A 57,671-nucleotide genomic window follows, 5' to 3' on the forward strand; every position below is an offset into this window, starting at 1 on the left:
AAGTAGAGCGTTCCATGCGTGTACTGGATGGCCTGATTGCATTGTTCTCTGCAGTAGACGGGGTAGAGCCGCAATCAGAAACCGTTTGGCGCCAGGCAAACCGCTACCGTGTACCGCGGATCGGTTTTGTAAACAAAATGGACCGCCAGGGCGCCGACTTCCTGAATGTTGTAAAGCAGGTAAAAGAAATGCTGGGCGCAAAAGCCGTTCCCCTGCAATTGCCGATTGGTGCTGAAGATCATTTTAAAGGAGTGGTAGACCTGATCAAAAACACAGGGATTATCTGGGATGACGCAACTGAAGGGATGACTTATACAGAAGTGCCGATTCCTGATGACATGAAGGCTGAAGTGGAAGAATGGAGAGCGCACCTGATTGAAGCCGTGGCTGAATATGATGATCAGTTGATGGAGAAATTCTTTGACGACCCGAACACTATTTCAGAAGATGAGATCCATGAAGCCATCCGCAAAGCCTGTATTGACCTGAGCATTGTGCCGATGATGTGCGGATCTTCTTTCAAAAATAAAGGGGTGCAGACAGCGCTGGATGCGGTTTGCCGTTACCTGCCTTCTCCGGTAGATATTGAAGCGATCGAAGGTACGGACCCGAACGACCCTGAGAAGGTACTGACCAGGAAGCCGGATGCAAAAGAGCCTTTTGCAGCATTGGCATTTAAGATCATGACAGACCCGTTTGTAGGCCGTCTGGCATTCTTCCGTTGTTACAGCGGCCACCTGGATGCAGGTTCTTATGTATTAAATGTAAGAAGCGGTAAAAAAGAGCGCATCAGCCGTATCATGAAAATGTTTGCGAACAAGCAGAACCCGGTTGATTTTATTGAAGCGGGTGATATCGGTGCAGCCGTAGGCTTTAAAGAAATTAAAACGGGAGATACACTTTGCGATGAGAGCCACCCGATCGTGTTAGAAAACATGTTCATTCCGGAACCGGTAATCTCTGTAGCAGTAGAGCCTAAGACACAGGCCGACGTTGATAAAATGGGTATGGCTATTGCAAAGCTGGTGGAAGAAGATCCTACTTTGCGCGTAAAGACCGATGAAGACACCGGCCAGACCATCTTAAGCGGTATGGGTGAGTTGCACCTGGAGATCATTGTAGACCGTATGCGCCGCGAATTTAAAGTAGAAGTGAACCAGGGGGCGCCCCAGGTAGCTTATAAAGAAGCGTTCAATGCAACTGTTGAGCACAGGGAAATACTGAAAAAGCAAACCGGTGGCCGTGGTAAATTTGCGGATATCCAGTTTAGCCTTGGCCCGGTTGATGAAGACTGGAAGAAAGAAAATCCTGATAAGAACTACCAGTTTGTAAATGACATTTTTGGTGGTGCTATTCCAAGGGAATTTGTTCCGGCCATCCAGAAAGGCTTTGAAACATCCATGACCAGCGGTGTACTGGCCAACTACCCGGTTGATAATATGAAGATCCGTGTATTTGACGGAAGCTTCCACGCGGTAGACTCTGACTCAATGTCTTTTGAGCTTTGCGCCAAACAGGGTTTCCGTGAGGCTGCCCGTAAGGCAAAACCCATTTTACTGGAGCCGATCATGAAAGTGGAAGTGATCACTCCGGAGCAATATATGGGGGATGTAACAGGTGACCTGAACCGCCGCCGTGGTATGATGGAAGGTATGGATACCCGTGCAGGCGCGCAGGTGATCAAAGCACAGGTTCCGTTAAGTGAAATGTTCGGGTATGTAACCCAGCTGCGTTCCTTAACTTCCGGCCGTGCATCCAGCACCATGGAATTCTCTCATTACGCTCCGGCACCCACCAATATAGCCGAAGAGGTAATTGCGAAAGCAAAAGGAAAAGTGACTGCATAATTATAAAGTCAATACTTTTAAGATACAAGCCCTGGCTCTGGCCGGGGCTTTTTCATTTGAGAATAGGATAGCCTCCCGCAGAATGCGTACCTGCCTGGGGCGAAGCAGGAAACAATGCAGAAGAAAAGGTTCCCAACTATCCTGTATTCATAGTAGTGGTCGGGAAAAAAGATTCCGGGAGGCTGCTTTTTGTAAAAAACGTTAATTTGCTTATTTTGACCCCAAAAAATCTCCGTACGAATATGAGCAAACCAACTGGCCGCATCAGAAATGTAAATATTGTAAGAAAGTTTGTTCATTTTACAGTAGGGATTTTTACATACCCGGGTATCGCCATTTTTAATAAACTAAGAATCCATGGTGCCGAAAACCTGAAAGCACTGCCAAAAAATAATGTACTGTTCGTAAGTAACCACCAAACCTATTTTGTAGATGTTATTACTTTTTTTCATATCCTTTCTGCATTGAAATGGGGCAAGAAGGAGCGTTTGGGTATCCCGTATTATTTTCTGAACCCTTATACAAGAGTGAACTATGTGGCGGCAGAACAAACCATGAAAAGCAGCTGGCTGAGCCGGTTGTTTTTGCTGGCCGGAGGGCTTACGGTGAAACGCACCTGGAATGAGAACAGCAATGAAAAAAGAACAGGGCTGGACCCATCGGACACCCGCAAGATCCAGCGGGCTCTGGATAAGAACTGGGTGATCACTTTTCCGCAGGGCACCACCACGCCCTATGCTCCTGCAAGAAAGGGCACTGCGCTGATCATAAAGCACCACCAGCCCATTGTTATCCCTGTTGTGATCAATGGGTTTTCAAAAGCCTTTAATAAAACAGGTATTACCTTAAAAAGAAGAGGGACACAGCTTACAGTAACTTTTAAACCCCCGCTGGAGATTGATTATAATGCATCGGCCCAGGAAATCACCAACCAGTTAATGGATGCGATTGAGCAGAGCAAAGAATACATGCCGGAAGTGCTGAAATAGTGAGTGGTGAGCAGGGAATAGTAAATGAGATGGTTGATAGTTCATGGCTTATGTTTTTGCCCGATTCCGGGCTCTGGTTTCCCGATTCTCAATTCTGATTGCTGAAAACTGATAGCTTATACAATAGTGAAATTTATTATAGCCCTAAACAAAGTATTGCTACTAAAAAACCGGGGCATTAAAATTCCTCCAAAGCAGATGGGATCTATTGATTCCCGACACTCTGGTATTTCCAGGAAGCACCAAAAGAAAAGGTACATGCAGTAAATGCTCCCGCGGAAATCGTGCCTTCCTGCCGGCGGGCTACCCTGTACACATATCTTTTGCTAACAGATATAAGCGTTTCTGATTATTATACGCTGCTTTTTCTTGTTTTTCATCCGAATGTTCGGATTCCGGAACACAATTACGACTACTACAGCTAACCGGCTTTGCGGCGCCCGCCCGTTGAACCAACCGTTCGCCTGAACTGCCGAACGGCAGGCAGGGACGAGCCGCTTTTAATAACTTCGATTACTTGTTTTCTTTCTGATCCTTTTTGTTTGCCCAGAAAGGATCGCAAAAAGGGCAGCCGGTTCCGAAATTTCGGAAGGTTACAGCACGATTCCGGCAGGGCACTACTATCCGCTTTAGAATATAGTGGTGTGTCCCGCCACAATTGACCAACCCGGGAGGGCGGGACGCTCGACTTTAGAATTTCTATGATTAGGCCCAGGCAGCTTTACAGCTATCCGAAGTTCGGATATTTTGCCCGTCTCCTAAAGGCTAATTACAATTACAGTTACTACACGCTCCCTGATAATATGAGAAAATAGTTGTAGGTACAGCGTAGCTGCCGGCGAGGCAGGGAATAGCGCTGATAATCCTCCATCTGCGCTTCCGCCAATGGCGGAAGCCTGCGTTCCGAAGGTTCGGAACAGCGGGACGTAACACGATAGTGAAATTCATTACAGGCAATAAAAAAGGGTTGCATTTTTGCGGGAAACTTTTTGGTCTGATTAAAATGCCATATCCGTATTACGTCTGAATTCCTTTCCGCATCCGGTTCAGCCGCAGCCTGTTGAACATGCTGATCAATGTGCCGATAACGGTAATGATCACACCTCCCCAGAGAAGGTTTATATATGGGAACTTATAAGCCTTTAAGGTAACATATTCCATAACATTGGAGGACTCTTTAACGCCGATCTGCGCAACACCGTTTACTACATTGTTCAGCATCAGCACGAGGCTTTGTGCCATTACTGTATCCTGCGACTGGAATAAGGTCTGCCCTTTGCCCCTGATCATTAAAAGATCCGACTGATAGGAGGGGCCTTTAATAGACTGTACTTTCAGCGAAGCGGTGTAACCGGTATCGCTCTTATCAAAACCGGCGAGTGGCAGGTTGTCTTTGCCAGCCAGTTTTTCCAGCACAATAAATCCGCGGCTATAGAAGATCGTATCACCTACTTTTTTGGTGCTGAACGCAAATTGTGCGGTATCCTTGTTCTTTTCCGGATTGGGCAATGCGGAAACATAGGCAAATATATCATGATCCCAGTAATGCCTTGCAGAAGGATTGGCCATCAGCCCCTCATTGCCTTTGTAATTGATGAAGGCATTCGGGTGCAGCATAAAGCTGTCGGTGGGGGATCTGAACCAGATCTTAAAATAGGTCTGCTGCTTTTTGGGATGGGCAGAGTCCCCGATATAGGTGACATCATAAGGCCCCATTTTCATAGAAATGCCTTTTACCAGCGTCAGGTTTTCCCCGCTCACTTCTTTGCTGTCCTTACCAAAATCAATAGCAATGCCGCTGGTATTATAGGAAAGCACTTCTTTTTTACCCGCAGAAAGCAGGATGCCTACCAGCACCAGGCCAAACCCAAAATGCGCAATAGAGCCACCGCTGTTCCGGATATTGCCTTTCATTGCGGTGAATAGATAGGCCAGGTTGGCTACAACGGCATAAACACCGGCAACCAGCGCTATCCAGATGTTGATGAGGAATCCCAGGCCTTCTTTATCATAGTTGATCTTTATGACTACAAGGATGAACGTGGCAACCAGGGCGCTGATCAAAGTAGGTACCGCTATCTTTTTTAAGAACAGGTTAATGGGGGTTTCCTTATAACGAAAGTATTGGACAATGGCTGTGAGGATGCCCACAATAATAGCCACCAGTACCTGGATCTGGTTATAGGAAAACTCATTGTTTTCTCCTGGTGCTGCATTTATTTTATAAAGCTTGTTGAATACCGGTAAGGACGTCTGGAAGATGATGATCAGTGACGACAGGAAGAGCACGAGCGAGCCGATGAACATCCAGAACTCCCGGCTGCTGGCACTTTCCTCTTTTTTGGCTGCGGGCACCTGCCGGTTCATGAATACAATAAAAGTAATGATGCCCCCCAGGATCACATACAATGGAAAACCGGGAATGACCTCGCTGAGGAAATAAGTGCCCAGTGAAAGCAGCACTGTAACGCCTGCAATGATCCATCGCTGTTTATTGGTGGTGGCGGCCATCAGGGGCATTACCCAGGTAAATACCAGGAGGAACAGGAACAACTGGCCGTTCATTCCTATATCTGCAAAGGCATGCACAGAGGCTTCGCCCAAAACACCGCTTTTGGTAAGGAAGGTGGAGTACAGGATAAAAATGAACGAAAGCCCGAAGAACAAAAATGTAGCACGTAATGAAAAACCGGTATGCTTAAAGACCAGTAAGGTATGCACCCCGGAAACCATGATAAGCCAGGGCACCAGGGAGGCATTTTCTACCGGGTCCCAGGCCCAGTATCCTCCAAAATTCAGCGATTCGTAAGCCCATTTTGCACCCATCATAATACCCAGTCCTAATACGGCTACAGAAAAAAGTGCCCATGGCAATACTTTGCTGATCCATTCTTTTGTTCTGCCCGTCCACAGGCCGGCCATTGCATAGGCAAAAGGAAAAAGGGTAGAGGCAAAGCCCAGGAATAATACAGGCGGATGGATCGTCATCCAGTAATTCTGTAATAAGGGGTTCAGGTCATTACCATCTTTAATCAGGGTCATATAATCCGGGCGGATAGGATTGGCCGGATTGAAGCCAACGTGCATAACAGGCGCATTATCCAGCACTCCGGATTCCCTCAATAAGATAAAGGGGTCGGACCCGATCTTTACATCAAGCACATAAACGCCCAGGATCATGGTGGCAAGGAAGAATTGCGCAAAGCTCACGATCATCATTACCGGGGCCTCCCATTCTTTATCTTTTTTAATAACGATCAGCCCCAGCACACAGTGCCAGAACGTCCACAACAGGGTACTTCCTTCCTGTCCTTCCCAAAAACCGCTGAGGATGTATTTTAATTCCAGGGAACGGCTGCTGTGCTGCCAGGCATATTTGTATTCAAATAAATGATGATAAAGGATATGAAAAAGGGCGGCAAATATGACAATAACGGAAAAGGCCTCTGTAAGAAAGGAAAGGCGCGCCAGTTTTAACCAGGATTTCCGGTCGTCCGGAACAGCTGACCGGGTTACTTTAAAATAACTGAAGCTGGCAACAAATGATGCAACAAGAGACAGGATTACAAAAAAATGTCCAATTTGTCCGGGCAGTGAATCCTCGCCGATATAATTCATTTCTTCTATTATTGTTTAACCATGGCAGCGGGTGGCTGGGTACTTGTATAGGAGGTCCTGGTATCGCCTGGCTGTGGTACATGTTTGGAGGGGTCTTCGTCTTTGTATTTGCTCGGGCATTTGGTCTGTATGCTCTGGCATTCAAAAACCCCGTTATTGTATTTCCCTTTCAGCACTAACCGTTCGCTTAATTCAAAATTCTCCGGTTTAGGGTTGTGATAGACGACATTTATTTTTTGCCCAAGGCTGTCAACAGCTGTAAACTCCATAAAATTCGGGTCTTTAACGGCATCATACTGAAGCGGTTCGCTCTTATCCCATTTTGCCATCAGATGCACAAATTTGCCCGGTTTTGCCTTTGCAGTAGCCACCGTATCATAAGTAGTGGTAGTTTGCAGAAAGCTTACTAAAACGGCTATTGCGCCAGCCACCAGGACCAATAATATAATGTGGATTTTCTTCATTACCGGGGTTTAAAATTTTTGGCAAATTTACATCAAAAAATCGGCATCTTTTACACTAACATTACAATTGGAAAAATGTTGCAACAAGGTTAAAGTTTATTTTAGGATTGTAAAGAGCCCGTTCAGGCTAAGGCGTTGAACAGTTCAGTATGCCGTTTGTTTTAAAAAGTAAATAGGTGAATGCCAGGAGCTCACGCCTTTTCTTTAAATTGATTAATTTTGCAGAATGGATAATGTAACAACAACAGCACCTGTAACGTTTACCCCCGGTGCTGTAAAGGAAATAAAAAGGCTGATGAGCGCTCCTGATTTTGAGCAGGAGCAATTTTTGCGCGTAGGCGTAAAAGGAGGCGGGTGCTCGGGTTTAAGTTACCTGCTTGGTTTTGATAAAAAAGAAGCGAACGATAAAGAATTTGAAGTGGAAGGCATTCCCTGCATCATTAATAAAGCGCATGAAATGTACCTGGCGGGGATGGAGATCGACTGGTCAGAAGGACTGGACAACCGCGGCTTTACCTTTTCTAACCCTAACGCCTCCAGCACCTGTGGCTGCGGAACCAGTTTTGCCGTTTAAATTTTATTCATGTCCCGGATCCACTATTCCAGTTGCCCCGTTTGCGGAGCTGCGCAACTCAATACTGTTTTTTCAGTAAAAGACTATACTGTTAGCGGGGAATTGTTCCCTGTTGTTGAATGTGCCGGCTGCACCCTGCGTTTTACACAGGATGTTCCTGCGCAGGATGCCATAGGCGCTTATTATAAATCCGAGGACTATATTTCCCACACCAATACCCGTAAAGGACTGATCAGTAAGCTGTACCAGGCAGTGCGTACCAGAACAATGCAGCAAAAAGCAGAAATGGTTAGGAAGTTTACGAAGAAGAAAACGGGCCGGCTGCTGGATCTGGGCTGTGGTACGGGAACCTTTTTGCATACCATGCAGCAGGAAGGCTGGGAAGTTACAGGCCTTGAGCCGGATGCGGATGCCCGCCATATGGCAAAACAACTGTATCAACTGGATGTAGCCCCTTCGCCTGAACTTTACCAGCAACCTGAAAATTATTTTGATGCGATTACGCTATGGCATGTGCTGGAACATGTGCATGAGCTGCAACCCTATATAGCACAGTTAAAGAAGCTTTTAAAGCAGGAAGGCGTTTTACTGATTGCTGTGCCTAATTATACCAGTAAGGATGCCCGGGTTTATCAGCAGTACTGGGCTGCTTATGATGTGCCCAGGCATTTGTATCATTTTTCGCCCCGGGCGATAGAAATACTGCTGGCGCAGCACGGTTTAAGGATCTCCCGGATGCTGCCCATGTGGTTCGACAGTTTTTATGTGGGCCTGTTAAGCAGCAAATACAAATTTGGAACCACGCGATACATCAGCGCTGCGCTGCATGGCTTGTCTTCCAATATCAATGCCATTGGCAATACCAAAGAATGCAGTTCGGTGATTTATGTAATCCGGAAAGGGTGAGAAATGAATAGTTAATAGTAAGATGTGAGCAGTGAGTGTGAATAGAGTGAAGACGGATCATTATTGACTGCTGAAATCTTAATTCTCAATTCAATGTCGTTTCCTTTGGAGACCGAATATCTTCCGCTGGCGGGAGTCCCCGAAGGGGGAAGGTGGATCTCTTCCCCCGGCCTTCGGCCACCCTCTCTAAGAGGGGGACAATTGCCAGGCCTTCACTAAACGAAAAAAATAGTATACGCCCTATGCACCTGTCAACGTAGAACTTTACATATCTCGCTTAAGGAAACGACATTGATTCTCAATTTCCAAACTGCACTTCGTACAACTCCGGCCATTTTTTCCCGGTTATATAGATCTTTTTAGTGTCTGAATCATAGGCAATACCATTGGGAACGTCATCCCGTGGATTGAGCTCCGGAGCGATTTTTTTGATCCTGTCCCAGATGGGAGTAACGTCAATTCTTCCGGTAACCCGTCCGCTGGCCGGGTCAATTTTACAAATATAAGGCTGTTGCCATTGGTTGGCGTATACGGAACCTTCAATAAATTCCAGTTCATTGATCGAATTGATCAGGTCACCGTTTAATGTTACGGCCTGAGTGCTTAGCAGCCGGAAAGTATGCGGATCATAAAAGTACAGGTTGCTGGTACCATCGCTTACGATCAGTTCTTTGCCATTATTAGTCAGGCCCCAGCCTTCAGTAGTAATAGGGAATTCTTTCAGCTTTTTAAAATTCATGTCATAAACAAAAACAGCATGCTCCGTCCAGGTTAACTGGTAAATGGTATCGTTCAGAATGGTGATGCCTTCACCAAAATATTTTTTATCAAGGTCCAGTGATCGCAGGATCTTACCGGTGGTTATATTGGTTTCTAATAACCTGGATGGCTGGCTGCTGACAACGTTGGAATCGTCACCGCCGGTGCCTTCATACATCCGGCCTTTATAAATAATAAGGCCTTGTGTAAAAGAAGTAGTGTCATGCGGATAGGTTTTAATGAGGGAAAAGCTGATATTTTTTACATTGTCAGTCTTTGTAGTGTCTGCAGAAGTGTTGCCATTACTATTACCGGTATCTGTACATGAGAGAGTGAAGATTGGAAGCAGGATAGCTATTGCCAGCGAAAAAAGGAGGTTTTTTATCATTAACAAATATAACCGAAAAACTTCCGGGTGGCCGCGTGCATCAATTTATTTTTTACTGAAATGGGCTATGAATAAGATTCATCCGCAATGCCACGAATAAGCGCCCAATGGCGCTATTCGTATCCGTTTAAAAAAAAACGTATTTTGTTTATTCGTGTATCTGTGGCATAATTGTTTACAGATTTATGCGTTCGGCTTGGTTGATGTGCTTACATTAATTCCCGAACTGCACCTCATACAGCTCCGGCCATTTTTTCCCGGTTATATAGATCTTTTTAGTGTCCGGGTCATACGCAATACCATTGGGAACATCCGCTGCCGGGTCAATCTGTTTGATGCGGTTCCAGATGGGCGTTACATCAACCCTTCCTGTAACCTGCCCGCTGGCCGGGTCAATTTTGAAAATATAGGGTTGCTCCCATTGATTGGCATATACTGCACCGTCAATAAATTCCAGCTCATTAATGGAATTGATCAGATCACTGTTTAATGTCACGGATTGGGTCCTTAACAGTTGGAAGGTATGCGGATCATAAAAATACAGGTTGCTGGTACCATCGCTTACGATCAGTTCTTTGCCATTGGTGGTCATTCCCCAGCCTTCTGTATTAATGGGAAATTCTTTCACCTTTTTAAAATCAGGGAGCGTATATACAAATACCACTTTCTCTTTCCAGGTCAGCTGGTATACCGTGTCATTTAAAATAGTAATACCTTCTCCAAAATATTTACCATCCAGCTTTACTTTTTTCTCAGCTTTGCCGGTAGCAAGGTTTACTTTCATTAAAGCAGAACCAGCTCCCTCCGGGGCATAATCGGCCCCGCCTGTTCCTTCATATAACTGTCCTTTATAGAGAACCAGGCCCTGGGTAAAAGATGCCGTGTCGTGAGGATAGGTTTTTATTACGGAAATACCGATGTTTTTTACATTGTCAGCCTTTGAAAGATCCGGAGTGGTGCCGGTGGTGTTTTTATCATTATCCCGGCATGAAATAGCCAGTGCGGAAACAGTAACTGCGATCACCAGCGAAAAATAGCTGCTCTTTATCATATTCATATTATTTATTGCCTTAGGCGGATGCAAAAATAGCGAAAACAGTAAAGCTATTCTGCTGTATCAGCCTACAGGGGAATGATACAGGGTGGTCCTCTTTTTTAGAATTATTGTTTATAAAATGTATAATTATAAGAATAATATTCTATTTTTTTTATTTATTCAGAATAATATTAAATTTGGGGCATGGAAAAGAGAATGATTCACCTGGATGAAACGGATCTGGCCATTTTAGAGCTGCTGCAGGAAGATGCCCGCATTACCAATGTGGCGCTGGCCAACCAGTTAAAAATGGCACCATCTGCCATGCTGGAACGGGTACGAAAGCTGGAGGAAAAAGGAGTGGTGAAAGGATATAGCGCTGCAATCGATCCGCTGGCGGTAAACAGGGAACTGCTGGTCTTTATTTTTATCAAAACGAAGGACAGCTTTGCCAATGATAAATCTGCGCGGGCGCTGGCGGCTATTCCCCAGGTTATGGAAGTGCATCATATTGCCGGCGATGATTGTTACCTGGTAAAGGCGCGGCTCTCCGGCCCGATGGAACTGATGGAAATGAAACGGTCAAAGTTCAGCAAGATACCCAATATCATTTCCATGCGCACCACTATTGTACTGGAAACTGTAAAAGAATCTTCTCATATTTCAATTGAAAAATAACATGAATCTGAAAAAAGCGCCATCCACTTTACTGGTTATAATGGCGTTTGCTGCTGTATACCTTATCTGGGGCTCTACCTACTTCTTTATAGAAATAGGAGTGCATTTTATACCCCCTATGCTGCTGGGTGGTCTGCGGTTTGTGACTGCAGGCATCATTATGCTGGTAGGAACTGGTTTAAAAGGCGAAAAGATATGGAACCCATCAGTTATTATACATTCAGTCATAAGCGGTGTGCTGCTGTTGTTTGTGGGTAATGGGGCGGTTATATGGGCAGAGCAGTATTTGCATAGTTCGTTTGTTGCGATCTTTCTGGCTTCTGCGCCTATCTGGTTCCTGGTTTTTGACAAGCCCAACTGGTTGGAGAATTTTACCAATAAATTCACCCTGCTGGGGGTAGCCATGGGGCTGACCGGCGTCATTGCCTTATTTTATGAAAAGGTAACAGGCCGAGATCGTAATCAGAGCCTGTTGCCTGTGCTGGCTATTTTTATCGGCAATATCGGCTGGGTGGTGGGATCCCTTTATTCAAAATATAAAGTAAAGGTAGTAGCTCCGTCTGTAAATGCTGCCTGGCAAATACTATCCGCCGGGGTGGTATTTTTTATTGCCGGGTTTGCGGATGGCAGCATCGCCCATGTGAAATGGAAACAAATACCTGCGGAAGGCTGGATGGCGCTGGGTTACCTGGTCCTGTTCGGATCTGTTATTGCTTACAGTGCCTATGTGTTCTTACTGGGCGCACGTAGTGCTGCACAGGTTAGCAGCTATGCTTATGTGAACCCGCTCGTAGCAGTGCTGCTGGGCGTTCTGATTAATAAAGACCCGTTGACAGCGTTGCAGGTTACGGGGCTGGTAGTTATTTTATGCAGCGTACTGTTTATTAATCTTGCCAGGAAAGAGCGGGCAAAGAAGCAGGCGAAAACGGGCCCTCAACTTCATTCTGCGACGCAATGCACAAATAAAGAAGTACATCCGGTTTGCAATCAGAGCTCCTCCGCCTGAATTAATTTTAACAATGGGGTTGATAGAGGCTGACCAAAAAGTCTGTTTATAGCAGATTGTCGTTCTGAACTTGTTTACAATCAGATGCCATTTTAGATGCTGAAATAAATTCAGCATGACAAAGGGGACTTTTTGGTCAGCCCCACCTGTAAAACAATGGAGCGGCCTGTTAGCAGCGGCGGCCTTGTGTGGCTTGCTTTCTATGCTTTAGTATCTTATCGGGTACCGTTTTTTGCGAGCCGGATTTGGGGCCCGGCTCCGGCGGCTTGTAAAATCTGAATGTTGATTCTATAAAAATAGTATCTTCAGACCTGATAAAATAAACGAAGCAAATATGGATAAGGAGATTCAGCAAAAAGCAGATCAATGGTTGCAGGGCAATTATGATCAGGAAACCAAAGAGGCTGTAAAAAAACTGCAGGAAGACCCGAAAGGGTTAACCGAAGCCTTTTATCAGAACCTTGAGTTCGGTACCGGCGGCCTCAGGGGCGTTATGGGGGTGGGCACCAACCGCATGAATAAATATACGGTTGGAATGGCCACACAGGGATATGCCAATTATCTGCTGCAAACCTACCCGGGTACAGAAGTATGCGTGGCCATTGCGCATGACAGCCGGAACAACAGTCGTTTTTTTGCGGAGACCACTGCCCATGTTTTTGCTGCCAATGGCATAAGGGTGTTCCTGTTTGAAGCGTTGAGGCCCACTCCGGAGCTTTCATTTGCCATACGGGTCTTAAAATGCCAGGGGGGTGTGGTTTGCACCGCCTCGCATAATCCAAAAGAATATAACGGGTATAAAGCCTACTGGAATGATGGCGGGCAACTGGTGCCGCCCCATGATAAGAACGTGATCAGGGAAGTGGAAAAAATAGCTTCGGTAGATGATGTGAAATGGACGGGCAACGATGAATTGATCACCATCATTGGGAAGGATATAGACGAGCAGTATATTGAAATGGTGAAGGGCCTGAGCGTGTTCCCGGAGGTAATTGAAAAACAAAGCGATCTGAAAATTGTATATACGCCCATTCATGGAACCGGTATTACGCTGGTGCCGCAGGTACTGGAACGTTTTGGCTTTAAGAACGTGCATATTGTAAAGGAACAGGAAACGCCGGATGGCAATTTCCCTACGGTGGAGTATCCCAATCCTGAAGAAAAGGAAACCATGAGCATTGGCCTGGAGAAGGCTAAGGAACTGGATGCGGATATTTTGCTGGGAACAGATCCGGATGCCGACCGGGTAGGCATCGGTGTAAAGGATAACCATGGCAACTGGGTGCTGATGAATGGCAACCAGACCGCTGTGCTGGCTTTTAATTATTTGCTGGAAGCAAGAAAGGAAAAAGGCCTGGCACAACCCAACGATATGATCATTACCACTATTGTAACCACCGGTATGATCGATGAACTGGCCAAAGGATATGGCGTGCATTGCTACCGGGTGCTGACCGGTTTTAAATGGATCGCAGAGCTGATCCGGGAAAAAGAAGGAAAAGAAAATTATATCATCGGCGGCGAGGAAAGCTTTGGACTGATGATAGGGGATCAAATCCGTGACAAAGATGCAGTAAGTGCTGTGGCACTGCTTTGCGAAATGGCCGCATATGAAAAGGATAAGGGTAAAACCCTATTTGAAAAATTAGTGGAGCTCTACATCCTCTTTGGTTTTTATAAGGAACGGCTGATCTCTATTACCAAAAAAGGAATAGACGGCCAGCAGCAGATCGCTGCTATGATGCAGGACTACCGCGATCATTTGCCCAAAGAAATTAATGGCTCCAAAGTGGTGCGCGTACTGGATTACCAGAGCAGGAGGTCTACAGACCCGCATACAGGTGCCTTCACTGATATTACACTGCCCAAATCCAATGTGCTGCAATTTCAATTAGAAGACGGCAGCCTCATTTCTGCAAGACCCAGTGGCACAGAACCAAAGATAAAATTCTATTTCAGTGTAAAAGAAAAATTAGCCGGCGCAGATCAGTTTGATGAAGTGAACCGGCAACTGGAAACAAAAATTGACCGCATTATTGCGGATATGAAGTTATAGCAAAGCTTCTTTATTTGTAAATATACCAAGTGTACCGGCGAATATTTGCCGGTACTTTTTTTGCAGGAATAATGCTTACTGATAAGGAACGAAAACCAGCATATTTCAGGCTGAACTACGCGGACCCGCATTCATATAAGTGAATTTATTGCAAAGGAAGATAAAGCGTTGCGTTTCTGCCCGTATGTTTTTAACGGCAGTTTTTAGTGTAATTACAGTAAGCAGGCAGCCGGATAGAGGATCCCGTTTTACATGAATGACTCAATAAAATCCTGGTGCTAAAATGTATACTTACTGCCGGGATAAAGCTCCTTATATTGCCTGTACACAATTTGCGCTTCCCTGTACTTTTTATTTTCCTTAAAAAACCGGATGATCTGTTCCAGCTTTTGCTGAGAAGGGATAAATGTATGTCCTGCGCTTTCCGAGAATTTTTTATAGGAGTTTATAATAATATCCGGCTGCCGGGATATTTCTTTAAAATCCACTTCATATCCTGTAAAAATAAATTTTAACGCGTCGTACAGAGCCGGCAGGGCAATAGTGCCATGGTCTTCCTGTTCATAGAATTTGTATTTATGTTCAAGAAAGGGTATTCGGCAGGCGCCCACTACATTGTTGAACTGTTCAGTAGCATCATTACCGGCGTCAAAACTGGCTGATTTGGTCTTATTGTTGGCCTGTGCAAGGTATAGCTTTGTTTTATGGCGTATTTTTGAAGGTGCCAGGCTCCGCGCTTGTCGTAAGATGTACGCATTGTCCCACCAAATGCTGGGATCCATTAATATATATGCGTTAAACAGGCCGGCATGATGCACCAGAATATTCGAAGCCGCCAGGCCGCCAAATGAATGGCCGCTTATGATCCTGTAGTCATCAGTTCTGTAATGCCGGCTGATGTACGGGAACAATTCCTTTGCCAGAAATTGAATAAAGTGCTCATTGCCACCGCTGTTTTGAAACAGGCGCACCGTACTGTCATCCGGTGATCTTATAAAAGATTTTGTAGGGGTCAGGTCCCTCGTGCGGTCTTTGTTTTTAATGCCAACAAGGATCATTTCAGGCATACAGGCATATGCACCCTTGCTCAGGAATTGCGTTACCGCTTTATAAAAGCCGATGCTGGTTTCCCCATCAAAAAAATAAAGAACGGGGTAGCGCGCCGCGGAATACCGGGCATCATCATAACCCGGCGGCAACGATATATAAATTTCACGGTCTTCATTAAGGATATCAGAATGAAGCGTTGCGATGGAAAAACTTTTATTAAGATCCTGCGTGCGCCCTGCAATAAAAAAACAGAGACAGGCAACGGTAAAAAAAAATGATTTTTTCCTCTCCCGATACTTCATATTACCTGGTTTGTATTTTATTATTGAAATGACCTGCCTGGTAAAGCAATATGCAACGGAGCAAATATACCCGGAAAGGAACGGCTGCATTTTCGAATTCAGGAATTTTTGATAGCAGGGGTTTGCTGTCTGCGATAACCGGCGCCTAACAGGCCCGGGTCAGAACAGGCTTTACTATGGGGCCCGGGACGTATCAGCGGGCTACAGAACACTTACGGGCGTAGTGAAAAGCCGGTATGATTTTCCAGCTCCAACAAAGGATTGCAGGCTCTTTTATTCCTTTGTTTCTATTTTTTCCACTTTCTTTTCTTTCGGATCTTTTTTGCTCCAACTGCCTACAGTTACAAAACCCCAGTGTGTTTCATCAGCATATTCAAAATCAATCTTATGTTTTTCAGGGATATTCCCTTCCGCTAATGTACCTTCTTTTACAGAGGGAAAGATTTCTTCAAAAGTGTGCATAGATGTCAGCGATATCCTGCGGTACACATGTGAACGGGTGATATCGCTCATACTTTCCAGCCCCGCCGCGCCCATCAGCTCTACAAAAGACCGGACAGTGTTTTTATGAAAGTTGGCCACCCGGTGCTTTTTGTCGTCCACTACAAGCCCTTTGGTATATTTAGGATCCTGTGTGGCCACTCCGGTTGGGCAGCGGTTGGTATTACAGAGCAGCGCCTGTATGCACCCCACGGCAAGCATCATGGCCCTTGCGCAATTGCAGGCATCAGCACCCAATGCTGCGGCACGTGCTATATGAAAGCCCGTAGTGATCTTTCCGGATGCAATGATCTTTATATGATGGCGGATATTCAGCCCTCTCAGTATGTCATCTACAAAAGCAAGCCCGTCTAAAAGCGGCGCCCCTACATAGTTAGAGAACTCCTGGGGTGCGGCGCCGGTTCCTCCCTCGCCACCATCAACCGTAATAAAATCGGGATAAGTGTCCTGGGAGATCATGGCTTTACAAACTGCAATAAATTCGGTTTTATGGCCGATGCATAATTTAAAGCCTATGGGTTTGCCGCCCGATAGATTTCTTAATTGCCTTATAAACCCGATCAGCTCCCTGGGAGAGCTGAACGCTGTGTGATAGGGAGGTGATTCTACCGTAGTGCCCGGGGCAATATGCCGGATCTGTGCGATTTCCGGTGTGTTTTTTGCAGCCGGCAATATGCCCCCATGACCGGGTTTTGCACCCTGGGAAATTTTAATTTCGATCATTTTCACAGCAGGGATCTTTGCTTTTTCTGCAAACAGTTCCGGAGAAAAGTTGCCGTTTTCATCGCGACAGCCAAAATACCCGGTGCCGATCTGCCAGATCAGGTCGCCTCCGTGCTTTAAATGAAACTCGCTCAGGCCTCCTTCACCGGTGTTATGTGCGAAGTTTCCGATCTTTGCACCTGCATTCATTGCTTCAACTGCATTTGAGCTCAATGACCCGTAACTCATGGCAGAAATATTGAGGATACTGCCATTATAGGGTTGTTTGCAATCTTTGTTTCCAAAGAGCACGCGCGGATCATGATCCAGGGTATTAAAACCTTTCGGAGCAATAGAGTGACAGATCCATTCATATCCTGGTGCGTACACATCCAGTTGGGTGCCAAAGGGCATGGTGTCATTGTCTTCCTTGGCACGCTGGTAAACGGTTGACCGGTCGATCCGGTTCAGCGGACGACCGTCAATATCTGATTCAATAAAATACTGGTAGATCTTGGGGCGCAGCTCTTCCATCATATAACGCATACGGCCAAATACCGGGTATATGCGCCGGATAGTGTGCTTTGTTTGTACCATATCATAATAACCCATAAGGGAAAGCACCAATGTGGCCGCAAAGATAACATACCAGTTCTTGCTGATATACCAGGCAAGGAAGAACGTAACAATGAGCGACAACAGGGATACAAAAATAAATATGCGTCTCATAGAAAACCGGTTCATTGAATAGACGAAAGTAAGAAGAAAAACCATTCCGTCAAGATCTGCTGAACGGAAGCCTGTTCCCGATGGAATGTATAAAATGCCGGCTGTTCCGGAACCAGCCATCACCTCCAAGGCGCAAACAGTCCCTGTTTCCTCACAGACCGTTTTTTCTTAAGAAATTATCCGTAACAGACTATTTGATATATATTTGCAATATAGTTGCAAATAAAGAATGAAAGTTGCAGGAACATATTACCAATATATGACGGCCATACTTTTGATGGCTTATTTGTTTATTGCGGCTCCTGTTCAGCTATGGCATCACCACCCTGTTATTAAGCAGGCAGGGCAAAACGGAAACGCGGTGCAGAGAGCCATATTGCAGCAAGGAGTTTTTTATTATACCAGAGACTGCCCTGTTTGCGACCATCAGTATTCAATATATCACCATTTTGTTTTTGAGGTAATAATACCATTCATTACCTGTGGCCTGCAAACGCATGTGTTTTATTTTCAGCCATCTTATTCTTTCTTTTACCTGTCTTTTTCCAATAAAGGGCCGCCCTGTTGCCATCTATCCTGTTTGTAAAATATCCGGAAGAAGATGTAACTGCTCAGTGCTCTTTTCCCGGAAAATAAAAATGGGTCTTAAAATAATTGAAGGACGGGGGTATCTCTTATTCCCGGTAAATGGCAGACGTGGAAATTTCCTTATTGCGTAAAGTCATTTCCTTATATAGTAAATCCTCAGATGCATACTATCTTATCTTTATTAATGATCAGGTTATGACCGGCAATCCTGTAACCAGGATGTTTTTTGTTGCTATTTCCGGTATCCGTTTTACCTGCGTCCCGCTCCGGCCCAAGCCATTACCGGTTCAGAAACAGAAGCCTTACTGTAAAAGAATGCCGGCCGGCATGGGGTATCCGGAACGTTCATTGAATTACGTTACTTCATTTTCATTATTCTATAATATAAAAAAATGGTTATGAAAGAGGATTTTAATTTTAGTCGCAGGCAGTTTATTAAAAGTACAGGTATGGCAGGGCTGGCAGTTAGTGTTGGCCTGGATTGGAAGCAGCAGGATGGCCTGCCTGCACCAATCGGGTGGGTCCAGCAGCCCCTGGGATACAGTTATAATGCACTGGAGCCGGTGATTGATGCGCAGACGATGGAAATACACTATACGAAACATGCTGCTGCCTATGCAAAAAACCTGGCAGAGGCTGTAAAGGAAGAAGGAATATCAACCGGCATTTCTGTTGAATCTGTTTTAGCCCGGATATCGAAATATAGTGCGAAAATGCGTAATAATGCCGGCGGGCATTACAATCATGAATTATTCTGGAAAACGCTTCACAAGCCGGCTGAGGGAAACCTCCCTGGTGAAAAGCTGGCTGCGCTGATCCGCCGGAACTTTAATTCCTTTGAGGCTTTTCAGAAGGAATTTAACACTGCAGCGGCTGCGAGGTTTGGAAGTGGCTGGGCCTGGCTGGTTCGTACACCGGATAGTAAACTGATCATAACATCCACGCCCAACCAGGATAACCCGCTGATGGATATTGCGGAAGCAAAAGGATTCCCGGCCTTTGGCCTTGATGTGTGGGAGCATGCCTATTACCTGAAATATCAGAACCGGCGCCCTGATTATATTGCGGCGTGGTGGAAACTGGTAAACTGGGATTTTATTGAATCCCGGCTTGCCTGATCCGTAAAACGAAAGGCAGGCATCATCCTGTTGCAAAGAGCTTCCTGCCTGAACGTCGTTCAGGGGAGAAGACTGCGTCAGGCCGGCCTGCCGGACGTTTCCCGACAGTGATCAATCAGAGAACAACTGCCTCGCTTTTGTTATCACTAATGTGCCAAAAGCGGCGGTAGCAGGATGGGTGGCTTCTATAAAAAGATGCAAGGTTCTGTAACCTAAAGGGCGCCTTACTTTCTTTGCGCGGGCCTTATCACTGACAGGCATGAGTGTTGCCATGGTTCCACATTGCGTCAGGAATTCCCCATTTGCGGTATAACCTGCCGGAGAGCAATCTTTTCCCGGTAAAGCGCTTACTATAAAAGCGCTTTGTCCATTGTCTGTAGCTTTACCAGTTGATGAATTTTTCCGGTATGGTATTTGGCCGGAAGATTAGATAGCTTAAAATATTATTTTATGAAGATCTTAATTTTAGCCATTGTCGCCGTCCTGGTTGGAAGCTGTGGTAATTCGTCAAGAGAAACACCGGAACAGACGGATAGCATGAACGGACCTGTTACAAACCCGGGAAACGGATCAATAGGAGACAGCCAGCAAAACCGTATTAATGATACAGCAACTTGGGAAGGGGCTACCAGCGATACCAGCCATAGGTAGGGTGCCGGTTTATCGGGCTGACTGTCTTTGCCTTATTGAAAAGGAAAGCTGAATCAGCCGGTATAAAATATAGAACCATCAGTTCTGTGTCCCTTTTATCTGGATATAATCTTATAATAAAGGTGAACGACACCCTTGTTTAAAATACCCTCGTGCAGTTTCGCCATTTAAGGCGGGTGCTGTTTACAGGCCTTATCCAAGGTTACAGGTAAAAATTCCGGGATCTTTTATCATCTATCCAAATCAAAATAACGTTTAGTCCGGGTTAAATGTAACCACCAGAGACTATTCTGCAGCCGGGTAAGTGATTAAGCCGGTTGCAGTTCAATGCGTGTTCTCTGCTCGTTATTATCTTTACCGTAAGGTTCCATGACCTGCTGCCTGAAGTGATCCGGTATTCTTTTATCATTAGGAACCGGATGGTGAAGCGCCCCGTTATCCGGATCTGTTGTGCCCGAGACCGGCCTTTATCCGGATGCCTGCATATATCGAATCGGAGCGTATCATTTACAAAACGGAAAATAAAGCAGGGAAGAACGGGGCCGCCGGGGTTTATGAGAATTTGGTACAAATCGACAAAATAATGAACAAGAAACGCAGATAACATTTATTTTCTTCGCATCATAGAATCGGTAGCTCAAATTGTTTGTCCTTATACTGAATAAAGATACGTTGGTAAAAGATGATCTTCATTGAACGGTGTCTTGAAATTCAGTTATGAATGGTCCACAGCAGTAAGGCTGAATATATTCCCTTTAATGTTGATGTTGTTTTAAAAAACACAGATAAGTATGCCGGAAAAAACGGGGCATAAAAGAAAAATGAGAAATGAAATCGCATCCTGCAAACCAGGTGTCGTTTTTTCAGTAATTAAATGTGCAAATAGGGTTCATTAATTTAAAAACGGTTGTTTATGCATAACGCTACCTGGAAAAACCTTGGTGTATTTACACTTACTGATTTTGCGCTGCGGAACCTTGTACATTAATCTGCCGCAACGCCGGCAGTTCCGCTATTTCAGGCTGGTGCCCAAACCCGGCCACGACAGCCAGAAGCAGCCGGCCTTGGCAGAAGTGGCCACCTTCCGGTTGAAGGACTAAGCAGTGCTGCAGCTGATCGTAATAGTTGTGAAACCACGAATACACTGCTGTTCATTCGTATATTCGCGGTAAAGAATACATTATTTTATCCTAAGCAGAACATCAGATTAGTGATGGAATGGATTGAACAATTTAAAAGTTAGCAGAATGAATAAAAGCATCTTTACGGTATTGTTGTTATTTCCTTTTCAGTTTTTATTTGCGCAGAGAGATGCACAGACCCGTTTCCCCAAAGGCTATACGCCTGAAGAAGTGGGAAAACGGGCTGCCTACCGTTTTGTGCATGTCAAGCACATGCTTCACGTAGGAAAGTGGATCAGCTATCCGGAAACCTTTTACTGGAACGGCGCTCCTGGAAAAATAGCAGGCAAATAAAACAGACTATTCTTCAATCAAAAACAATGCGAAAAATTTTATTATCAGCCGTTTTTTGTTGCCTGGCAGTTGCCATAGCTGCTCAAAATGCCGGAACATACAGCAATCCACTGGATGTACAGTTTGGAGACCCCTACATTCTGCGCACAGCCGACGGTAAATACTATATGTATGGCACAGGAGCCGGCGCCCACAATGGTTTTGCCGCTTATTCGTCAAATGATCTGATCAACTGGAAGCGTGAAGGGCAGGTCTATTACGGGAACAACAGGAACGGCTGGGGCGAGCATTCGTACTGGGCACCGGAAGTATATGAGCGGCACGGAAAATATTATCTGTTTTATAGTGCGCAATGGAAGGTCAATCCCGGTAAAGAACTTGAAAATTTCAGAATAGGCGTGGCTGTTGCCAGCAAGCCGACCGGCCCTTTTGTTGATCTGCAAAACAAACCTGTTTTTAACCCCAGATATCCGGTGATCGATGCCAACGTATTGTTTACAGAAGATGGTAAAGTGTACCTCTATTACTCAAGATGCTGCTACAAGCACCCGGTGGAAAGCGAAGTGGCAGCATGGGCCCGCAAAAAAGGCTGGTTCAGCCAGGTGGAAGAAAGCTGGGTATATGGAATAGAAATGAAACCTGATTTTAGTGGTGTCATCGGCGAGCCTGTTTTGTTGTTGCGCCCGCCGGTAAAAATGAGCGATCCGCAGGCGGCATGGGAAAGCCGTTCCGTTACTTCAAAAGAAGTGAACCGCCGCTGGACAGAAGGCTCCTGCATTTTCAAAAAGGGCGATACTTATTATATGATGTATTCGGCTAATTATTTCGGAGGAAAAAATTATGCGGTAGGGTATGCGACGTCCAAAAACCCACTCGGCCCTTTCAAAAAAGCGGCTAATAATCCGGTGTTGCAAAAAAATACGGCAACAGGCGGCATTGTTACCGGTACAGGGCATAACAGTGTTACTTACGCCCCTGATGGAAAAACGATGCTGTGCGTGTATCATGGCCGTACCAGTAAAACCGGCGATGAAAGGGTGGTGTTTATTGATCGGATGAAGATAACAAAGGATGGTGAATTAATGGTGGAAGGCCCCACCACTACAAAACAATTGATGCCCGGGGCGCGCTGAAATGGCGCCGGTGCCGCCCGCATAACAGGGCGATAGCATTTGGTGCGTTGTACTGCTATACAGGTAGGCGTGCATGGTACACCAATGTTCAGGCAGCATTTTAGAGTTTGAAACGATTTAACAAAAGAGGCTGTCAAAATAAAAAAGCCGTCATATCGGCTGAAGCGAAGTAGAGATATTTCATAATCAATACAAAACATTTTATAAGATTTATTGGCTACACTACATTTCGAAATGACGACTTTGGTTACACCCTTGTAGCTACTTATTTTGCTATGCTTAATCAGCGTATTAAAATATCCTTTAGAAAAATAGTTCAATGAAATCCAGATTATCCGCTCTTTTATTTTTATGTGCAATCTTTCCCTCTCTGCACAATTTAACCCTGGTGTGGGAGCAAAATCAGCCAACACAGTTTGTTTTCAGAATATAAAAATAGTTTATGATGCTCATGATCCTGTATGAGAGGGCCTCTCGTTTACGCTATACAGGTAGAGTAAACAAACCACAACATGCTGCGATAATCAAAAGTTATGGTAGTGAGCGATGTTGGAAAAGGCTGCTAAAGCAGTCAGGTAAGTATTAAGGAGTTGAACGAAAGTGAACCGGCCGATGGCCGATCGATAAAACTACAGATCCTGTCAAAATTATCATGATCCTATGTATGGTAAGAATCAATTATAATGGTTACCTGTTTACTGGCTATAAGGCAGGCAGTTGTAAGGCGGCAAGAACTTAATACAGGCTATTGGAACTTGAGAAACTACTTTCGTGATGCGCGAAAGCCTTACAGGGGTTTGGAACTATCCTTTCCATCCTTTTCTTTAAAGGAGCTGTAATTCAAGGTATCCCTAAGGGAGCCGATGCACGAAAGAGTGGCGGACTAAGCCATAGTAGCGAAGACGTCCTGTGAAAGCAGGAAACAGCGAAGGGCTTGGGTTATCCATGTAATGAACTTACACAACCATAACCAAATGGGAAGATGAAAGATGCAATTACAAAATCACTGCCGGTAACATACGATATGGTGTGGATAGCGTACCTACAGGTTAAGGAGAACGGAGGAAGTGCAGGAGTGGATAAGGAAAGTCTCACGGATTTTGAGGCTGATTTAGCTGCGAACCTGTATAAGATCTGGAACCGGCTTGCCAGTGGAAGCTATTTCCCACCACCCGTTAAAACGGTGCTTATTGACAAAAAGAGCGGTGGCAAAAGACCGTTGGGCATTCCAACGGTTGGAGACTGTATTGCACAAACAGTAATCGAGCAGTACATTGAAGCAAAGATCGACAGCCTTTTCTACGCCAATTCCTATGGTTACAGACCGGGCAAAAGTGCGCATGAGGCTATTGCTTCATGTGAAAGGAATTGCAAATTATATAACTGGGTCATAGACCTGGATATTCGCAATTTCTTTGAGACAATAAACCATGACATATTAATAGAGCTGATGTGGCATTATACCCAGGAAAAATGGGTAGTAATGTACATCCAGAGATGGTTACAGGCAGATATCCAGCAACCCGATGGGAGCATACAATCCAGAAAGCAGGGCACGCCGCAAGGCGGTGTGATCAGCCCGCTTCTGGCCAATGTATATTTACATCATGTTTTCGATCAGTGCATGGCCTGCAGTAACGAGCATCAATTTCAATTGTTTGAAAGGTATGCTGATGATATTGTGGTACACTGTCGTAGTAAAGCTGAAGCTGAAAAGCTATTAGCTGCAATCAAGGTAAGACTGGAGGATTACCAGCTTGAGGTACACCCGGATAAAACGCGGTTGATCTACTGCAAAGACTACAGAAGGAAAGAAAAGCATAAATCAAACAGCTTTACATTCCTTGGATTTGGTTTTGAGCCGGGAATGAGGTATATCAGAGCGGCAAAGAAAATGACGATGCGTTATTTTCCCAGCATTAGTAAAGATGCCAAAACCAGTATCCGGCAATCCATGCGAAAAGTATTGATACCAAGATGGATTGATGTAGATCTGGAAGAATTTGCACATAGATTAAATCCGAAGATCAGGGGATGGGTACAGTATTACACAAAATTTGACAAATGGGCCATATCACCGGTGTTCATATACCTGAATACTTTAATTATGAAGTATCTCAAGAATAAATACCGTATCAGGACGAAAGATAAGGTCTATAAGAAATTTGTAGAATTACAGACCCAGCAACCGAAGTTGCTTGTGCATTGGACTTTTGGAATAAGAGTAGGTTTAGGATAACAAGAGCCGGATGCGTTGAGAGGCGCACGTCCGGTTCTGTGAGCGGCTGATGCTGAAATGCATGGGTCTACTCGACTTAGCAACGCCCGGCTTTTTCTAAGGCTGGGCTTTTTATTTTTTGTGAGATCTGCCATTTGGAATAAAAAAAGTCAGGATAGGCCATACTCCTTTATTCCATTTATATTTGCCTTTTATTGCCAATTGCTTTCACCAACTATGAGAGATAAAGGGGAAATATTACAAAATGATCAAAGAATACCGGATCGCCTGAAAAACGGATTCGAGCGTATTTATAAAGAACATTTACAGGTATTGTGCATCGCCGCGTATAAAATTGTTCGTGATAAGGAAAAGGCCAAAGACTGTGTTCAGGATCTGTTCATGGAGCTTTGGGATGGCAATAAGATCTCCAGGCTCCTGGAAATGGAAGATGCTGGAGCGTATTTATTTACGTGTGTGCGTCATAAATGTTACAGACTGCTTTCTTTGGAAAACCGGCAGGGTAAAGTGAATGACCTGCTGTCCGGTTTGCAGCAGGATACGCCGGTGCTGCCGGAGAAAGAAGAAGATCCTCGGAAAACTGCTGTTTTAATGGACGCTGTTCAAAACATGCCTCCCCAACCTTATAAAGCGTTTCAGTTACACGTGATTGAAGGAAAAAAAGAAAAGAAGTAGCCAGTTTAATGGGAGTAAGCATCAATACTGTTAAAACCCATTTGAAAATCGCTTTCCGGATCGCAAGAAATAATATTGTTAAAAATTCTAAAAATATTCACCCTGATTCGTAAATCGGGTATTATATAACTGAGGCAGGTAAACAAATGGAAAACTGGAGCAAAGATACTGTAAGCAGGAAGTTGATACAAAAAGCGCTCAATAAATTGAACGCAGAGGAAAATGTGGTGTTGGAAAGAATGATCAATGAAGATGATGCCATTAAAAAAGAATGGGAAGAAATAGTATTACTTACAGAACAATGGCCCGATCTTCCGGATGAGCAGGCCGGCTGGTTGCAACTGGAACCCCGGCTTACAGATCCGCCGGCATACCTGAAACCTCTAAAAAGATCTTATAAGAAGCTTATTTCAGTAGCGGCAGCCCTGTTTATAATCGGTGTATTGTCTTACATAGCTTTTTGGGCCTTTAAACCTGCTTCAGAACCCATAACTGCAACAACAGATCCGGTAAGGAGTAAACAATTAGCGCTAAAGCTGGGGAACGGGCAAACAGTAAACCTGGGGAAGGTGAGTAATATTGTACTGGATAATGGCATTAAAATAGAAAATGATTCATCAGGCAGGATGCTTTCTTATAACGGTGAAGTGAATACGGATGAAGTAAATACGCTTTTTGTTCCGCCCGGGTTGGATTACCGGCTGAATTTATCAGACGGAACAGAAATTATGCTCAACTCTGCAACGACCTTAAAATTTCCCTTTAAATTTAATGGGAGCAAAAGAGAAATCACCATTTCCGGGGAAGCATACCTGAAAGTGGCGCATGACGCAAACCGGCCCTTCATTGTTCACTTACCTAACGGAGATGTAAAAGTATTGGGCACTGAATTTAATGTAAATACCTATACACAAAGCGAAAAAGTTTCTCTGGTAAAGGGAAGCATTGACTTTGTCAGTGCCAATGACAGTGTCAGGCTCAGACCCGGCTATGCTGCCTTGGTCTTAAAAGGGGGCTTTAAAACAGTAGTACTGGACCAAAACGATCTTGCCTGGATCGAAGGCAGGTATATCCTGGATGGTACTTCTGTCAGGGAAATTGCACAGTTGATCCCCCGCTGGTATGGGGTGGATGTAAAAATAGATAATGAAGAAGTGGCGAACCGGGTTTTTGATGGGGTCATCTATAAAAATAAGCCTCTGGACGGGTTGCTTGAATTATTAAAAGGCACAACGGATGTAGACTATTATTACCAGGGCAATGTTTTGCATTTAAAATAGTTCATATTTTCTTTAAAGCGGTTTCTTAAAAAGACTTGTTCCCGGGCGTGTCCCTGCCCGGCTGCGAAGAAATATTTTAAGTTCATTCAAATGACAAACCTTTTTATCGTCACCCAGTGTTTTCAATTCGTTTGCGCCAAATCACCCAAGGAGCGGATGTAGCAATGACAGATTTGCCTGCCGCCATCCTGAGTTTTCCATTTGTAAAAACAAAATCAATAAGGCAATGACAATTATTCTTACGGGTCACCCTGAAGATGTCCTCCCGGACTTATTCCGGGGATCTGTTTTTATTTCAGGGCCAAGGTGAGCGATAAATAGATGCCGGAACAATTCCGGACTATCGGAACGGCATGACAAAAAAGAAAGATTGATTTTCAAATCAATAACACATCTGTCATTGGCAGCGTATCCGCCAACCGGCGGAGAAGCCGAAGTATAATTGACCCTCACTGCTCAATGCCTTCTGTCATTGGCTGTGCAATACCGGACCTTTGTAACGGGAGATCCTTCTGAGCGAAAGTGCAGGGCGCACAATATATCAAAGCCGGCAGACAGCAGGGAAAAAGAACCCGTAAGCTGTTTTTCAAAAAAAATATTTTTTTTGAAAACGGTTCACCCGCTTTTGCATTTTATGTATTATACTAAATAAAACATTCCGTTTTAATTAGTCAACTTTTGCCTATGCCAGTTAAATTCCTAAGCAAGGATCTGTGTGTTTTATTGCTTTTGCTGCTTTTATCGGGGTTACATGTATACGCCCAACAACCGATTGAAAAGGTATTTATAGATCTGAATCAGAACAATGTTCCGCTGTCGCAGGTGATGAAAGAAATTGAAAAACAATCAGGTATCAATTTCTTTTACAGCAGGAGGCACGTGAATAGTGCAGCAAAAATAACTGCTGTTTTTAAGCATGAGCCGCTGAATAATGTTCTGGAAGCGATCTTTCCTCCAAAGGGATTGAAGTGGAAATACGTTCCTCAGCAAAATGCTATATTATTAAGCCCCGGGAAAGCTCCTCCGCCCTTAAAAAAAGATCCGATGAATGTTCAGAAAAAACCCTCGGGCGATTCAATACCCATCACTATATCAGGTACGGTAACGGATGCGCTGAACAATCCCATGCCCTCGGTAACCATTAGTGATATAAATTCCGGCAGAACAACCATCACTGACAGTTTGGGCAGATACAGGTTGCCGGTAACTGAAGGGCATGATGTGCTGTTTTCTTATGTAGGGTATAAACCGTTTACCACTACCGTAAAGGACCGAATAACGATCAATGTAGTACTGGAAGCAAACCCGGGAAGCATGAATGATGTGGTAATAGTTGCCTATGGGCAGCAGAAGAAAATAACCAGTGTTGGTGCGGTCAGCACCCTGAACCCCGAAGAGTTGAAACAACCTGTTGCCAACCTGTCTACAATGCTGGCAGGCCGCGTATCGGGCGTTATTGGTATGCAGCGAAGCGGTCAGCCGGGATATGACGGTGCCGATATTTATATCCGGGGTATATCCACCTTTACCAACAGCAGCCCCTTAGTGCTGATTGACGGAGTAGAACGGTCTTTGTCAGAAGTGGATCCTGAAGACATTGCCAGCTTCAGCATCCTGAAAGATGCAACCGCCACTGCTATGTATGGTACGAGGGGCGCTAACGGCGTTATTCTTATCCAGACCAAAACCGGCAAGCCGGGAAAACCTCAGATTAATTTTCAGTATGATCAGGGGCTGACGCAATTTACACAGCTTCCGAAATTTGCGGATGGGGTTACTTATATGAAGATGGCTAATGAGGCCTACAGGAACAGCAACCCGGATGATCCTTTACCAAAATATTCCGATGAAAAAATAAAAAATACAGAACAGGGCATTGATCCTGATCTGAATCCTAATGTAAACTGGTTTGATGCGTTGTTCAATAAATTCGGACAAAACAGGCGTGCAAGGGCAAATGCAAGCGGAGGGTCTGAAAATGCAAAATACTATTTGTCTGTAGGATATTATGATGAAAACGGGTTAACCAAGGTAGATGAGCTGGCCCAGTACAATTCCTCATTAAAATATAAGAGGTATAATTTTACTTCCAACCTCAACTTAAATGTAACCAAAACCACAAAAATTGATTTCGGCGCTTCAGGGTGGATCAGCAATGGCAATTATCCGGGCACAAGTATTGAATCGATATGGGGCAATGCTTACCGGCATACGCCCATCAGCATTCCTGTTAAATATTCCAATGGGTATTTTTCCCAGATAGAGTCCGGGGATGTTATCAATCCTTATAATCAGTTAACACAGACGGGTTATATAACCGAGTTCAGAAGCCAGCTCTGGAGCAATCTAAGGGTAACGCAGGATCTTGATGCCCTTTTGAAGGGACTGTCGGTTACAGGAATGTTTTCCTTTGACAGCTACAGTTATAATACCATAAAGCAAACAAAGGAGCCGGATACCTATCTGGCCACCGGAAGAGATGCAGATGGAAACCTGGTCTTTAAGCAAACCAGGGTAGGAACAGGCTTTCTGAACTATGATAAAGATAACGGGGGCAGCCGTCAGTATTATACGGAAGCTGCCTTGAATTATTCAAGAAAGTTTGGTTTGCACGCTGTCACCGGAATGTTCCTTTTTAACCAGTCGGATCGATCTAATGGTTTTTCCGGCGATTATATTGGCGCAATCCCATACCGGATCCGGTCACTGGTGGGGCGCTTTACCTATGGATATGATGATAAATATTTATTAGAGACCAACTTCGGTTACAACGGGTCCGAAACATTTGCACCGAACCACCGGTATGGCTTTTTCCCTTCTGTAGGGCTTGGGTATATTGTTTCCAAAGAAAAATATTTTGCTCCGTTAAATGATGCGATCCAATTCCTGAAACTTCGGTTCTCTTACGGTTTAACAGGCAATGGAAATATTGGCGGCAACCGGTTTGCCTATTTATCAAAGGTAGGATCCGGTGGCCCTTATGATTTTGGCAATAATGTGAACACCCATTTTGACGGTTATTATATCGGGGAGTATGGGGTGGATGTTACCTGGGAAAAGGCTAAGAAAATGAATGTGGGTATTGATCTGAAAACGTTGCACAATGATCTTACATTGAACCTGGATCTTTTCCAGGAAGCCCGCACCGGTATTTTTCTCCGGCGGGCCGATGTGCCGCTTTATGTTGGGGTAGGCAACCTGCCCTATGCCAATATTGGTGCATTTAACAACAGGGGAATTGATGCCACCATAGATTATAACAAGCGCATATCTTCCGACTTTAATTTTCAGATAAGAGGAAATATAACCTATACCCATTCTAAAGTAATTGATGATGCACAGGCACCCTGGCCTTATCCCTGGCAGCAAAGGATCGGAAGAAAATACGGTCAACGGTTTGGATACATAGCGCTGGGCCTGTTTACCAGCGATGAAGAAGTAGCAAACAGCCCGCAGCAGGCTGGCACTACAAAAGCCGGCGATATAAAATATAAGGATCTAAACGGCGATGGTGTCATTAACACGTATGACCAGGGCCCCATTGGTTATGGCTCGATGCCGAGCGTTGTATATGGGTTTGGGCCAACGATAACTTTTAAGCGTATCTCGGTCGGAGCGTGGTTTAAGGGGATCAGTGCTGTAGACATCATGCTGAACGGGGATGGATTACAACCTTTTAGCCAGGGTGGGGAAAGGGGGAACCTCTTTGCTGAAATTGTAGACAGGTGGACGCCGGATAACCCCAGCCCGCATCCTATGTATCCGAGGCTGACTTATGGTAACGATAATATGAATTACGTGGCCAGTAGCTGGTGGGTAAGGAATGGCTCTTTTTTAAGACTCCAGACCTGCCAGTTGAGTTACGAATTTAAACGGTCAGACTGGTTGTCGAAATGGGGGCTCAATAGTCTGAGCTTATACTTTATCGGGGAAAACCTGGTCACCTTTAGCCGGTTTAAACTTTGGGACCCGGAATTGGGAGATGGCAACGGTGCTCAATATCCTTTGATAAAAACGTATAATATAGGTATAAGATGCTCTTTTAAATAGCAATAAAAAAACGACACATGCAATATCTTTTTCCGATGTTAAAGCCACAATATAGTATGAAGCATACGTTCATTGCTCTGTCCTTTGTAATGCTGATTGGTTTTGGTTCCTGTAAGAAATTTTTCGACCAGGTGCCCAATGATCAGATCACCATTGACCAGGTTTTTCAGAAAAAAGCGGCTTCACAGAATTTCTTAGCTAATGTTTACAGTTACGTTGATGATGAATCTAAACAATGGACCGATTTCCCATGGACCGGGAATTCGGATGAGCTGGATGTGACCTGGTCCAAATATGCAACTTATGATCTGGCGCGCCTGAATATGAGTGCCGGCAATGTACTGTTTAACAAGTGGGGAGAATATTACAGGGGCATCAGGGCGGCTACTTATTTTATCAATCATATTGACGGTAATCAGGAAATTCTGGCGCTCAACGGCCAGCAATTAATAGATCAGTATAAAGCCGAAGCCCGTTTTTTAAGAGCCTATTATTATTTTTTGCTGATGCGGCAGTTTGGCCCCGTAGTGATTATTGGGGAAAATGAGCTCCCTGTTGATGCCACAGCCGCTGATCTGCAATTGCCCAGGTTGCCTTTTGATGAATGTGTTGATTATGTTGTAAAAGAACTGGATATGGCGGCATCCGTGCTTCCCTTGGTACCGGAGGTAAACGGTACGCCCAGCGCTTCGGAGGCCGGAAGGGCCACAAAAGGAATGGCTTTAGCCGTTAAAGCGCGCCTTCTTTTGTATGCGGCAAGCCCATTGTACAATGGCAATAAAGAATATGCTAATTTTAAAAACCCCGATGGAACGCCATTAATTAATCAAACCTATGATGAAAGCAAATGGAAAAAAGCGTCAGACGCTGCCAAAGCGGTCATTGATCTCAACCAGTATTCATTATTCAAAGACCCGGGTGGAGACCCTGTAACTACAGCATCCAATATTTTATTATCGCCCTGGAACAATGAGGCCATCTTTGTAAGGAAAAGCAATTCTTTAACGGACTGGGATAAAAATGCTTTTCCAAGGCAGGGCGATGGATGGTGCGGTTTAGGCCCCACACAGGAAATGGTGGATGCTTATTTTATGAGCGACGGAAAACCCATATCAGAATCACCTTTATATAGCGAATCCGGGTTTACTGATGTGAACGGTGTATCTGTGTATAATATGTACAGGAACAGGGAGCCGCGGTTTTACGCATCCATTACCTACAATAACAGTTTATGGATGAGCGGGCAGATGACCGCTCCAAAACCGATCTCGTTCTTTGTAGATGGCCCCAATGGCAAAAACGGTCATCCGACAGACTGGACAAAGACGGGTTACCTGATCCGCAAGAACGTAAGCTGGAACCAGACAGCGCGTCCACTTGTTTTATTTCGTCTGGGAGAAATTTATTTGAACTATGCAGAGGCATTAAATGAATATGACCCGTCTAATCCTGATATTTTAAAGTACCTGAACCTTATCCGGGAGCGGGCCGGTATACCACAGTATGGCACGGGGAGTAATGCATTACCGGTACCTGCCGATCAAAATGAAATGCGGAAAAAGATATGGGCTGAACGGAGAGTAGAGCTGGCATTTGAATACCACAGGTGGTTTGATATAAGAAGATGGAAGATTGCCGGGCAGGTAATGGGCGACCTGCATGGGATGGATGTGAATAAGACCGGGAATGATTTTTACCATCGTGTGGTAGCTACCTCCCATTTGTTTAAAAATGCGTTCTACTGGTTTCCGATAGAGCAGTATGAGCTGGACCGCGCCCGTATGATTGTGCAGAACCCCGGCTGGTAACTGTTGTGACCATATTGAGCAAAAAGGGCCCGGAACCCACTAAAAATATAAAATATATACAGATGAGATTGAAGATAATAAATGCATTTTTCCTGGCTGCTTTATTGGCGCTGGCAGGTTGTTTTAAGGATTCAGTGTCACTGCCTCCGCAACCTTTGGAAAATTATATAAAAGTATATATGCCACAGGCTGTCAATAACCCGGCGGTTTACTCCTACAGCACCAGCGATAGCAGTGCGCATACTATAATTTATGGCGCCAATTATGGGGGCGCCGGATATCCTGACGCAGATATAGAAGTACAGTTTGCTGTTGATGCGGCTGCCGCCGATAGTTTTAACACTGCTAATAATACGGATTATGCGCTGCTGCCGGAGAAAAGTTATAAACTGAGTAGCTTAACAGGGTATATAAAGAAAGGAACCTTGTCCACAGACCCGTTGCAACTTACGGTTACAACATTTGGTAAGAATGCTCCTGATGATATTTCAAAAACATATATACTTCCTGTAAGTATAAAAACGGCTACTGAAAAAATAAATGAGTCGTTAAGAACCTTTTTCTGTATTATAAAAATTGAGCCTACCTTCTTCAACAGGACTGACTGGATCATCACCGGCTTTTCTTCTCAGGAAAGTGTAGGTGAGGGAGAGAACAATGGCCGCGCGATCTTTATACTGGATGATAATAAAAATACTTACTGGCACAGCCAGTGGAAAGACGGCCAGCCGGGGCCACCGCATTATGTTACCATTGATATGGGAGCAACCAAACAGGTGCGGGGTTGTGGTTTTATAGGGCGGCAGAGTTCTAATGCCGGTAAACCGCAGGATGTACAGATCTTTATGAGCAATGACGGAAGCAACTGGGAGCTGGCATTTACACAGACATTGCAAAATATCAATGATCTGCAAAGATTCTTTTTTGATAAGGCTGCAGAGGGGCGATATGTAAAACTGCAGATCAATGCTGCCTATGGAGCCACCTATACACATTTGGCAGAGTTTTATTTATTTTAAAAGAAACAGAAGCCGTTTGGAGCAGTGCGATTGGCAGGAGGTATATTGTGCCGGCGGGAAAACAGCGGCCGACATATCAAAAGCTTTTAGTGATAATTAGGTTATTAAAGGGCTGGCCTATAAATTTGGGGAAAACCGAATCGGGTAAACAGATATGAAAAAAGGAATAGTTACACTTTTATTTGCTGCAGCGTTTTTTGCAAACCCTGGTGTATGGGCGCAGCAGGATCCTGTAAATCACTTATTCTCTGCATCAGATACAGCATCTGTGCCTTCAGAAATTGAAAACCCGGAATGCCTGGGCATCAATAAGGAACCGGCGCATGCCACACTGATGCCTTATGCTTCATTGCAGGAGGCATTGGCCGCCAACAGGCATCAGTCCTCCTTTTACAGGAGCCTGAACGGGACCTGGAAGTTTAAATGGGTGCCCTGGCCGCAAAAGCGCCCGGTCGATTTTTATAAGGAAGATTATGATGTTTCCGGGTGGGCCGGTATTCCCGTTCCGTCCAACTGGGGTATGCAGGGGTACGGTACGCCGGACTACAGTAATTTTACCTATATTTTTAAGAAAGATTTTCCGCGGGTCATGAGCGCGCCCTCTGTTGACTATACCACCTACAGGGAGCGGAATCCGGTAGGCAGCTACCGCCGTGATTTTGAGGTGCCGCAATCCTGGATCGGCCGCAGGATCTTTGTGACGTTTGACGGGGTAGATGCAGGCTTTTTCCTTTGGATCAATGGCAAAAAAATCGGCTATAGTGTTAACAGCCGCAATGCTGCAGAGTTTGATATTACGGATTATGTAAGACCAGGCAAAAACATAATAGCGGTTGAAGTATACCGGTTTACTTCCGGAAGCTATCTGGAAGACCAGGATATGTGGAAACTGAGCGGCATATTCCGGAATGTTTCCTTATGGAGCAGCCCCCAGCTGCACATCCGCGACTTTTTTATTACAACCGGTTTTGATGCGCAGTATAAGGATGCTGTTGAACGGATAAAGACAAAAATAAAAAATTTTGGCATTACTGTTATGCCGGAGGGCGAAGTGGAAGTGGGTGTATATGATGGCATTTCAAAAATAGCTGGTATTGTACATAAAGTTCCTGCATTAGCCCCGGGCGAGGAAAAAGAAATTACCGTTGAAGTACCGGTGAAGCAACCCCGCAAATGGACAGCAGAAACGCCGGTGTTATATACTACTGTTATAAAATTGAAACAGGATGGCAAAGACAATGAAATTATTTCTGCAAAAACCGGGTTTAGAAAATTAGAGATAAAAGGGCGGCAATTTCTGGTAAACGGAGTGCCCATAAAATTAAAAGGGGTAAACAGACACGAGAACTGGCCTGATGACGGGCATGCTATTACTGAAGAGCAGATGGTCAGGGATATTGTACTGATCAAACAGGCGAATTGCAACCATGTAAGGACCTGCCATTATTCTGATGACCCCCGCTGGTATGAGCTTTGCGATGAATATGGTATTTACCTGGTAGCAGAAGCCAATCTCGAAAGCCACGGTTCAATGGGGGAATTTGATGAAGAGCCCCGGGTGAAACAGGCGATCATTGACCGGAATGTTGCCAATGTTGAAAATTTCAAAAATCATCCGGCAGTCATTATATGGTCTTTAGGCAATGAGTGCGGGGAAGGCGGCTCTAATTTCAGGGCGGCGCTGCAGGCTATAAGAACAATTGATCCGACCCGCCCCACGCATTATGAAGGCTTTGGTATTGAAAAAAGCAACCCGGCCGATCTGGATAGCCGTATGTATACAGATATCTATAACGTGGAAAAAATTGCTAATGATGAAAAACGTGTAAAACCCTTTTATTTATGCGAGTATGCGCATACCATGTTCAACTCAATGGGCTCTATTGACCGTTACAATGCGCTTTTTGATAAATATCCCTCCCTGTTAGGAGGCGCTGTCTGGGAATGGCAGGATCAGGGATTGTATAACAACCGCGATCCGCAGCACCCTATTACAGCATACGGCGGAGGTTTTGGCGAAGTGCCAAACGATCGCTTTTTTATTCATAAAGGCGTTGTGTTTTCTGACCGGACTTTGAAACCGCAATACCCCGAATTAAAACGTGCCTACCAATGGATAAGTGTGCATCCTTCCGATATTGCAAAGCAACAATTCCTTATTAAAAACAGGTACCAGTTTACCGATCTTAAAACTACTACTGCTAAATGGGAGCTTAGTGAGAATGGTATAGTGATCCAGTCCGGGAAATTGAATACAGGATCCCTTTTGCCGGGTCAGGAAAAAGAAATCCATATCCCGTACCATTATAAGCCCAAAGCAGGAGATGAGTATTTTATACGGGTCTTTTTTGAACTGAATAGTGCTACAATATGGGCTGATAAAGGGTTTGAAGTAGCATCCGTACAACTGCAGCTGCCCGGTATTAAAGCTGTGGAAAAAGAAAATAACGGCAGCGCAGTAACATTATCAGACAAAGAAGGAGTGTACGATATCAGGGGTGATGGGTTCCGGCTGGTATTTGATAAGCATACCGGAACCTTTGCACAAATGCAGAGAAACGGCAGGCAATTGCTCATAAAAGATGGCGGCCCCAGGCTGCATCTGTGGCGGGCGCCGCACCGGAATGATGATATGTGGGCTTACCGGGATTGGGACCACTATGGTTTAAGATTTCTTTCCTGGAAAGTTGAAGATATGAGTTACAGACAAATAGCCGGTAATCTTGTTGAAGTAACAGTAGCGCTGACCGGCACCGGAAGAAATGATTTTAAAGTATCGCATAAGGCAACCTATACCATAAATGGTGCAGGGCGTATTACAGTTGCAAATGATGTTGCTTTTAATGCTCCGCGCTTTAGCCTGGCCCGTATTGGGATAAGAATGTTTTTAGACAGATCCATCAGCAACGTAAATTACTTCGGAAGAGGGCCTATGGAAAATTATGCCGACAGAAAAGCCGGTTCTGATGTAGGCCGGTATAAGGCTACTGTATTGCAGCTGATGACTCCTTATGAAAAACCGATGGAGTGCGGTAATCATGAAGATGTAAGATGGGTACGCTTATCATCAGCCGCAAATGCCAATTTTACGGTCAGTAAAGCCGACAGCCTTTTGCAATTTTCTGCGCTGCCCTATAGCGACGAAGAGATGGAAAGAACCGATTATAAAATAGATTTGCCGGAAAGTAAACATACCGTGCTTTGCATAAGCACTAAAACACTGGGAGTAGGCTCTAACGGTTGCGGTCCCCAGCCTTTGGAGCAATATAAAGTTTATACCGAACCAACCCGGTTCAGCTATGTGATCCGGTTATAATGCGTAGGCGTAGCCTCAGCATAACAGGGGCAGAACGTAATGCCAGCCTGTTCCGGGGCTGGGAACAGGACCCGCCGGGTTCCGGCAATGGGAGCATTTAATAGCGGACGGATGATACGGCGATTTTGAACTGCTGCCCGATCTGGGTATTGATAGCAGCGTTTTTATGCGTACAAACAAAGAAGAATGTTTCCAGGTCTGTATAGGTTATCATGATCATATTACCACATGAATCAACAGCCGGTTGATTGTTGAATTTAACGGCGATAATCCCCGTATGCCGGAAGGAGCTGAATGCCGGTGGAAAAATATCCCGATAAAACAACTATAAGACAAATATTTTACGATCTTTAAACAATGACTGAACATACGATGCACTCCGGTAAAAATCATACACGGCGGAATTTTATAAAAACCGGCATATGGAGTACCGCCGGGATCGGCTTATCGGGCCTGGCAGGAAAAAACTTTGAGAAAGGGCAGGAGGCAGCACCCGGTTATGGGTTACCTTATAAAATAGGAATCCGGCAGGCCAGTATTCCTGCCCCTGATGGTTCCCGTAAAAATATGGTAGCCAGCTTTGATACGTTTAAGGCTGCCCGTCATCTTGCCGGCATTACCGGCGTAGAGTTACAGGTAGCTTCCGGTAAGCCGAATATGTCGGATTTAAATGTGGTCAGGACCTATAAGACCGAATCACAGAAATGGGGGCTGATGGTGCCCAGTACGGCCGGCGTATGGTTTTCACAACCCTGGGGCGCTGATGCTGTGTCAGAGCTTTTAAAGGCGATTCATGCAACGGAACTGCTGGGCGCCCGGGTGATGCTCATCGCATTTTTTACTAACAGTGCACCGGATATGCACAACGAAAAATCGTATAGCCCGGTTGTGGATATCTTAAAACAGGTAGCTCCCGCTGCACAGGAAGCGGGCATTATCCTGGGCCTGGAAAATTCACTGAGCCCGGCAGATAATAAAAAACTGGTTGACCTGATCGGATTGCCCAATGTACAGGTGTACTATGATCTTGATAATATGTTTCAGTATGGATATGGTGAGCAGGTGGTCAGCGGCATCAGGCTTTTGGGCAAGGAACGCCTTGCAGCCATCCATGTTAAAAACAATGGCCGGCTCTTGTCTGATCACTGGCGGGTAAACTGGGCAGATGCGTTCCGCGCACTTACGGAGATCAAATATGAGGGCTGGCTGATGTTTGAAACCGAGCATAAGAATTTTGAAAAATGTATTAAGGAAACTGCACTGAATATCCGTTTTATTAAACAACATTTTCATCCGCCGTCAGCCTGAATTTTTTATTTGCGTTGTAAACGCAATAAAACAGTAATAAGTATTGTTTTGCTCCCCGGTAACTGGTGAACCCTGAATGGAGCGGTTTTACAGTTATTGGTACCGGAGACCCTGCAAAATGAAAAAGGAAAATAAGATGCAAGCAAATATTCATAGCTGATTTGCCGGGTATTGCTTTGTGCCTTACAGTAAGCAATTACATTGTGAAAACAGGAGCCGGCATTAACAAACTGGCTAATGAGCGTGCATCCGTAAAAAATAGTTTTTTTAGAATATAAAAAGAATATATATTTGTCTACTTGTTTGGTAGATTAATAGTAAAAGTTCTAAAAAACAGAAGATGAATTATCAAAACCAGCACGTAATCATCTCCCGGGTTACACTAACAAACTTTAATAACAGCAGACGGGCACAGCATCGGTTTTGTTGTTGTTGAAGTATCTGACTTTTTTGCAACGGCCAGGACTATTGCATCCAGTAACGTGAATTGCACGTAGCGGAGGCGGATTTGCACTATTTATAAAATATAATGTATAGCAAGAAGGACCTGTTCAGGCTTGTTTATTATACTTATTTAGTAGACTAATGAATATTGATTTATTACTTAGCATTCACCTGTTATAGTGAGTTACATCAAAAAGAGCCTGTTGATATTTTTATCGCTATTTATGAATGTTGCTTTTTGTACGGCGTATTGTCAGAATATAAAAGCTGTTATTCATTCGGTCCTGGAAGGCCGGCAGCCGTGGCAAAGGAGAAGAAAGCAGCGCATCGAGCAATCTGGGGTTCCGGTGTGTGAAAGATATAAGCCCTGTAAAAAAATGAAATCGGTGTAAAGGCTGAATAACTACTGATTTACATAGTTGCATTGGTGAAAATACTGCTTCAGGAAATGTGTTTTCATATGTTAAGTCTATTTATTTGGTAGACTATTAAAGGGCTATTATCTTTGCCGCTCTGTTATGCGCAGCTTCAACAGGAGACTTTTCAAATAAAATAATGAAGAATAAACGCATTCCTGCATCAGATATAAATGAAAGTATACCGCAAATAAATGCCCAGGTTTTTGTGCGTGTGGAAAAGGTGAATGTACTGATGATAGGTGGAGATCGTTATGCATTGAAGCGGCTTAAGGAAATTTTAAGGAACGCCCCATTGGCATCTGTAAAAGTTGTGGCAAAAGAGGCAGACGCTGCTGTGCTGGATCTTGCTGCAGCCTTTCCAAATATAAAGATCGTTAATAAAGAATACGAGGCAACGGATATTGAAAATGCTGATATTATTTTTATTGCTGCAAAACAACAACAGCTTATTCAGCAAATAGAGGATGATGCAATCAGCCGGGGCCTGACCAATATTCCTATTATTGAGGACCAGACGGGCAGAGATACCGGCGTAGCCCGGATTTCCGGCATTCAGCAAAACAGACAATCCCTGTCTTACAGAAAAATGGCTACTTATGCGATAACCGCTTTTGGCCTGATGCTTTTGGGCCATTTCATTTTTTCTTATTTGCCGATTCATTCCTTAAAAGCGCATGCGACAGGACTTTATCATTCTTTGGATAGCCGGTTTCTGATCATGCTTGCCGCCGGCTTTATAGCGCAACTGGTAGACGGCGCCCTGGGTATGGGCTATGGCGTTGCCAGTACAACCGTATTACTTTCAGCAGGCGTGAGCCCGGCTGCCATAAGTGGTAGTATTCATACAGCAGAAATGTTTGCCAGCGGTGCTTCCGGGTATAGCCACTATAAATTCGGGAATGTAAATAAAAAACTGTTCAAAGCACTTTTAATACCTGGTGTCCTGGGAGCCGTTTTGGGTGCTGTGCTCCTGGTATACCTGGGGGAGAAATACAGCGATTGGATAAGACCTGTATTGGCTTGTTATACAATGTTTCTGGGAACGAAAATTTTGTACAATGCTTTCCGGAGCCAGATAATAAAAAAGAAGTTTAAAAATTATAGCACACTGGCCGGTGCCGGTGGTTTTTTTGACTCTTTTGGCGGTGGAGGCTGGGGCCCGATTGTTACAACCACTCTTATTACAAAAGGACGGAGCCCGCGTTTTGTTATTGGCACTGTTAGCCTTACAGAGTTTTTTGTGACCCTGTCCAGTGCGGTCACCTTTTTTATTTTATTAGGCGTCAGTCATTGGCAGACCATTCTGGGACTAATAGTCGGCGGTTTGGCAGCAGCTCCGGTTGCCGCAAAGCTGGCAGGGAAATTACCAAGGAAAACGGCGCTTGCTTTGGTGGGTTGTTTGGTAATTGTATGGAGTGCCCGGATTCTTTTAAAAATATTTTTCTCCTGAGCGGTATTATATTATTGGATGCCGGCTGCAGGCTTCGTGAAAAATTCAGGCATACCGGCAAAATGATCATGATACCGGCTGCTGTTTTTGCACCTTTACCCATATGTTTTCTTATAGAAATAAAAAGGGCATTCTGTAAAAACAGAACGCCAGTTCTCTGGTTTGATCTTGCCTGAAAGACGCCACGGCAGGATTCGAACCTGCGTAAAAGATTTTGCAAAGCTCCGCCTGACCGCTCGGCCACGTGGCTTTATAGAGTACGGATGGTGTAACTTCATATAGATGTATCCTGTTTCAGCAATAAGGGCCCCGTTTTTAGCGGGGTTTATAAATGTTGGCCGCTACCCGCTCTACAAGGCTCTTGGGTATAAATTTTATTATGGTAGCATTCAGTTTATTGGTAAATCCCGGAACAATTTCTGCTTTGCCCTTTAATAAACCTTTTACTGCGATCTTTGCCACTTCCTGCGGGCTCATATTGAATTTTTCTGCTGTTTTTAACGTATGTGGCTGCATTCCCGCTCTTGAAACAAAGGCGGTGTCTGTGGCACCGGGAATCAAACAGCTTACAGATACCGTACTGTTTTTTAATTCAAATCTCAGGCTCCGGGTAAAGGATATAACAAATGCCTTGGAAGCCGCGTATACTGATAAATAGGGTACAGACTGGTAACAGGTAGTGCTTCCTACATTTAATAAATAGGACTTGGGGAACTTCTGTAACACGGGAATAAATAAGTGGGCAATGCGTAATTGTGCTTTTACATTAACATCAATAATGTTTAATTGCTCTTCCACAGGTGTTGTAAGAAATGGTGTATTTAAACCATAACCTGCGTTATTGACAATGATTCTTAAAAAAGGATGATAGAGTTTTGTTTTTTCAAATAGCAGGCTGGCAGCATGCGGATCAGATAAGTCCTGCACAATTGTCTGAACTTCTACAAAGTGCTTATTCCGGATATAATCAGCGGCTTCAGACAGGCAGGGTTCGTCTATATCCACCAAAAATAAGCTCTTCTTTAATTTGGCTAATTCAATGGCAATGGCGTAACCAATACCTTTTGCTGCTCCTGTTACAAGTGCATACGACATATTAACCGGCGGTTTTTTTTCTGAAATAGTTTCGTAACAGTGTTATAATTAATAACGGGATCATAGGGAAGGTGTTAATCCGGGTTCATTTTGTGCAATTGTACGCTGTTTAGGTCTCCAGTTGGTGAACCGGGCTAACTGGTGATAGATCGGGGTTTTACTATCGGCATGCTTGGGAGCATAAGCCCCGGTTACTACAGGTATGTACATAACACGCCTGCGGCTTGACTCCCCGATATGTGGTGACTGCTGCACCCGGTGCCACAGGCGCCCGTCATGCACAGTAAGGTCTCCGGCCTCAATATCAAAGCCGATTTCCTTCTCATCCGGTTTATGGTCTATAAAATATTTCTTTTTAAAGAACAGGGTTAGTAATCCTTTGTTATGTGTGCCTGCCAGAACCCGCAACCCGCCATTGCTTTGAGGGCAATCATCCAGATGAAGGCCAACGTTCAGCATGGGTTTTATTCTTGATCCCAGGAAGAGGTCCCGGGGGCTGTCGGTATGCCAGCCCAGTCTTGTAAATCCGCTGTCCTGGGTGTTTAAATAATGATTCACTACAAGGCCATCTTTTTCTGTTGCCCCGATGCGTCCTTCAAATGGGCGCAATAAATTTACGATCTGCTGAACACGATCACTTTTTAAGAAATTGTAAAGCGCTGCGCTGTACTGGGAGGCAAACGCGATGCGTTGTATAAGGGGCGACCCGTCTACATCAGTGCCGAATTTTAGCGGGATGCCATTTACGCTGCTTATACTCTTATTTAGTAAATATTTTTCTACTGATTTTACTTCTGCAATGAATTCCTGCACCGCTTCAGGAGTAATAAATTGTTTGAAATGCAGGATGCCATGTTCTTTCAGGTGGTGGATATGTACCGGCTTTATTGCATCCGGAAAATAGAAAGGTTGTGTCGGCTGGCTCATAATAATGATATTAAAAGGGTTAAGAATGGATAAAAGTAAAGGTGGGGAAGACAGTAAGTATCCGGCAAATGCATTAACAACAACAGCACATACCTGCCAGATACGATAAGATCCGTATCGATTGTGCTATGTGTATTGTTGTTGTTATAATCAAGGTATAAAGTAATTTGGAGACAAATATATAGGCAATTTATTAGTCTACAAAATTTATAGACTAATATTTTTAAAAATTTATTTCTATAAGGTCAGTTGTTTGATCCTGAGCTGTTTTGTAATAAAACTCCCGGGAAAAATTTATGCAACCAGCAGCAAGGATTCCGGGAAACGGTAAAAAACCTCTCTTTTGATTTATACCACGAAGAGCCACCGGTGCAATTTTCTAATTTGATATAGCTCGCCCTTACAGGGCTTAATAGGTTTGGGTTCCTGCCGGTTACCGTTATATTGCCCCTGACGGGGCTGCCCTGTAATTAGAGTAGACGCAATAGGATACAAATTTTAGAGAAAAAGACGAGCATTAATTTACGGACAGCCATTATGAGTATGGACAAGCCATTAACACGGCGGGCCGGGCAATGGCTGCAATCTTGCATGAGAGTCGTACCAGTATTTAATACCGTTTAGATTTAAATTGCACCAGGTGAAGGTATGTCAGGCTGAGCTTGCCAACGACTGATCACCCTTCGGCAAGCTCTGGGTAACAGTGTTCTTTTAATGTCGGAATAATATAAGTAACCAGGCAGGGGATGCAGCTGAAACTTAGCCGGATTACTAAAAGCGTGCTTAATTTGAGAAAAAATAATACTCCCGCAAGCTGCACAGTAAAAGAAATGCCTTCTTCATTGAACGATCAGATTCCGTTCAAACGGTGCCTGGACGAATTTATTTGGTTCCTTATAGTTAATTTAGTTTAAATTCGTCTTATTCATTTCTGCGTTTGCTTAAATATGGAGAAGGATCATCAGCTGACATATCAGCTTGCTTTTCGGAAAGCCTTTTATGAATACAGCAAGAAGCTGTATCATTATTTATTGATAAAAACGAAATCGGAATACCTGGCAAACGAGGTAACACAGCTTACTTTCATCAAGCTCTGGCAATATCCCGGGTATTTAGAAGAAGCTCATAACCTGTCGGCCCGTATCTTCCAGATCGCCCGCACTACGCTGATCGATGAATTGCGAAAAGAGGAAAGAGGCAGAAAAAAATTGAAGAGTATAACGCTGCAACAGAATATTTTTAAGCAAACGCAGGATGATGGTTATGCTGTTTTGCAGGAAAAAGATCTGAAAGAAAAGCTGCAGCGCGCTGTGGCACAGTTGCCCCCGGTGCAAAAAAAAGTGTTTTTGCTTAGTCGCGAGGAACAGCTAAGCTATAAGGAAATCTCCAGTGAACTTTCCATCTCGGTAAAAACAGTGGAAAAGCACGTACAGCTGGCGCTCCGTTTCTTAAGACCGATTTTGAAAGCGAATTTTACCATTTTCATAGCTTTGTATTATGTATGGCTCAGATGAGATGATCGTTTAAGATTGCTCTAAACGTTTTGAGGTGAGAAAAAGGTTACTGAAAAAATATAATAAAAAAGCGGATCATCAATTGTATGCGGGGATTGATCCGGAAGCGCCAGCTTTTATGGCGGAAGAGGAGTGGGAGCAGTTTCATGCACCAGCTCTTCAGGTTAGTGAGCTTTCCGAGGCTTTTATACAAAAGGTAACGGCTCCCCTGCCAAAAGTGCGCCCGTTCAGGAGGTTTATTGTAGCAGCTTCTCTGTTGGCAGCCGCGGCGGCACTTGTAGGGCTCCTATACAACCGGGATCCTTCATCGCCCGTGGAGGCATACCACCGGGAAGGGCGTTGGGTGCCGTCGAATATGACTTTTCATTCAATGTACCTGAAAAATACCGGGTCTGCTTCCCAAACGGTTTTTCTGCCGGATCACTCGCAGGTGATACTAACGCCAGGCAGTGAAATAGCATATTCCCACTCATTGTTATTCGAGCAAAAACGTGAGGTGCACCTGAAAGGGGACGCGCTGTTTAAAGTGGCTAAAAATACCTGTAAGCCATTTACCGTATACTGTGGTGATGTGGCTACCACTGCCCTTGGAACTATTTTCCGCGTAACAGATCGGTTAAAAAGCGGGCGCGTGGATGTTGCTTTGCTGGAGGGGAAAATAATGGTGCGTTCTTTTGGGGTTAAAGACACGTCGGCTAAATATTATCTGCTGCCCGGAAACCGGATCCGGTATAATACAGAAAAAAAACTCTTTGTTTTTATGGCAGTGCCGGAAAACAATGACCGGGGAACCGCATCAGCGGTGCAATCAGCAGAACCCTCTTCCGGGCCCGGGCTGGTTACTGCAATACCTGAAAGCAGGATGCCGGCGCCGGCAGTGACCGTTAGCAGTTCCCTGATTTTTAAAAATGAACCCCTGGCACAGGTATTGGACCAGCTGGCTCATCGCTATGGGGTGGAAATAGCCTATCCGACTCAAAAAGTAGCGGCAATCAATTTTATCGGAACGATCAAAGCCGGACGTTCGCTGAAGAAAATATTATCCGACATTGCACTGATGAACGACCTTAGGCTAACCATTGATTCCGTACAGGGAAAATATATCCTTCGCTGAAATAAAAAAAGCTGCTGCGCATTACGGGATACCCATTTCTTATTTCGTTGTATATAGTACGATCTTAAAACCATTTAAAGCATAAGCGAAATGAGAAATAGTGCAAGCTTATTTGTTGCTGCCATTGCAGCCAGTTTATTGGCTGTTATGCCCCGGATGGGCCTTGCCCAAACTAAGGCAACGGTCACCGGAATTGTTAATGATGATAAGGGAATTCCAATACAGGGGGCAACGGTAGCCTCTGTTGCTGCCGGGAAAAACATCACCACGGTCAGTACAGACAGCCTGGGGCGATTCCGGATGACCGAATTACCAACGGGAGAATATAGCTTTAACGCTACGATGATCGGGTTTGAACCACAGACCCTTACAGGATATACGTTAAAGGAGGGAAAAACCACCTCTATCCTTATTTCCCTGGTTCCACAGCCCGGTGCCATGACGGAAGTGGTGGTAGTTGGTTATGGCACTCAAAAGAAAGCGAACTTAACCGGGGCGGTCAGCAGTGTAAAAATGGACGAAGTGCTCCGGGATCGTCCGGTAACCAGCACTTCACAAGCCCTGCAGGGAACGATCCCGGGCGTACAGGTTACGTATGGGTCCGGACAGCCCGGAACAGGAACCAGTATCAATATAAGAGGTTTTACTTCTATTAACGGATCATCAGGCCCGTTGGTATTAGTAGATAATGTGCCGATGTCCATGGATGATGTAAACCCGAAGGATATCGCAAATATTTCGGTACTGAAAGATGCTGCGGCTTCAGCCATATACGGAGCGCGGGCTGCATTTGGAGTGGTGCTTATTACAACCAAGAAAGGGGGCCGGAACCAGCCCATACGGTTTGAATATTCCAATAACTTTGCTATTACCGAAGCCAGCACGCTGCCGCAAAAAACAACGCCGCTGCAGTTTGTAAGCGCATTAAACGATTTCGGCACCAAAACTGCCTGGACGGGGCAGGATATTGCTACCTGGCTGGACTTATTGCAACAATACCAGCAGGACCCCGGAAAATATCCGGAGGGGTTTACTTCAATTAACGGTACACGCTATCCTTTACAGGAGCATGATCTGTACGGAGCGCTTTTTAAAAAGGGCTTTGAACAGATCCATAATCTTTCATTCAGCGGTGGTTCGGAAAAAACAAGTTTTCGTACTTCAATAGGATATACAGATCAGGATGGTATCCTCGTTGGCAGAAATGATACTTACAAAAGGTATAATTTCAATTCGTTTATCAACACCTCCCTGACTTCCAATCTTACTGCCAGTGTGAACGCATTTTATTACCATGATCTTAAAAGGACACCTGCAAATTACGGCACTGTATTCAGCGATGTTGTAAAGTATGGTTCCTTTGCATATACCGATTATGGTACGCTGCCCGGCAGTGGGGAGCAACTGCCTTATTCATCAGCCAATAACATTGTTACGAACCAGCCACCGGAAAATCAAACCAATGACAACCTGCGGCTGTTTGGGAAACTGGAATACCGTCCCATTAAGAATCTGAAGATAAATATGGAATATACCTATAATTATTCCAATCAAAACATCATGCAATCTTTTCCGACGAAGCGGTATATACAACCGGAAAATTTTCAGCTAGATATTGTTAACCCTACTTCTTCCTATAAACGTGCGTCTTCAACCACGTTCTATAACGCGTTGAATCTTTATGCGGACTATTCGGTAAAGATTCACAATGCACATGATATCAATATAATTTTAGGCACCAACCAGGAGCAGAGTAAGCAAAACGGTTATACCGCCACAAGGCTCGATCTGATTGCAGAGGATGTGCCTTCGCTTTCCACAAGCACAGGGCTCAGCACTACGGGAGACGATTTCAACGAGTTCGCGGTATCCGGTTATTTCGGACGTATTAATTATGCTTATAAAAACAAATATCTGCTGGAGCTGGTTGCGCGTTATGATGGGTCATCCCGTTTTCCCGCGGGCCATCGTTTTGGTTTCTTTCCGGCCTTTTCCGCGGGATGGGTACTGAGCGAAGAACGATTTATGAGCAACCAGAATGTGTTTCAGCTTTTGAAGCTGCGTGGTTCTTTCGGGGAGATTGGTAACCAGGTGGTTCTTTTACGGGATAACAGCGGTCAGCAGGACTATTATCCAGCAATTCCAGGTTTGCCAACGCAAAATTCCGGCTGGATTAATCCTTCTACTAATGTGCTGAACCCCACATTAAGCCCGCCTACCCTGGTAAGCAATAATTTTACCTGGGAACGGGTGCAGACAACCAACCTGGGACTGGATTTTGGTGTGCTCAACAATAAACTGGGAGGTACATTCGAGGTATACCGGAGGCGCACCCTGGGTATGCTGATCCCTTCCAAGCCATTACCGGCTACCCTGGGCACCACACCGCCGCTGGAAAATGCCGCCGATCTTAAAACAGACGGATGGGAGGCGGAGCTTAGCTGGAGAGACCAGGTGGGCAAAGTGCGTTATTCGCTGGGATTAAATGTGTTTAATAATCAGGCTACCATTACCCGGTATGATAATCCCGGCGGTATCCTTAATATTAATGGCAGTGGCAATAATACCTATTATTATGTTGGGCAAAAATTGGGTGAAATATGGGGCTATGTAACCCAGGGATACTATGTTGCAGATGATTTTGTTTCCGGTGTATTAAATGATCAGCTGATCAACAACCGCACAGTGGCAGAAAACGGGGGCTTAAAGCCCGGAGTAGCGCCCTACCGCGGGTTTTATCAGAATCCGGGTGATATAAGATACAGGGATCTGAATGGCGACGGCGTTATTTTTACAGGCAACAATACGCTGGCTGACCCTGGCGACCGCAAGATCATTGGCGATAATACGCGGCACTGGCAGTTTGGGGTTAATGGCAGTATCTCCTACGCAAACTTTGATTTTTCCTTTTTTCTCCAGGGAGTAGGAAAAAGGGACCTGTGGATCAGCAACCAGGTTTTTTGGCCCTACATAAGCCAGTTTGCACAGGTGTATGCGCATCAGCTCGATTACTGGACGCCCGATAATCAAAACGCTCATTTTCCCCGGCTGTATCCGGATGGTAGCGGTAATGGCCCCAATAGCCGTTTGATCCAGACCCAATACCTTTCTAATGCTGCCTATATGCGGCTCAAGAACATCGGCCTGGCATATACCTTCCCTGAAAAATGGGCGAGCAGGGCCTCTCTGCGTGGTTTGCGCGTGTTTTTTTCAGGAGAGAACCTGTTCACATTCGATCATCTGCCAGATGGGCTGGATGCAGAAGCCACCAATTTGGGAGAAGGAGGCATTTATCCGTTTCTCAAAAAATACAGCTTTGGCATAACCGTAAACTTTTAATCGTAAGCATTATGAAAATATATCAATACATAACGGCCGGCCTGACTTTACTTATCGGATCTTACGGCTGTAAAAAAGATTATTTAAACCTGCAACCAAAAGACCAGTTGGTCGTATCTACTACGTTTGCTGATTATAAAGGCTTCCAGACCTATGCCTGGCAGTTTTACAACGTATTCCCGGCTTATAACGGTTCCCTGACGAATTCGGAATTTGACGATGATTTGTTCCTCAATGCGGTGCCCAATGGCCGGTCCAATGTGATCTGGCAACTGTTAACGATTCCGGCAACGGATGATAATTACACCAATGGCTATGCCAACCTCCGCGCCATCAATATTATGATGGACAATATTGACCAGTCAAAGCTGTCAGACAATGATAAAAAACACTGGCGGGCTGTAGGCGCTTTTTTCAGGGCATATAATTATGCAGAGTTGCTGAACCGGTTTGGCAGCGTGCCTTTGGTATTAAGGGAGCTGAAGGATACTTCCAGCGCAGAGCTGTACAAACCACGCAGCAGCCGCGATTCAGTAGCCGCACAAATTATGGAAGATCTTAAATATGCCGAGGAAAATATTAACGCAGCATCAGATGGCCCCAACACGATTAATGCCAATGTGGTAAGGGCGCTTATTTCCCGCTTTGGGCTGCGGGAAGGAACCTGGCGCAAATACCACGGGCTATCCGGCGCGGAAACTTACCTGCAGGCCAGCAGTACCGCCTCAGAAGCATTGATGCAGACCTTCCCAAGTATATTGCCAGACTATGATATGGTCTTTAACAGTGAATCGCTGATAGGAGCGGCCGGTATTATATTGTGTAAACAATATGTACAAAATCAGATCACACACGGTATGTCTACCAGTAACCGCAATTCCTCCGGGCGATGGGATCTTACAAAAAAAGCTGTAGACCTGTATTTGATGACCGACGGGCAATCACGTTTTACAAGCCCGCTGTTTACCAATGATAAAACACCTAACGAGGAATTTAAAAACCGCGACAAGCGGCTTTACTATACCGTGCCGCCTCCATACCGGGTTATTACCAATGCGCCCAGCCTGGAATTTACCTATACCACCAATCCTGAAGATACATTGTATTTTGACCTGATGCGTCGTATATCCACAGCCCGCAACAAAGCCCTCCCCGTACGTAACTGGAATGGCTTTGTGGTACGGCAGGAGCCGCATTTTGTAGACTTTCCTAACGGTCAGCCGTACTGTGTGACCTATACCGGTTACCGGTTTTATAAATTTTACAATCAGTATGTCAATGACCTGCAGGGCCAGGATATAAATGATGCACCTGTTTTCCGGATTGAAGAAGTATGGCTCAATTATGCAGAGTCGCAGTATGAACTGGGAAAGATAAATCAGGACATTATTGATAAAACCATCAACCAACTGCGCAAGCGGGGTGGTGTTGCACCATTGCAGATAAGTAATATTGTCGCCGACCCCAGCCGTGATCCCGGTGTAGCGCCCGTGCTTTGGGAAATACGCCGCGAGCGTGCAGTAGAATTGATGGGAGAGGGGTTCCGGTATAATGACCTGCGCCGCTGGAAAAAAATGGACTATGTTACCGCGCGGAAATTAGGCCGGTGGATAAAAAAAGGAGCCGACGGATTGCCGGCTAATGTATCCATACCTATACAAAACGGTGCAACAGAGGGCTATATCGACTATGAGGGGCAGCCACCTGCTTCTTTCCCGGATTATTATTACCTGTACCCGCTGCCTTCCAACGAAATTGTGCTCAACCCTTTGTTAACGCAAAATCCGGGATGGAAATAAAAATAAAATGATGCAAAACCTGTTACTATTTATAAAGTGATTTGTTTTTTATATACTGCTGCTTGCGCTCATAAAAGGACTTGCCGCGCAACAACAGCCTAATATTGTTTTATACTGGCTGATGATCTGGGTTATGGCGCCCCTGGTGCTTACGGCCAGAAACGCATTAGAACCCTGCGGATCGACGGACTGGCTGCGGCCGGTATGCGCTTTATGCAATTTTATGCCGGTGCGCCGGTTTGTGCCCCTTCACGCTCCTCCCTGCTAACCGGTCAGCATACAGGGCATACTTATATCCGGGGCAACAAGGAAATAGAGCCGGAAGGGCAGGAACCCCTGGCAGATAGTATTTATACGCTTGCACAGTTATTGCAACAGGCAGGCTATGTTACCGGAGCCTTTGGTAAATGGGGCTTGGGAATGGTTGGCACATCCGGTGATCCGAATAAAAAAGGATTTGATGAATTTTATGGTTATAACTGCCAGCGACAGGCGCATAGTTATTATCCAACGCACTTATGGCATAACCAGCAAAGGGTGGAGCTGAATGGCAACAGCCCTGGGCACCGGGGCATTTATGCGCCTGACCTTATACAACAGCAGGCACTGTCTTTTATTGAAAAGAATAAGCAAAAGCCTTTCTTTTTATTTGTACCGATTTCCTGCCAGTTGTAAAAATAACAGAAGCAATCAACCATTCAGTATTCGCAATACAGCTCTTCGTGCCCGTTCATTTTCCTGCGGCAGGCCTATAATAATCCTGATCCAGGTTTTATACAGGTCAAAGCCCCCCCTATTTCCGGCTTGTATTCCTTTAAGGCACTTATAATATCTGAATAGGGCCGTCCAATGTTAAAATACACAAAGTTGGCTCGCGATTCGGTATAAGGTAAATGCAGGCTGTCCAAAAATGTATTCCATTTTTTTCTTTCTCTGGCAATAGTATCCCGAATACGCGGAATATAGTCATGGTATTCAACGCGGCAGAAGCGGCTGCAACCGACAATCTGTTTAGGTCGTGAACATCGCCTAAACCCTGTTTATGAGTTTAAAAATAATATAGCCGGATCGGTAATATATGTTTGTATTTTATATATTATTATTTTTAAAATATAAATTTTTGTTTTATACAAAACAAAAGAGAAGGTGAATTTCAAAAAGATTTTTCATATATAAGTAGGGCGACCGTTACCTGGCAAGTAAAGACGGATTATAAAAAAGCTATTTTTAGAAACCATAATTAATTGATCCAAAACAGTAAAAGCATTATCTGTTGCGTGTTTTAGTTCATCAGACTACTACAGGAAAAAGTAAAAGGAGAATTTTTATTTTTTTGATGGACGTTCTGATGAAGTATCCAGGCTGGGAAAAATATTTTTTCAAATTTTTATTATTATTTTTTTGATGTGAATTATTTTTCTATATTTGATATAATAAATCTGTTTTAAACTGAAATTAAATATATATTATTATTTATTATTTAATAAAGACAATAATACATCAGACTCTTTTGGTTGATTCCAAAGCTCTCTAACAATGAAATGATGTGTTTTATTTAGAAACAACATAATACTTTTTATATGGGCGAAGAAGTACAACCCTTACTTCAGAAAGCCTTGCCATATAAAAAAGTCAACTTGAAAGCAATATTCAGAGAAATACTGAATTTTTGCAATCGCAACGCCAAGTACATTCCACTATGCCTGGATTGGGTACTGTTGACAATATCCGTAATCTTTTCTTCACTGCTGTTTCTTAATAACAGTGAAGCGTTTTTCTCAGCTGACGTAGTTTCAGGAATTGTTTTTCTGGAATTGATATGGATGTGTTTTGCGTATAGTAAAAGCCTGTATCATCGGCTACTGACCGACAATGCAGAAGTAATTGTCAGAGTATCTGTCAAGACCTGGCTCTTTTACATACTGGTCTGTAGTCTTCTTTATTTCTTATTGTTGAAAAACATCTTTACCGGAAAATTATTCTATACGACCTTATTTCTTTTTGGCTTCTTTTTATTCTGCAGCCGTGTTGTGTTCCTAAGCTTCAGAAAGAAATTCCGTCACTTGTTTGTTCGCAGGAAGAAAGCCGTGATCATCGGTTATAACGGGTACAATGGCGACCTGCAGCATATTATAAACGATGGTTTCTTTGAATACAAAATTACCGGAAGGTATCAGGAGGATGAGGTGCGTATGAAAAGCAACGGGTCGGATTATTCGGATATATATGAGATGTACCGCGAAGGAGTAGAAGAAATCTTTTGCTGTTTGTCTGCAATGAAGAAGGAGTCCATTCAGCAATTGCTTTATGAAGCTGATCAGAATATGATACGGGTAAAGTTTTTCCCGGAGTTTGAGCATATTTTGAACAGGCCGGTACTGATTGACCGTTTGGGTAACACGCAGGTAATTACAGTTAGGAAAGAGCCTTTGCTATCTGAATATAATATTATCATTAAACGCGCCTTCGATATCTGTTTCTCGTTGATGGTAATTGTTTTTATACTGAGTTGGCTGGTCCCGTTACTTGCCCTTCTGATTAAAGCAGAATCACGCGGACCGATCTTTTTTAAACAGAAACGCTCCGGTAGAAATAACCAGCCCTTTTATTGCTATAAATTCAGAAGCATGAAGGTAAATCAGCATTCAGATAAGGTACAGGCGTCAAAGCAGGATGCCCGCATTACAAAAGTTGGCGCTTTCCTGCGCAGAACCAGCCTGGATGAATTACCGCAGTTTTTCAATGTACTCCGTGGGGATATGTCCATTGTAGGACCACGGCCTCACATGTTGTTGCATACTGATCAGTATCGTGGAGAGGTCAATGCATATATGATCCGGCATTTTGTAAAGCCCGGTATTACAGGCTGGGCTCAGGTAAACGGGTATCGCGGGGAAACAAGAGATCTCAGGTTCATGCAGAGCCGGGTGGAGCATGATATTGCCTACCTTGAAAACTGGACATTTATGCTCGATATGAAAATTATTTTCCTTACAGTATGGAATATTTTCAAAGGCGAGCAAAATGCATATTGATACTTAAAAACCTGTTACCAGGGTTGTTTGGACTTTTTGGGAAAATGTTTTTTTATAGGCGCCCTTACGGCTACAATGGTTCTAAATACACGGTAAAAAACCGCTGTCTTGTATATCAGTTTTGCCGTACAATAGCTGCGTTTTATTGTAAAAATGCTTCTGAAGAAAAAATGCTAAACAATTTAATCCTGTATAATCCATAAAATGAAAAATTACGTTCCGTTATTTTTGACTGTATGCATCCTGGCAGCCTCCTGCACCAACTACAAAAAACTCACTTATTTCAATAATGTCAGCGACAGCAGTTCTGTGTACAAAAAAGGTGAAGCTATTCCGCTAGCAGTTTACAGCCCTGTAACCGTTAAGGCAGATGATATCCTCAGTATAATGGTCACTACCATTGACCCTGCCGCCGGCGGTACGGACGCTATTAACCTCATAAGCCAGCCGCCCATGAAGGGCAATGTGTCATCCGGCAATCAGCAGCAAGCCTTCAATAATAATACACAGGGCTTCCTGGTAGATAAATCAGGCAATATTGAGCTGCCGGTTTTGGGCACCATTCACGCCGAAGGGCTTACGACAATTGAATTGAAGAACACTATTAAAGAAAAAGCCAGACAATATTTTAAAGATCCTACCGTAAACGTCCGGTTGCTGAATTTCAGGGTGACGGTTTTAGGTGAGGTGGCAAGGCCCGGAACTTATAATTTCAGTAACGAGCGCGTGTCTGTGCTTGATGCTTTAGGTATGGCCGGTGACCTTACCGTATATGGTAAACGGGATAATGTAATGGTTGTCCGTGAAGTGGACAATACTAAAAAGGCAATGCGCCTGAACCTGAATGATGCCGGGATTATGTCTTCACCTTATTTTTATTTACAGCAAAACGATGTGGTATATATAGAGCCCGTTAAAAACAGGGCCGTTCAGAGCGACGCTTCTGCCAGCCGTACCATTTCCATTGTAACAGGTGCAGCCAGTGTTCTGGCCGTGATTATTGCCGCTCTTTTAAGATAATAAGTAATAATTATGAATCCAAAAATAAACGCAGACGATTTATACTGGGATGAGGAAAAAGGCGAAGAAGGCTTTGATATAAAACAATTGATCAATAAAGCCAAAGCCAACTGGCTATTTATTTTGGTATCCGTGCTTTGCGGATTATTTATTGCCTATATTTATTTATACGCAACCAATCCTTCTTATATCACTTCAGCAAAAATATTAATTAAGGAAGATGACCCGTTAAAGTCATCAGGCTCATCAAAATCCGGTATCGATATGCTGCAGGCCATGGGCCTCTCTACAGGTGCCAGCAATGTAGATAATGAGCTGGAAATTATCAAAAGCTTTACCATTATGCGCCAGGCGGTAATGGACCTGGGTTTGTATGTTAAACTTTCTAAAGAAAAAAACAGACTGAAATCAGAGGAATATTACGGAACCTCCGGTCCTTATATAATACACCCGGTAATGACCAGCGAAGAGCTGTACACTACAAAACTAACGGCAGACAGCAGCGCCCGCTACCGGCTTAATATGCAGAATGGCCGGGTAACTCTGACCAATACCGAAACCGGGCAGGAATATAAGAGCGGGCCGGGAGGCAAACTGGGCCTGCCGGGTATTGAGCTGCAGGTGCAACAAAATCCTTTGGTTAAAGATCGGGAAGCCGGCGATGACGTTTTTATTCGCTTTTTGGATCTGGATAAATTAGCAGAACTTTACCTTGATGCCATAGATGCGGAAATCCCTAACAAGCAGGTCAGCATCATCAATATGAGCCTGGAAAGCCAGGTTCCGCAAAAATCAAGAGACCTGCTCAGCCAGGTGATCAAAATTTATATTCAGAACGGGGTGACCGACCGCAACGCTATTTCAGACAGTACCATTTCCTTTATCGACGGTCGGCTGGCTGGTGTAACTACCGATTTAAAAGACCTTGAGGCGGAGATTCAGCGCTTTAAGCAGAAGAACGATATTATAGATATTTCCGGGCAGGCAAAAGCGATCCTGGACAATTCAAGCGAGCTTTATAAAACAACCGCAGCGCAGGAAGTACAGCTCAGCATGGTGAACTCCTTGATTACCTTTATGCAGCAAACCTCTCAAAATCCAAGGCTGGTACCTGCTTCTTTAACGTTGGATAACCCGGCTTTATCACCGGTAATCGAACAATACAACAGGCTGCTGCTGGACCGGCAGCGCAGCCTGCTGAGCATGACGGAAAACAATCCCGTTGTAACCAATATCGACCAGCAACTGGGGGAGCTGCGCAACAACCTTCTTACGGGTTTGAAAAACATGAGGAATGCAGCCCAGTCGGGTATTCATACCATTCAGCAAAAAAGCGGTGCTATCGATGCCGAGCTGAAAACCGTACCGGCAAAAGAGCGGGAATTCCTTGAGTACAGCCGCCAGCAGGGCATCAAACAGGAGCTGTACATTTTCCTGCTTCAAAAACGGGAAGAAGCCGCGTTGTCCAAATCGTCCACTTTATCCAACGCGCGCATCATTGACGTGCCCCGCACAGATCCCATACCTGTAAAGCCCAAACGCAAAATGATGCTGGCATTAGGCCTGTTAGCAGGGCTGGTAGTTCCCTTTGCCTGGATGTGGGTACGGGAGTTATTAAACAATCGTATCCGGCGCAAAAAAGATATTGAAACACTAACCAAAGTTCCTGTCGTGGGCGAGATCGGGCATTTTAAAGATGAGTATACCGGTGAGTTTATCGTGAACGAGCAAAACGGGCGCCACCCGGTGGTGGAACAGTTCCGCATTTTACGGTCGAACCTGAATTATACCCTGACGGCACGGGATAAAGTACTGCTGGTAACTTCTACCAGCCCCGGGGAGGGCAAAACCTTTATATCGTTAAACCTGGCAGCAACCTTTGCATTATCCGGCAAAAAAACCGTTATCATTGGCATGGATCTGCGCAAGCCCAAGCTAAATAAAGTACTGAACATGCAGGGCAAAAAAGGGCTTACGCATTACCTGGTGGGGCAAAGCATTTTGCAGGACATTATTCACCCGATAGCATCTGTATCCAACCTGGATGTGATTGTTAATGGCGTTATACCGCCCAACCCGGCAGAGCTGCTGATGTCTGACAAAACAAAAGCCCTTATTGAAACGTTGCAGCGGCAATACGATTATGTGATTATTGATACTGCCCCCGTAGTGGTTACTGATGCTGCCATCTTATCGGCGTATGCATCGCTAACGCTGTATATTACCCGTGTGAACGTTACTTATAAAGAATCCATAGCAGGTTTGGACAAACTGCAGCAAAGCGGCCGGCTGGGTAAGCTGAACTTGGTGGTAAATGATATTGATTTTGAAAAAGAAAAAGGGTATTATAGTTATTATGGCTATAACACGCCGTTCGCTTACGGGTACTACGAAGAGCAAAAGAAGGGAAAAACATTTTTCTCCCGCTGGAAAAAAAATAGCAGATGATGGAGGTGATGGAAAATAGTTCAAAACAGCAACGGGCTATATGGCGCGTGCTGGTTACCCGTTCCAGGGCCGAAAAGCAGGTGAGCAGCCAGCTTGAGAAACTGGGCGTTGTGCATTATCTGCCTTTACGGAAAGAACTGCGGATGTGGCACGACAGGAAGAAATGGGTAGAACTTCCTTTATTCAATGGTTATCTTTTTGTTCATATTGCTGCTGCAGAACAAAACCGGGTATTTGATGCAATCGGCGCGGTGCGCTATTTATGGGAAAACGGTAAACCCGCAGGGCTGACAGAAGCCGAAATAGACAGGATAAAACGCATCTGCAATTACGAAGATGAGGTAGCCATCATTTATAATAGCTGTGAGACCGGTGATTGGGCAGAAGTGCAGGAAGGGCCGTTTAAAGGCTATAAGGGTATTTTGATAGAAAAAAAGGGCCGGCTGTATTTGCAGTTTGCTATAAAGGGGATTACCTGCAGCGCATTGCTGCACATTCATGCTGCAAAAGTCAGCCGGATTAACATCCCCTGACTTCCGGCTTCGGCCCCGGGCTTGTAAACTAAATTGTAGCTTAGGTAACACATCGCTGTTACTGAGAACGGCGAAGCCGTATTGGAACGCCAGGTAAAATGCAGAATGTATAATGATGAATGTAGAATAATCTTCCGGGCATGAGCCATGAACCATGAACTATGAACCATTATCAATGAACCATTAAACTTTAATGCAGCATGCAACTGACATCTAAAATATATATAGCGGGCCACCGGGGCATGGTGGGCAGTGCAATCAAAAGAGCG

The 57,671-nt window shown here is 44.5% G+C and carries 38 protein-coding genes and 1 tRNA gene (2 of these 39 only partly in view); 30 read left to right on the plus strand and 9 right to left on the minus strand.

Annotated elements, in window-relative coordinates; genetic code table 11:
* Window positions 1-1,847 carry the 3' portion of an elongation factor G gene (gene fusA / locus A8C56_RS05975; protein WP_067753327.1) on the plus strand. 301 nt of this gene lie to the left of the window's left edge, so only the last 1,847 of its 2,148 coding nucleotides appear in the window; the start codon falls outside the window, past its left edge; its stop codon occupies window positions 1,845-1,847.
* A 242-nt stretch (window positions 1,848-2,089) separates the two neighbouring features.
* Window positions 2,090-2,836 (plus strand): lysophospholipid acyltransferase family protein, encoded by a 747-nt coding sequence (locus A8C56_RS05980; protein ID WP_067761652.1) that lies wholly within the window; start codon window positions 2,090-2,092, stop codon window positions 2,834-2,836.
* A gap of 1,017 nt (window positions 2,837-3,853) precedes the next feature.
* Here A8C56_RS05980 and ccsA read toward each other — a convergent pair.
* Both ccsA and A8C56_RS05990 read right to left on the minus strand, forming a co-directional pair.
* Window positions 3,854-6,454: a cytochrome c biogenesis protein CcsA gene (gene ccsA, locus A8C56_RS05985; RefSeq protein ID WP_067753330.1), complete on the minus strand. Its 2,601-nt coding sequence runs from the start codon at window positions 6,452-6,454 to the stop codon at window positions 3,854-3,856.
* A gap of 8 nt (window positions 6,455-6,462) precedes the next feature.
* A complete protein-coding gene (locus A8C56_RS05990; RefSeq protein ID WP_067753333.1) occupies window positions 6,463-6,918 on the minus strand; it encodes a cytochrome c maturation protein CcmE domain-containing protein in 456 nt (151 codons plus the stop codon).
* A gap of 226 nt (window positions 6,919-7,144) precedes the next feature.
* Here A8C56_RS05990 and A8C56_RS05995 point away from each other — a divergent pair, with 226 nt between their 5' ends.
* The gene (locus A8C56_RS05995; protein ID WP_067753336.1) at window positions 7,145-7,492 is read left to right on the plus strand and encodes a HesB/IscA family protein; all 348 of its coding nucleotides are present in this window, start codon (window positions 7,145-7,147) and stop codon (window positions 7,490-7,492) included.
* 9 nt (window positions 7,493-7,501) lie between these two features.
* A complete protein-coding gene (locus tag A8C56_RS06000) occupies window positions 7,502-8,398 on the plus strand; it encodes a class I SAM-dependent methyltransferase (RefSeq protein WP_067753339.1) in 897 nt (298 codons plus the stop codon).
* A gap of 298 nt (window positions 8,399-8,696) precedes the next feature.
* On the opposite strand, the gene A8C56_RS06005 is transcribed toward A8C56_RS06000, so the two are convergent.
* Both A8C56_RS06005 and A8C56_RS06010 read right to left on the minus strand, forming a co-directional pair.
* Window positions 8,697-9,545 carry a glutaminyl-peptide cyclotransferase gene (locus A8C56_RS06005; protein ID WP_071609318.1) on the minus strand — a complete coding sequence of 283 codons (849 nt, stop codon included), beginning with the start codon at window positions 9,543-9,545 and terminating at the stop codon, window positions 8,697-8,699.
* Window positions 9,546-9,759: 214 nt separating this feature from the next.
* Window positions 9,760-10,596 (minus strand): glutaminyl-peptide cyclotransferase, encoded by an 837-nt coding sequence (locus A8C56_RS06010; RefSeq protein WP_067761656.1) that lies wholly within the window; start codon window positions 10,594-10,596, stop codon window positions 9,760-9,762.
* Between the two features lie 189 nt (window positions 10,597-10,785).
* Between A8C56_RS06010 and A8C56_RS06015 the strand changes: the two genes are divergently transcribed.
* The 3 genes from A8C56_RS06015 to A8C56_RS06025 all read left to right on the plus strand — a co-directional run bounded on the left by A8C56_RS06015 (window position 10,786) and on the right by A8C56_RS06025 (window position 14,321).
* Window positions 10,786-11,259 (plus strand): Lrp/AsnC family transcriptional regulator, encoded by a 474-nt coding sequence (locus A8C56_RS06015; protein WP_067753341.1) that lies wholly within the window; start codon window positions 10,786-10,788, stop codon window positions 11,257-11,259.
* Between the two features lies 1 nt (window position 11,260).
* Window positions 11,261-12,265, plus strand: a complete 1,005-nt coding sequence (locus A8C56_RS06020) for an EamA family transporter (protein ID WP_084490409.1) — start codon at window positions 11,261-11,263, stop codon at window positions 12,263-12,265.
* A gap of 334 nt (window positions 12,266-12,599) precedes the next feature.
* Window positions 12,600-14,321, plus strand: coding sequence for a phospho-sugar mutase (locus A8C56_RS06025; protein WP_067753344.1), 1,722 nt, complete (start codon window positions 12,600-12,602; stop codon window positions 14,319-14,321).
* A 278-nt stretch (window positions 14,322-14,599) separates the two neighbouring features.
* Here A8C56_RS06025 and A8C56_RS06030 read toward each other — a convergent pair whose 3' ends face one another.
* Together A8C56_RS06030 and A8C56_RS06035 are read right to left on the minus strand one after the other, a co-directional pair.
* Complete coding sequence (locus A8C56_RS06030) at window positions 14,600-15,673, minus strand: alpha/beta hydrolase (protein ID WP_067753347.1); 1,074 nt, start codon at window positions 15,671-15,673, stop codon at window positions 14,600-14,602.
* Between the two features lie 273 nt (window positions 15,674-15,946).
* A complete protein-coding gene (locus A8C56_RS06035; protein WP_067761658.1) occupies window positions 15,947-17,605 on the minus strand; it encodes an FMN-binding glutamate synthase family protein in 1,659 nt (552 codons plus the stop codon).
* Between the two features lie 986 nt (window positions 17,606-18,591).
* Between A8C56_RS06035 and A8C56_RS06045 the strand changes: the two genes are divergently transcribed.
* The 13 genes from A8C56_RS06045 (at window position 18,592) to A8C56_RS06115 (ending at window position 40,578) form a co-directional block, all read left to right on the plus strand.
* Window positions 18,592-19,311, plus strand: coding sequence for a superoxide dismutase (locus tag A8C56_RS06045; protein ID WP_071609319.1), 720 nt, complete (start codon window positions 18,592-18,594; stop codon window positions 19,309-19,311).
* A gap of 450 nt (window positions 19,312-19,761) precedes the next feature.
* A complete protein-coding gene (locus A8C56_RS06050; RefSeq protein ID WP_067753353.1) occupies window positions 19,762-19,962 on the plus strand; it encodes a hypothetical protein in 201 nt (66 codons plus the stop codon).
* Window positions 19,963-21,209: 1,247 nt separating this feature from the next.
* Window positions 21,210-21,437, plus strand: a complete 228-nt coding sequence (locus A8C56_RS06055; RefSeq protein WP_218917256.1) for a hypothetical protein — start codon at window positions 21,210-21,212, stop codon at window positions 21,435-21,437.
* Between the two features lie 26 nt (window positions 21,438-21,463).
* Complete coding sequence (locus A8C56_RS06060) at window positions 21,464-22,570, plus strand: glycoside hydrolase family 43 protein (protein WP_067753358.1); 1,107 nt, start codon at window positions 21,464-21,466, stop codon at window positions 22,568-22,570.
* Window positions 22,571-23,552: 982 nt separating this feature from the next.
* Window positions 23,553-24,809 carry a group II intron reverse transcriptase/maturase gene (gene ltrA / locus A8C56_RS06065; protein ID WP_067753361.1) on the plus strand — a complete coding sequence of 419 codons (1,257 nt, stop codon included), beginning with the start codon at window positions 23,553-23,555 and terminating at the stop codon, window positions 24,807-24,809.
* 216 nt (window positions 24,810-25,025) lie between these two features.
* Window positions 25,026-25,484: an RNA polymerase sigma factor gene (locus A8C56_RS06070; protein WP_067753364.1), complete on the plus strand. Its 459-nt coding sequence runs from the start codon at window positions 25,026-25,028 to the stop codon at window positions 25,482-25,484.
* A gap of 146 nt (window positions 25,485-25,630) precedes the next feature.
* Window positions 25,631-26,764, plus strand: coding sequence for a FecR family protein (locus tag A8C56_RS06075; RefSeq protein ID WP_067753367.1), 1,134 nt, complete (start codon window positions 25,631-25,633; stop codon window positions 26,762-26,764).
* Window positions 26,765-27,448: 684 nt separating this feature from the next.
* Entirely contained in the window at window positions 27,449-30,814 is a 3,366-nt protein-coding gene (locus tag A8C56_RS06080) for a SusC/RagA family TonB-linked outer membrane protein (protein ID WP_067753370.1), read from the plus strand.
* A gap of 17 nt (window positions 30,815-30,831) precedes the next feature.
* Window positions 30,832-32,622: a RagB/SusD family nutrient uptake outer membrane protein gene (locus tag A8C56_RS06085; RefSeq protein WP_218917257.1), complete on the plus strand. Its 1,791-nt coding sequence runs from the start codon at window positions 30,832-30,834 to the stop codon at window positions 32,620-32,622.
* Between the two features lie 62 nt (window positions 32,623-32,684).
* Window positions 32,685-33,641, plus strand: a complete 957-nt coding sequence (locus A8C56_RS06090; protein ID WP_157097886.1) for a discoidin domain-containing protein — start codon at window positions 32,685-32,687, stop codon at window positions 33,639-33,641.
* 154 nt (window positions 33,642-33,795) lie between these two features.
* Window positions 33,796-36,957, plus strand: a complete 3,162-nt coding sequence (locus A8C56_RS06095; protein ID WP_067753377.1) for a glycoside hydrolase family 2 TIM barrel-domain containing protein — start codon at window positions 33,796-33,798, stop codon at window positions 36,955-36,957.
* A 357-nt stretch (window positions 36,958-37,314) separates the two neighbouring features.
* The gene (locus tag A8C56_RS06105; RefSeq protein WP_084490046.1) at window positions 37,315-38,265 is read left to right on the plus strand and encodes a sugar phosphate isomerase/epimerase family protein; all 951 of its coding nucleotides are present in this window, start codon (window positions 37,315-37,317) and stop codon (window positions 38,263-38,265) included.
* Window positions 38,266-39,264: 999 nt separating this feature from the next.
* Window positions 39,265-40,578 carry a TSUP family transporter gene (locus A8C56_RS06115; protein ID WP_084490048.1) on the plus strand — a complete coding sequence of 438 codons (1,314 nt, stop codon included), beginning with the start codon at window positions 39,265-39,267 and terminating at the stop codon, window positions 40,576-40,578.
* A 179-nt stretch (window positions 40,579-40,757) separates the two neighbouring features.
* Here the strand turns inward: A8C56_RS06115 and A8C56_RS06125 are convergent.
* From A8C56_RS06125 to A8C56_RS06135, 3 genes are all read right to left on the minus strand, one after another.
* A tRNA-Cys gene (locus A8C56_RS06125) sits at window positions 40,758-40,828 on the minus strand.
* Window positions 40,829-40,893: 65 nt separating this feature from the next.
* Window positions 40,894-41,673, minus strand: coding sequence for an SDR family NAD(P)-dependent oxidoreductase (locus tag A8C56_RS06130; RefSeq protein WP_067753391.1), 780 nt, complete (start codon window positions 41,671-41,673; stop codon window positions 40,894-40,896).
* 60 nt (window positions 41,674-41,733) lie between these two features.
* A complete protein-coding gene (locus A8C56_RS06135) occupies window positions 41,734-42,600 on the minus strand; it encodes a phytanoyl-CoA dioxygenase family protein (protein WP_067753394.1) in 867 nt (288 codons plus the stop codon).
* Window positions 42,601-43,547: 947 nt separating this feature from the next.
* Here A8C56_RS06135 and A8C56_RS06140 point away from each other — a divergent pair.
* The 10 genes from A8C56_RS06140 to fcl all read left to right on the plus strand — a co-directional run.
* The gene (locus tag A8C56_RS06140) at window positions 43,548-44,114 is read left to right on the plus strand and encodes a sigma-70 family RNA polymerase sigma factor (RefSeq protein WP_067753397.1); all 567 of its coding nucleotides are present in this window, start codon (window positions 43,548-43,550) and stop codon (window positions 44,112-44,114) included.
* A 34-nt stretch (window positions 44,115-44,148) separates the two neighbouring features.
* A complete protein-coding gene (locus tag A8C56_RS06145) occupies window positions 44,149-45,228 on the plus strand; it encodes a FecR family protein (protein ID WP_067753400.1) in 1,080 nt (359 codons plus the stop codon).
* Between the two features lie 90 nt (window positions 45,229-45,318).
* Window positions 45,319-48,567, plus strand: a complete 3,249-nt coding sequence (locus A8C56_RS06150) for a SusC/RagA family TonB-linked outer membrane protein (protein ID WP_067753403.1) — start codon at window positions 45,319-45,321, stop codon at window positions 48,565-48,567.
* Window positions 48,568-48,578: 11 nt separating this feature from the next.
* Window positions 48,579-50,366 (plus strand): RagB/SusD family nutrient uptake outer membrane protein, encoded by a 1,788-nt coding sequence (locus A8C56_RS06155; RefSeq protein ID WP_067753406.1) that lies wholly within the window; start codon window positions 48,579-48,581, stop codon window positions 50,364-50,366.
* Window positions 50,367-50,531: 165 nt separating this feature from the next.
* Window positions 50,532-51,041, plus strand: a complete 510-nt coding sequence (locus A8C56_RS06160; RefSeq protein ID WP_245645887.1) for a sulfatase-like hydrolase/transferase — start codon at window positions 50,532-50,534, stop codon at window positions 51,039-51,041.
* A 905-nt stretch (window positions 51,042-51,946) separates the two neighbouring features.
* Window positions 51,947-53,401: an undecaprenyl-phosphate glucose phosphotransferase gene (locus A8C56_RS06165; protein WP_084490050.1), complete on the plus strand. Its 1,455-nt coding sequence runs from the start codon at window positions 51,947-51,949 to the stop codon at window positions 53,399-53,401.
* 204 nt (window positions 53,402-53,605) lie between these two features.
* Complete coding sequence (locus A8C56_RS06175) at window positions 53,606-54,421, plus strand: polysaccharide biosynthesis/export family protein (protein WP_067753412.1); 816 nt, start codon at window positions 53,606-53,608, stop codon at window positions 54,419-54,421.
* Window positions 54,422-54,433: 12 nt separating this feature from the next.
* Window positions 54,434-56,869 (plus strand): GumC family protein, encoded by a 2,436-nt coding sequence (locus A8C56_RS06180; RefSeq protein ID WP_067753415.1) that lies wholly within the window; start codon window positions 54,434-54,436, stop codon window positions 56,867-56,869.
* Entirely contained in the window at window positions 56,866-57,402 is a 537-nt protein-coding gene (locus A8C56_RS06185) for a UpxY family transcription antiterminator (RefSeq protein WP_067753418.1), read from the plus strand. The genes A8C56_RS06180 and A8C56_RS06185 overlap by 4 nt, the downstream gene beginning before the upstream one ends.
* Before the next feature lie 200 nt (window positions 57,403-57,602).
* On the plus strand, window positions 57,603-57,671 hold the beginning of the coding sequence (gene fcl / locus A8C56_RS06190; RefSeq protein WP_067753421.1) for a GDP-L-fucose synthase. It continues 870 nt past the right edge of the window; the window shows 69 of its 939 coding nt (coding positions 1-69); the start codon lies at window positions 57,603-57,605; its stop codon lies off the right edge, out of view.

The organism is Niabella ginsenosidivorans (genome assembly GCF_001654455.1).
Classification (GTDB): Bacteria; Bacteroidota; Bacteroidia; order Chitinophagales; family Chitinophagaceae; genus Niabella; species Niabella ginsenosidivorans.

Coding starts and splice junctions, on each gene's coding strand:
- A8C56_RS05980 (WP_067761652.1), top strand. CDS start 2,090: ATGAGCAAACCAACTGGCCGCATCAGAAATGTAAATATTGTAAGAAAG.
- ccsA (WP_067753330.1), bottom strand. CDS start 6,454: ATGAATTATATCGGCGAGGATTCACTGCCCGGACAAATTGGACATTTT.
- A8C56_RS05990 (WP_067753333.1), bottom strand. CDS start 6,918: ATGAAGAAAATCCACATTATATTATTGGTCCTGGTGGCTGGCGCAATA.
- A8C56_RS05995 (WP_067753336.1), top strand. CDS start 7,145: ATGGATAATGTAACAACAACAGCACCTGTAACGTTTACCCCCGGTGCT.
- A8C56_RS06000 (WP_067753339.1), top strand. CDS start 7,502: ATGTCCCGGATCCACTATTCCAGTTGCCCCGTTTGCGGAGCTGCGCAA.
- A8C56_RS06005 (WP_071609318.1), bottom strand. CDS start 9,545: ATGATAAAAAACCTCCTTTTTTCGCTGGCAATAGCTATCCTGCTTCCA.
- A8C56_RS06010 (WP_067761656.1), bottom strand. CDS start 10,596: ATGATAAAGAGCAGCTATTTTTCGCTGGTGATCGCAGTTACTGTTTCC.
- A8C56_RS06015 (WP_067753341.1), top strand. CDS start 10,786: ATGGAAAAGAGAATGATTCACCTGGATGAAACGGATCTGGCCATTTTA.
- A8C56_RS06020 (WP_084490409.1), top strand. CDS start 11,261: ATGAATCTGAAAAAAGCGCCATCCACTTTACTGGTTATAATGGCGTTT.
- A8C56_RS06025 (WP_067753344.1), top strand. CDS start 12,600: ATGGATAAGGAGATTCAGCAAAAAGCAGATCAATGGTTGCAGGGCAAT.
- A8C56_RS06030 (WP_067753347.1), bottom strand. CDS start 15,673: ATGAAGTATCGGGAGAGGAAAAAATCATTTTTTTTTACCGTTGCCTGT.
- A8C56_RS06035 (WP_067761658.1), bottom strand. CDS start 17,605: ATGAGACGCATATTTATTTTTGTATCCCTGTTGTCGCTCATTGTTACG.
- A8C56_RS06045 (WP_071609319.1), top strand. CDS start 18,592: ATGAAAGAGGATTTTAATTTTAGTCGCAGGCAGTTTATTAAAAGTACA.
- A8C56_RS06050 (WP_067753353.1), top strand. CDS start 19,762: ATGAAGATCTTAATTTTAGCCATTGTCGCCGTCCTGGTTGGAAGCTGT.
- A8C56_RS06055 (WP_218917256.1), top strand. CDS start 21,210: ATGAATAAAAGCATCTTTACGGTATTGTTGTTATTTCCTTTTCAGTTT.
- A8C56_RS06060 (WP_067753358.1), top strand. CDS start 21,464: ATGCGAAAAATTTTATTATCAGCCGTTTTTTGTTGCCTGGCAGTTGCC.
- ltrA (WP_067753361.1), top strand. CDS start 23,553: ATGAAAGATGCAATTACAAAATCACTGCCGGTAACATACGATATGGTG.
- A8C56_RS06070 (WP_067753364.1), top strand. CDS start 25,026: ATGAGAGATAAAGGGGAAATATTACAAAATGATCAAAGAATACCGGAT.
- A8C56_RS06075 (WP_067753367.1), top strand. CDS start 25,631: ATGGAAAACTGGAGCAAAGATACTGTAAGCAGGAAGTTGATACAAAAA.
- A8C56_RS06080 (WP_067753370.1), top strand. CDS start 27,449: ATGCCAGTTAAATTCCTAAGCAAGGATCTGTGTGTTTTATTGCTTTTG.
- A8C56_RS06085 (WP_218917257.1), top strand. CDS start 30,832: ATGCAATATCTTTTTCCGATGTTAAAGCCACAATATAGTATGAAGCAT.
- A8C56_RS06090 (WP_157097886.1), top strand. CDS start 32,685: ATGAGATTGAAGATAATAAATGCATTTTTCCTGGCTGCTTTATTGGCG.
- A8C56_RS06095 (WP_067753377.1), top strand. CDS start 33,796: ATGAAAAAAGGAATAGTTACACTTTTATTTGCTGCAGCGTTTTTTGCA.
- A8C56_RS06105 (WP_084490046.1), top strand. CDS start 37,315: ATGACTGAACATACGATGCACTCCGGTAAAAATCATACACGGCGGAAT.
- A8C56_RS06115 (WP_084490048.1), top strand. CDS start 39,265: ATGAAGAATAAACGCATTCCTGCATCAGATATAAATGAAAGTATACCG.
- A8C56_RS06130 (WP_067753391.1), bottom strand. CDS start 41,673: ATGTCGTATGCACTTGTAACAGGAGCAGCAAAAGGTATTGGTTACGCC.
- A8C56_RS06135 (WP_067753394.1), bottom strand. CDS start 42,600: ATGAGCCAGCCGACACAACCTTTCTATTTTCCGGATGCAATAAAGCCG.
- A8C56_RS06140 (WP_067753397.1), top strand. CDS start 43,548: ATGGAGAAGGATCATCAGCTGACATATCAGCTTGCTTTTCGGAAAGCC.
- A8C56_RS06150 (WP_067753403.1), top strand. CDS start 45,319: ATGAGAAATAGTGCAAGCTTATTTGTTGCTGCCATTGCAGCCAGTTTA.
- A8C56_RS06155 (WP_067753406.1), top strand. CDS start 48,579: ATGAAAATATATCAATACATAACGGCCGGCCTGACTTTACTTATCGGA.
- A8C56_RS06165 (WP_084490050.1), top strand. CDS start 51,947: ATGGGCGAAGAAGTACAACCCTTACTTCAGAAAGCCTTGCCATATAAA.
- A8C56_RS06175 (WP_067753412.1), top strand. CDS start 53,606: ATGAAAAATTACGTTCCGTTATTTTTGACTGTATGCATCCTGGCAGCC.
- A8C56_RS06180 (WP_067753415.1), top strand. CDS start 54,434: ATGAATCCAAAAATAAACGCAGACGATTTATACTGGGATGAGGAAAAA.
- A8C56_RS06185 (WP_067753418.1), top strand. CDS start 56,866: ATGATGGAGGTGATGGAAAATAGTTCAAAACAGCAACGGGCTATATGG.